Annotated in this window: 61 protein-coding genes and 2 pseudogenes; 27 read left to right on the top strand and 36 right to left on the bottom strand. The window is 40.6% G+C overall.

Annotation, left to right across the window (positions count from 1 at the left end):
- The first annotated feature begins 522 nt into the window (after positions 1-522).
- Together H6G48_RS21350 and H6G48_RS21355 are read left to right on the top strand one after the other, a co-directional pair.
- A complete protein-coding gene (locus tag H6G48_RS21350) occupies positions 523-1122 on the top strand; it encodes a peroxiredoxin (protein ID WP_002752469.1) in 600 nt (199 codons plus the stop codon).
- 170 nt (positions 1123-1292) lie between these two features.
- A complete protein-coding gene (locus H6G48_RS21355) occupies positions 1293-2552 on the top strand; it encodes an L-lactate MFS transporter (RefSeq protein ID WP_190723112.1) in 1260 nt (419 codons plus the stop codon).
- A 200-nt stretch (positions 2553-2752) separates the two neighbouring features.
- On the opposite strand, the gene nrtS is transcribed toward H6G48_RS21355, so the two are convergent.
- From nrtS to H6G48_RS21375, 4 genes are read right to left on the bottom strand one after another with little or no spacing between them, the layout of a single operon-like run.
- On the bottom strand, positions 2753-2911 hold the full coding sequence (gene nrtS / locus H6G48_RS27570) for a nitrate/nitrite transporter NrtS (RefSeq protein WP_423202553.1): 159 nt from the start codon (positions 2909-2911) through the stop codon (positions 2753-2755).
- 3 nt (positions 2912-2914) lie between these two features.
- Positions 2915-3478, bottom strand: a complete 564-nt coding sequence (locus tag H6G48_RS21365) for a GUN4 domain-containing protein (RefSeq protein WP_002798240.1) — start codon at positions 3476-3478, stop codon at positions 2915-2917.
- Positions 3479-3531: 53 nt separating this feature from the next.
- On the bottom strand, positions 3532-4662 hold the full coding sequence (locus H6G48_RS21370; protein WP_190723113.1) for a CO2 hydration protein: 1131 nt from the start codon (positions 4660-4662) through the stop codon (positions 3532-3534).
- 31 nt (positions 4663-4693) lie between these two features.
- On the bottom strand, positions 4694-5050 hold the full coding sequence (locus H6G48_RS21375; RefSeq protein ID WP_190357956.1) for a DUF1823 family protein: 357 nt from the start codon (positions 5048-5050) through the stop codon (positions 4694-4696).
- A 190-nt stretch (positions 5051-5240) separates the two neighbouring features.
- Between H6G48_RS21375 and H6G48_RS21380 the strand changes: the two genes are divergently transcribed.
- From H6G48_RS21380 to H6G48_RS21390, 3 genes are all read left to right on the top strand, one after another.
- Complete coding sequence (locus H6G48_RS21380; protein WP_190723114.1) at positions 5241-6134, top strand: DMT family transporter; 894 nt, start codon at positions 5241-5243, stop codon at positions 6132-6134.
- A 309-nt stretch (positions 6135-6443) separates the two neighbouring features.
- Positions 6444-6959 carry a type 4 pilin gene (locus H6G48_RS21385; RefSeq protein WP_190723115.1) on the top strand — a complete coding sequence of 172 codons (516 nt, stop codon included), beginning with the start codon at positions 6444-6446 and terminating at the stop codon, positions 6957-6959.
- Positions 6937-7575 carry a prepilin-type N-terminal cleavage/methylation domain-containing protein gene (locus H6G48_RS21390; RefSeq protein WP_190723116.1) on the top strand — a complete coding sequence of 213 codons (639 nt, stop codon included), beginning with the start codon at positions 6937-6939 and terminating at the stop codon, positions 7573-7575. The genes H6G48_RS21385 and H6G48_RS21390 overlap by 23 nt, the downstream gene beginning before the upstream one ends.
- Positions 7576-7615: 40 nt before the next feature.
- Here the strand turns inward: H6G48_RS21390 and H6G48_RS21395 are convergent, their stop codons facing one another.
- Positions 7616-8017, bottom strand: a complete 402-nt coding sequence (locus H6G48_RS21395; RefSeq protein WP_190723117.1) for a sll0565 family protein — start codon at positions 8015-8017, stop codon at positions 7616-7618.
- 72 nt (positions 8018-8089) lie between these two features.
- Between H6G48_RS21395 and H6G48_RS21400 the strand changes: the two genes are divergently transcribed.
- Positions 8090-8371 carry a DUF6439 family protein gene (locus H6G48_RS21400; RefSeq protein ID WP_190723118.1) on the top strand — a complete coding sequence of 94 codons (282 nt, stop codon included), beginning with the start codon at positions 8090-8092 and terminating at the stop codon, positions 8369-8371.
- Here the strand turns inward: H6G48_RS21400 and H6G48_RS21405 are convergent.
- The 3 genes from H6G48_RS21405 to rlmD form a co-directional block, all read right to left on the bottom strand.
- A complete protein-coding gene (locus H6G48_RS21405) occupies positions 8368-8769 on the bottom strand; it encodes an ATP-binding protein (protein WP_190723119.1) in 402 nt (133 codons plus the stop codon). The two genes, H6G48_RS21400 and H6G48_RS21405, sit on opposite strands and share 4 nt — an antisense overlap.
- Positions 8770-8931: 162 nt before the next feature.
- On the bottom strand, positions 8932-10119 hold the full coding sequence (locus H6G48_RS21410; protein ID WP_190723120.1) for an RNA-guided endonuclease InsQ/TnpB family protein: 1188 nt from the start codon (positions 10117-10119) through the stop codon (positions 8932-8934).
- Positions 10120-10431: 312 nt separating this feature from the next.
- A complete protein-coding gene (gene rlmD, locus H6G48_RS21415; RefSeq protein WP_190723121.1) occupies positions 10432-11799 on the bottom strand; it encodes a 23S rRNA (uracil(1939)-C(5))-methyltransferase RlmD in 1368 nt (455 codons plus the stop codon).
- A 278-nt stretch (positions 11800-12077) separates the two neighbouring features.
- On the opposite strand from rlmD, the gene H6G48_RS21420 reads away from it, so the two are divergent.
- Entirely contained in the window at positions 12078-12980 is a 903-nt protein-coding gene (locus H6G48_RS21420) for a hypothetical protein (RefSeq protein ID WP_002763688.1), read from the top strand.
- Here H6G48_RS21420 and H6G48_RS21425 read toward each other — a convergent pair.
- The 8 genes and pseudogenes from H6G48_RS21425 to H6G48_RS21460 form a co-directional block, all read right to left on the bottom strand.
- Positions 12977-14716: a helicase HerA domain-containing protein gene (locus tag H6G48_RS21425; protein ID WP_002798228.1), complete on the bottom strand. Its 1740-nt coding sequence runs from the start codon at positions 14714-14716 to the stop codon at positions 12977-12979. The genes H6G48_RS21420 and H6G48_RS21425 overlap by 4 nt on opposite strands.
- Before the next feature lie 304 nt (positions 14717-15020).
- Entirely contained in the window at positions 15021-15932 is a 912-nt protein-coding gene (gene menA / locus H6G48_RS21430) for a 2-carboxy-1,4-naphthoquinone phytyltransferase (protein ID WP_190723122.1), read from the bottom strand.
- A 204-nt stretch (positions 15933-16136) separates the two neighbouring features.
- Entirely contained in the window at positions 16137-16709 is a 573-nt protein-coding gene (locus H6G48_RS21435; RefSeq protein ID WP_061433010.1) for a Uma2 family endonuclease, read from the bottom strand.
- A gap of 133 nt (positions 16710-16842) precedes the next feature.
- Positions 16843-17031, bottom strand: a pseudogene (locus tag H6G48_RS21440) (hypothetical protein); the annotation flags it as partial.
- Between the two features lie 16 nt (positions 17032-17047).
- The gene (locus H6G48_RS21445) at positions 17048-17620 is read right to left on the bottom strand and encodes a Uma2 family endonuclease (RefSeq protein ID WP_190723123.1); all 573 of its coding nucleotides are present in this window, start codon (positions 17618-17620) and stop codon (positions 17048-17050) included.
- 46 nt (positions 17621-17666) lie between these two features.
- Positions 17667-18680 carry a WD40 repeat domain-containing protein gene (locus H6G48_RS21450; RefSeq protein ID WP_190723124.1) on the bottom strand — a complete coding sequence of 338 codons (1014 nt, stop codon included), beginning with the start codon at positions 18678-18680 and terminating at the stop codon, positions 17667-17669.
- 36 nt (positions 18681-18716) lie between these two features.
- Entirely contained in the window at positions 18717-18959 is a 243-nt protein-coding gene (locus H6G48_RS21455; RefSeq protein WP_190723125.1) for a DUF5678 domain-containing protein, read from the bottom strand.
- A 7-nt stretch (positions 18960-18966) separates the two neighbouring features.
- Complete coding sequence (locus H6G48_RS21460; protein WP_190723126.1) at positions 18967-19398, bottom strand: DUF29 family protein; 432 nt, start codon at positions 19396-19398, stop codon at positions 18967-18969.
- 302 nt (positions 19399-19700) lie between these two features.
- Between H6G48_RS21460 and H6G48_RS21465 the strand changes: the two genes are divergently transcribed.
- Together H6G48_RS21465 and H6G48_RS21470 are read left to right on the top strand one after the other, a co-directional pair.
- A complete protein-coding gene (locus tag H6G48_RS21465) occupies positions 19701-19958 on the top strand; it encodes a type II toxin-antitoxin system HicA family toxin (RefSeq protein ID WP_190723127.1) in 258 nt (85 codons plus the stop codon).
- On the top strand, positions 19933-20154 hold the full coding sequence (locus tag H6G48_RS21470; RefSeq protein WP_190723128.1) for a type II toxin-antitoxin system HicB family antitoxin: 222 nt from the start codon (positions 19933-19935) through the stop codon (positions 20152-20154). Before H6G48_RS21465 ends, H6G48_RS21470 begins: the two co-directional genes overlap by 26 nt.
- 77 nt (positions 20155-20231) lie before the next feature.
- On the opposite strand, the gene H6G48_RS21475 is transcribed toward H6G48_RS21470, so the two are convergent.
- The 5 genes from H6G48_RS21475 to H6G48_RS21495 form a co-directional block, all read right to left on the bottom strand.
- Complete coding sequence (locus tag H6G48_RS21475) at positions 20232-21608, bottom strand: MlaD family protein (RefSeq protein ID WP_190723129.1); 1377 nt, start codon at positions 21606-21608, stop codon at positions 20232-20234.
- Between the two features lie 74 nt (positions 21609-21682).
- Positions 21683-22462: an ABC transporter ATP-binding protein gene (locus tag H6G48_RS21480; RefSeq protein ID WP_159297613.1), complete on the bottom strand. Its 780-nt coding sequence runs from the start codon at positions 22460-22462 to the stop codon at positions 21683-21685.
- A 27-nt stretch (positions 22463-22489) separates the two neighbouring features.
- A complete protein-coding gene (locus H6G48_RS21485; RefSeq protein WP_190723130.1) occupies positions 22490-23122 on the bottom strand; it encodes a 2OG-Fe(II) oxygenase in 633 nt (210 codons plus the stop codon).
- A gap of 96 nt (positions 23123-23218) precedes the next feature.
- Complete coding sequence (locus tag H6G48_RS21490) at positions 23219-23995, bottom strand: DUF3226 domain-containing protein (protein WP_190723131.1); 777 nt, start codon at positions 23993-23995, stop codon at positions 23219-23221.
- A 2-nt stretch (positions 23996-23997) separates the two neighbouring features.
- The gene (locus tag H6G48_RS21495; RefSeq protein WP_190723132.1) at positions 23998-25116 is read right to left on the bottom strand and encodes an AAA family ATPase; all 1119 of its coding nucleotides are present in this window, start codon (positions 25114-25116) and stop codon (positions 23998-24000) included.
- Positions 25117-25340: 224 nt separating this feature from the next.
- Here H6G48_RS21495 and H6G48_RS21500 point away from each other — a divergent pair.
- Positions 25341-25580 (top strand): annotated as a pseudogene (locus H6G48_RS21500) (phenylalanine--tRNA ligase beta subunit-related protein); the annotation flags it as partial.
- A 69-nt stretch (positions 25581-25649) separates the two neighbouring features.
- Here the strand turns inward: H6G48_RS21500 and H6G48_RS21505 are convergent.
- Together H6G48_RS21505 and H6G48_RS21510 are read right to left on the bottom strand one after the other, a co-directional pair.
- Positions 25650-26588, bottom strand: coding sequence for a DNA-methyltransferase (locus H6G48_RS21505; protein ID WP_190723133.1), 939 nt, complete (start codon positions 26586-26588; stop codon positions 25650-25652).
- Positions 26585-27151, bottom strand: a complete 567-nt coding sequence (locus tag H6G48_RS21510; RefSeq protein ID WP_190723134.1) for a restriction endonuclease — start codon at positions 27149-27151, stop codon at positions 26585-26587. Before H6G48_RS21510 ends, H6G48_RS21505 begins: the two co-directional genes overlap by 4 nt.
- Before the next feature lie 225 nt (positions 27152-27376).
- On the opposite strand from H6G48_RS21510, the gene pheT reads away from it, so the two are divergent.
- From pheT to H6G48_RS21525, 3 genes are all read left to right on the top strand, one after another.
- On the top strand, positions 27377-29812 hold the full coding sequence (pheT, locus tag H6G48_RS21515; protein WP_190723135.1) for a phenylalanine--tRNA ligase subunit beta: 2436 nt from the start codon (positions 27377-27379) through the stop codon (positions 29810-29812).
- Positions 29813-30146: 334 nt separating this feature from the next.
- Positions 30147-30488 (top strand): type II toxin-antitoxin system RelE/ParE family toxin, encoded by a 342-nt coding sequence (locus H6G48_RS21520; RefSeq protein WP_002763716.1) that lies wholly within the window; start codon positions 30147-30149, stop codon positions 30486-30488.
- Between the two features lie 4 nt (positions 30489-30492).
- Entirely contained in the window at positions 30493-30834 is a 342-nt protein-coding gene (locus H6G48_RS21525) for a helix-turn-helix domain-containing protein (RefSeq protein WP_190723136.1), read from the top strand.
- A gap of 11 nt (positions 30835-30845) precedes the next feature.
- On the opposite strand, the gene H6G48_RS26560 is transcribed toward H6G48_RS21525, so the two are convergent.
- The 3 genes from H6G48_RS26560 to H6G48_RS21540 all read right to left on the bottom strand — a co-directional run bounded on the left by H6G48_RS26560 (position 30846) and on the right by H6G48_RS21540 (position 33553).
- Complete coding sequence (locus tag H6G48_RS26560) at positions 30846-31151, bottom strand: type II toxin-antitoxin system VapC family toxin (RefSeq protein ID WP_242034724.1); 306 nt, start codon at positions 31149-31151, stop codon at positions 30846-30848.
- Positions 31152-31292: 141 nt separating this feature from the next.
- Complete coding sequence (locus H6G48_RS21535; protein ID WP_242034725.1) at positions 31293-32246, bottom strand: glycosyltransferase family 2 protein; 954 nt, start codon at positions 32244-32246, stop codon at positions 31293-31295.
- Between the two features lie 23 nt (positions 32247-32269).
- Positions 32270-33553: an O-antigen ligase family protein gene (locus H6G48_RS21540; RefSeq protein ID WP_190723138.1), complete on the bottom strand. Its 1284-nt coding sequence runs from the start codon at positions 33551-33553 to the stop codon at positions 32270-32272.
- A gap of 817 nt (positions 33554-34370) precedes the next feature.
- Here H6G48_RS21540 and H6G48_RS21545 point away from each other — a divergent pair.
- Together H6G48_RS21545 and H6G48_RS21550 are read left to right on the top strand one after the other, a co-directional pair.
- A complete protein-coding gene (locus tag H6G48_RS21545; RefSeq protein WP_190723139.1) occupies positions 34371-34610 on the top strand; it encodes a UPF0175 family protein in 240 nt (79 codons plus the stop codon).
- 5 nt (positions 34611-34615) lie between these two features.
- Positions 34616-35098, top strand: a complete 483-nt coding sequence (locus H6G48_RS21550) for a PIN domain-containing protein (RefSeq protein WP_242034726.1) — start codon at positions 34616-34618, stop codon at positions 35096-35098.
- A 219-nt stretch (positions 35099-35317) separates the two neighbouring features.
- Here the strand turns inward: H6G48_RS21550 and H6G48_RS21555 are convergent, their stop codons facing one another.
- Together H6G48_RS21555 and H6G48_RS21560 are read right to left on the bottom strand one after the other, a co-directional pair.
- Entirely contained in the window at positions 35318-35803 is a 486-nt protein-coding gene (locus tag H6G48_RS21555; protein WP_190723141.1) for a PIN domain-containing protein, read from the bottom strand.
- Between the two features lie 15 nt (positions 35804-35818).
- On the bottom strand, positions 35819-36121 hold the full coding sequence (locus H6G48_RS21560) for a DUF433 domain-containing protein (RefSeq protein ID WP_106909767.1): 303 nt from the start codon (positions 36119-36121) through the stop codon (positions 35819-35821).
- 234 nt (positions 36122-36355) lie between these two features.
- Here H6G48_RS21560 and H6G48_RS21565 point away from each other — a divergent pair, with 234 nt between their 5' ends.
- The 6 genes from H6G48_RS21565 (at position 36356) to H6G48_RS21590 (ending at position 38531) form a co-directional block, all read left to right on the top strand.
- Entirely contained in the window at positions 36356-36604 is a 249-nt protein-coding gene (locus H6G48_RS21565) for a DUF433 domain-containing protein (RefSeq protein WP_190723142.1), read from the top strand.
- Positions 36588-36908, top strand: a complete 321-nt coding sequence (locus tag H6G48_RS21570; RefSeq protein ID WP_190723143.1) for a DUF5615 family PIN-like protein — start codon at positions 36588-36590, stop codon at positions 36906-36908. Before H6G48_RS21565 ends, H6G48_RS21570 begins: the two co-directional genes overlap by 17 nt.
- Before the next feature lie 215 nt (positions 36909-37123).
- On the top strand, positions 37124-37387 hold the full coding sequence (locus tag H6G48_RS21575; RefSeq protein WP_147072162.1) for a type II toxin-antitoxin system HicB family antitoxin: 264 nt from the start codon (positions 37124-37126) through the stop codon (positions 37385-37387).
- Positions 37380-37619, top strand: coding sequence for a type II toxin-antitoxin system HicA family toxin (locus tag H6G48_RS21580; protein ID WP_002735907.1), 240 nt, complete (start codon positions 37380-37382; stop codon positions 37617-37619). The genes H6G48_RS21575 and H6G48_RS21580 overlap by 8 nt, the downstream gene beginning before the upstream one ends.
- Positions 37620-38015: 396 nt before the next feature.
- A complete protein-coding gene (locus H6G48_RS21585; RefSeq protein ID WP_002757302.1) occupies positions 38016-38276 on the top strand; it encodes a hypothetical protein in 261 nt (86 codons plus the stop codon).
- Positions 38277-38279: 3 nt separating this feature from the next.
- Positions 38280-38531 (top strand): PIN domain-containing protein, encoded by a 252-nt coding sequence (locus tag H6G48_RS21590; protein WP_002757304.1) that lies wholly within the window; start codon positions 38280-38282, stop codon positions 38529-38531.
- A gap of 382 nt (positions 38532-38913) precedes the next feature.
- Here H6G48_RS21590 and H6G48_RS21595 read toward each other — a convergent pair whose 3' ends face one another.
- On the bottom strand, positions 38914-41334 hold the full coding sequence (locus H6G48_RS21595) for a phosphoketolase family protein (protein ID WP_190723144.1): 2421 nt from the start codon (positions 41332-41334) through the stop codon (positions 38914-38916).
- A 536-nt stretch (positions 41335-41870) separates the two neighbouring features.
- Between H6G48_RS21595 and gap the strand changes: the two genes are divergently transcribed.
- The 3 genes from gap to ygfZ are packed head-to-tail and all read left to right on the top strand — an operon-like array spanning position 41871 to position 44343.
- On the top strand, positions 41871-42905 hold the full coding sequence (gap, locus tag H6G48_RS21600; RefSeq protein ID WP_002793129.1) for a type I glyceraldehyde-3-phosphate dehydrogenase: 1035 nt from the start codon (positions 41871-41873) through the stop codon (positions 42903-42905).
- Between the two features lie 59 nt (positions 42906-42964).
- Positions 42965-43333, top strand: a complete 369-nt coding sequence (locus H6G48_RS21605) for a hypothetical protein (RefSeq protein ID WP_002743680.1) — start codon at positions 42965-42967, stop codon at positions 43331-43333.
- A complete protein-coding gene (ygfZ, locus tag H6G48_RS21610; protein ID WP_190723145.1) occupies positions 43330-44343 on the top strand; it encodes a CAF17-like 4Fe-4S cluster assembly/insertion protein YgfZ in 1014 nt (337 codons plus the stop codon). The genes H6G48_RS21605 and ygfZ overlap by 4 nt, the downstream gene beginning before the upstream one ends.
- Positions 44344-44719: 376 nt before the next feature.
- Here ygfZ and H6G48_RS21615 read toward each other — a convergent pair whose 3' ends face one another.
- From H6G48_RS21615 to H6G48_RS21640, 6 genes are all read right to left on the bottom strand, one after another.
- Positions 44720-46378, bottom strand: a complete 1659-nt coding sequence (locus H6G48_RS21615) for an NAD+ synthase (protein WP_190723146.1) — start codon at positions 46376-46378, stop codon at positions 44720-44722.
- 12 nt (positions 46379-46390) lie between these two features.
- On the bottom strand, positions 46391-47119 hold the full coding sequence (locus H6G48_RS21620; RefSeq protein ID WP_190723147.1) for an NUDIX hydrolase: 729 nt from the start codon (positions 47117-47119) through the stop codon (positions 46391-46393).
- Positions 47116-47682, bottom strand: a complete 567-nt coding sequence (locus tag H6G48_RS21625; protein ID WP_002743664.1) for a nicotinate-nucleotide adenylyltransferase — start codon at positions 47680-47682, stop codon at positions 47116-47118. Before H6G48_RS21625 ends, H6G48_RS21620 begins: the two co-directional genes overlap by 4 nt.
- Before the next feature lie 570 nt (positions 47683-48252).
- Positions 48253-49449, bottom strand: a complete 1197-nt coding sequence (locus H6G48_RS21630; protein WP_190723148.1) for an RNA-guided endonuclease InsQ/TnpB family protein — start codon at positions 49447-49449, stop codon at positions 48253-48255.
- A gap of 307 nt (positions 49450-49756) precedes the next feature.
- Entirely contained in the window at positions 49757-50197 is a 441-nt protein-coding gene (locus H6G48_RS21635) for a hypothetical protein (protein WP_190723149.1), read from the bottom strand.
- Between the two features lie 172 nt (positions 50198-50369).
- On the bottom strand, positions 50370-51452 hold the full coding sequence (locus tag H6G48_RS21640; RefSeq protein ID WP_190723150.1) for a fatty acid desaturase: 1083 nt from the start codon (positions 51450-51452) through the stop codon (positions 50370-50372).
- A gap of 597 nt (positions 51453-52049) precedes the next feature.
- Here H6G48_RS21640 and H6G48_RS21645 point away from each other — a divergent pair.
- The 3 genes from H6G48_RS21645 to H6G48_RS21655 all read left to right on the top strand — a co-directional run bounded on the left by H6G48_RS21645 (position 52050) and on the right by H6G48_RS21655 (position 55309).
- Positions 52050-52289, top strand: a complete 240-nt coding sequence (locus tag H6G48_RS21645; protein WP_190723151.1) for a DUF1830 domain-containing protein — start codon at positions 52050-52052, stop codon at positions 52287-52289.
- Positions 52290-52563: 274 nt separating this feature from the next.
- Positions 52564-53004: a hypothetical protein gene (locus H6G48_RS21650; RefSeq protein ID WP_190723152.1), complete on the top strand. Its 441-nt coding sequence runs from the start codon at positions 52564-52566 to the stop codon at positions 53002-53004.
- A gap of 7 nt (positions 53005-53011) precedes the next feature.
- Positions 53012-55309 (top strand): pentapeptide repeat-containing protein, encoded by a 2298-nt coding sequence (locus tag H6G48_RS21655; RefSeq protein WP_423202555.1) that lies wholly within the window; start codon positions 53012-53014, stop codon positions 55307-55309.
- A 78-nt stretch (positions 55310-55387) separates the two neighbouring features.
- Here the strand turns inward: H6G48_RS21655 and H6G48_RS21660 are convergent, their stop codons facing one another.
- Positions 55388-55594 carry a UPF0223 family protein gene (locus H6G48_RS21660; RefSeq protein ID WP_002750139.1) on the bottom strand — a complete coding sequence of 69 codons (207 nt, stop codon included), beginning with the start codon at positions 55592-55594 and terminating at the stop codon, positions 55388-55390.
- Positions 55595-55686: the final 92 nt, after the last annotated feature.

A 55686-nucleotide genomic window follows, 5' to 3' on the forward strand; every position in this document is an offset into this window, starting at 1 on the left:
GCCATTTTCAAGGGGAAAATGTACCCAGTAGCGTCTTTTCAATTTTTTCTGAGAAGCGACCTGCAGTAAGGGTTTTGTTGATTTTTTAGTATTTCTGTATGGGGGAAGTCCAGTTATTCAACGCAATTAATGGTCTATCTATCCCTCTTTCAGGACTCTGGCAAAAGTCTTACAGTCTCTAAACTCTAGCTCTCTTATGGGGTAAGCCTTCAAGCTATCGCTAACTAACAGAAACCCGAAATTTGAGTTTTTATTAGAAAAAAAGTTAGCGATCACTTGTCAACCAAGAGTTTCAGAATCTGGATTCGGTCAGGGATTTCCGAAAGTTCCAGAAAAGCGATAGGCAGTTCGAGCATTTGTACTAAAATTTCCCCTACGCAGTTTAAATTCAGTACAGCTTATAACCTTCCCAATCCCCAACTAACGGCCAACTACTCAAAATCGTTATGACTATGATATAGTTGTTAAGGAATGTAAAAATAGTTGCATTTTCCCAGAAACTAGATTAAGGAGATTAAAAGTATGACCGCCGAAGGTTGCTTAAGAGTCGGACAAGCGGCGCCGGATTTCACCGCGACCGCCGTTTTCGATCAAGAGTTCAAAACCATCAAATTATCGGATTATCGGGGTAAATACGTCGTTTTATTCTTCTATCCCCTCGATTTTACCTTTGTTTGCCCCACGGAAATTACCGCTTTCAGCGATCGAGTTAGCGAATTTAGCAGTATCAACACCGAGATTTTAGGGGTGTCCGTCGATAGCGAATTTGCTCACCTAGCATGGATTCAAACCGAGAGAAAATCGGGCGGTGTCGGTGATGTGGCCTATCCGTTGGTGTCGGATCTAAAAAAAGAAATCAGCACCGCTTACAATGTTCTTGACCCAGATGCGGGGGTATCCCTGCGCGGTCTCTTTATCATCGATAAAGAAGGTGTTATCCAACACGCTACTATTAATAATCTTTCCTTTGGTCGCAGTGTCGATGAAACCCTCCGCACTCTGAAAGCGATTCAATACGTCCAATCCCATCCGGATGAAGTTTGTCCCGCCGGTTGGCAAGAAGGCGATGCTACCATGGTTCCCGATCCTGTGAAGTCAAAAGTTTACTTCGCAGCAGTTTAGTTAAAGTTCGTCAGAAGTCCCTCAGCTATAGATGGGGGGAAACTTTTAAAGGGGGGCGAAATAATTCGCCCCTCATTTTAATCGGAAAATTTTCTGGAAAATTTGCCCCATTAGCCATGACCTCATCTAGAATACTGGCCAGACAAGTCTAGAAAGAGTCACGGCGATCTATGACTAACAGTAATTATGATTCCGAGTTGACAGTTTTGGGATTACCCGCAGCCAAAGGTAGATGGTTATTAATACCTCTAGGAATGGGTGTTTTACTCTGTTTAGGGACGGTGTACTCTTGGAGTATCTTTAGAAAACCCCTAGAAACAGAGTTAAATCTCAGCGCCACGGAAAGCCTATTACCCTACACTGTGGCTTTAGTATTTTATGCCGCTTCTATGCCGATCGCCGGTTTTTATATCCCCCGGGTAGGCACTCGCAGGATGACCGCTATCGGCGGAATTATCGTCGGTTTAGGCTATATTCTCGCTAGTTTTGCCGCTCAGATCCAGACAATTATTCTGACCTACGGAGTCATTGCCGGCACAGGAGTCGGCATCGCTTACGGTGTTCCCATGGCAGTGGTGGCACGCTGGTTTCCCGACAAAAAAGGTTTAGCGGTGGGTTTAACTATCATCGGATTTGGCCTTTCTCCCCTGATTACCGCACCTTTAGCCAATCGATTAATCAATGAATATAGCGTTAGACCAAGTTTAAGATTTTTGGGGATTATCTTTACAATAATTATTGTGATTATTGCCCTCGCCATGAAATTACCCCCTCAAGACTGGCAACCTCCCGCAAATTTAGCTAATCGAAAATCCGACTTTCCGGCCAATTATCCAGTGAATATGCTGAAAAGTCGCTCATTTTATGGCTTATGGCTTTGCTATGCTATTGGTGCTTTAATTGGCTTGAGTGCCATCGGTATTTCTAGTCCCGTCGCTGAGGAAATTATTCAGATTGATCCGGGGTTAGCGGCTAGTAGTGTTGCTCTATTTGCCTTGTTTAATGGTATTAGTCGTCCTTTGTTCGGTTGGTTGAGCGATCGCTGGAAACCCCATTATTTAGCGATCGGGGCCTATACACTCATTTTGATCGGTTGTCTGTTGATGGTCAAGGCTGAAAAAGGGGCGGTTACTAGCTATCTAGTGGCTTTTTGTCTATTTTGGTTCTGTTTAGGGGGATGGTTAGCCCTAGCTCCCGCTACCACTCTCCACTTCTTTAATCCTGACCACTACGCCCAAAATTACGGTATTGTTTTTACTGCCTACGGTGTTGGTGCTTTGATCGGAACTTTAGTAACCGGTAGAATTCGCGATTGGTTCGGTACTTACACTTATGCTTTTTATGCTATGGCTGTATTGGCAATACTGGGCATTTTTCTCGCGAGTGCCTTACTGAAAAGAGAGCGATCGCAGCTATCAAATCCTAGCTAGGGTCTGCTGAAAAAGTTTTTCCTAGGGGCAGGGTGTAGGGTGTAGGGTGTAGGGTGTGGGGTTTTACCGATTTTGAGGGGGTCAATTACCTAATTTTCAGGGAAAAAGTACCTGAATTTCCCCCTGATCACTCCCATATCTGGTACTTTTGGATTTCAAAAAAGGCTAAAAGTCTTATCCAGCAAGGTTTTTAGATTTATTCAGCAGGCCCTAGATAAGTCAGTTATAAGGCTGTGCATTATAGCATAACCGTGGTTAATTGTCAATAAAATTGTCCCCACTACTACAGCCACTCTTATCCCGGTGGGAGCAAATTGGGGGGATAATAAAGCCCGAAAATAGCCGATAATTCCTTTCATTGCCTATAAATCGCACTCTATCAGGCGAGTAAAACAAAAAGTCACCATTTTTAACCCGTAGGGAGACTTCCACCAGAGAGCGGGAAAACAGCCTTCAGGAGCTGCGAGACTAAAATCCCAGTGATCATAATCATCGATACGCCACTCATCTTTGTCGCGCCATCCTACCAATTCCCCAAATTTTCTAATCGTTTCCGCGTCTTGGGTACGCAGGGTGTTAATACTACCGCCGGCGGCAAAATATAACTTCACCTGATTGCTAAAACCGAAATGATCGCCGCTATAATTTTTCCAAAGGCGATCGAGTACCCGAATCACATTAACGGGAAACCGCATCATATCCTCTGGGGTTAAAGTATCGCGGGTTCTGCCGGCAGTTTCGAGGATAACTCGGAGAGTTTCTGCGTCTGCCTCCCTAAAGTTCCCCTCAGCTAGGAATTGCTGTAATTTACCATAGCGCTCGATGTCCGGAACTAACATCTGCCGCGCTTCGATGAGGGCAACCCGTTCGGTTAAAGATTGCAATTGAGCTAAAATATCCTGAAGTTGGACGTTAATATCTGACATAAATGTAAAGGGGTTTGTTGAATGCAAAAATTACCGATTTATCGGCAAAATAATTATTGATTTACCGCTTCTAATCTTGACTTAACAAAGCGATTCATCCATGCTTCTAGATAGATGCGATTGGCTTTTTGTTCTTTTAAATCTGTGGTAGTTAAAGGGTAAGGTGCTAATCCTTGAATGGCTGCCGTTGTTACACAAAACATCGACTTTTGAAAAGTTTCGCAGATCTGGACTAATAAATCTTCTTCTTGACGAAAACTCTTTTTATAAATGTCGTGCAGATAATCTGGTAAAAAGTGACGCATATCCTGCATTAATAGTGTGGGAGGAATCCCTGCACCTCCGATGGGTAAAGGATCCGCATACAAAGCACCATAGGCAAACATTCCTTGATCGTAGGGAATTTGATAGGCTTGGGCATTATAGGAAATTGTACCGGGGAAAGGTGTTCCGCGAAAGAAAACCGCCTCAACGTAGGGGATTGCCGTATCCGCAAGAAAGGTTAATCCTGCCGATTTGGGGATCAGATCATAGGTTTGTCCTTTGATTTTTACCTGATAGATAATTGGTTTACTAGCATTATCGACTAAATTTTTCTTAATGTGTGCCACCACTGCGGGAATACTGGTAATTTTTCCGGCATCGTAGAGATCGGATAAACTTAAAAAAGTATCGGCCATAATTCGCCAAAATTGACCTAAACCGCTATAGTAGGCCATCATCCGCATTTGTTCTGGCAAAAATTCAGGAAAGGCTTTATTTAAAATTAAAACTAGGGGATTATTACTAAATTTGGCTTGAATAACCTTGGCTGTCACTTCCCGAAAAGCGGCACTATCTACATAACTATCTAAACCACCCCCACCATGCCAAAACATGGCTTTCATACAGTATTCAGCATACTCAAAATTAATGCGATCGTGCCACCAGTGTTGTAGTAATTTCTGCCAAGATACTTGACCATTAAAATATTTAAAGAAGGGGAAAAAAACCAAAAACTGATTTTCCGCAATATAAATTAAATTTTTGGAATAAGCATCTAACACCACTCCGTAACTTTTCAGGATACCCACTACCTCGATCAAATTCTGGGGAGTATCTTTTAACAATGCTTCCCCAGCCGTGAGACGATCAATATAGGATGCTAGGGGATGAGAGGAGGACTTGACAGGGATAGTGACCATGCTAGAAGCTTGATAAAATAACTTTCCTGATCTATTTTAACCCATAAAAGCACAACCAATTAGCGGCGGTGGCACGGCGAGTCATGCGGGGATTGAATTCGCCAATTTTATAACCGGTAAACCCCAATTTATCTTTTAATAATTGTTTATTTTCTGGCAAGATCGAGCGAGTTAATTTTACTGTTGGAGGACGATTGGCAATAAAATCCGGGGGTTCGGGATATTCACGTCGCCAATCTTCCTCTACTTGACTATTATCCCATTTTCCCTGACTTTCATCGTAGCGATAACCTAAACTTTGCCAGACCAATTTATTAACGGTTTCGTCGTCAATTTCATCGTTAATAATCGCCCAAATTGTCTCTATATTTAATTCTGGTAGTTCCATAGATCAAGTAAATGGGTGATGGGGTGTGGGGTGTGGGGTGTGGGGTGTGGGGTGTGGGGTGTGGGGAGAATAAATAAAATAATCTCCTATCTCCTGACTCCTATCTCCTGACTCCTGACGACCGACTCCTGCCTACGGTTAAAATAACTGGTGAATAACATCATTGATCATCGCGTAAGCGTAGCCTATTTTGCCTCCTTCTAACGCCAAAATTATTTTTATCTTAACTATCGGTGTGGTGTCGGTTTCTGCATCGGCAATTTTTATCCGGTTAGCGATCGAAGCGGTAGGTAATGCTACGATCGCATTTAGTTTATTTTTAGCGACTTCCCGTCTGATATTGGCTTCTGTTGTCCTAATTCCGAACTGGTTGACCTTATCACGCCAAAAAGTCCCTATTCAAGCCTATTATTACGCAGTGGGGGCAGGATTTTGTTTAGCTCTCCATTTTGCTACTTGGATTACTTCTCTATCCTACACCTCGATCGCCGCTTCCACCACTTTAGTCACCACTAATCCTCTCTGGGTTTCCCTGTTGGGTTGGTGGTGGTTTCGAGAAAAACCGACTAAATTAACCTTTATCGGCATTTTTGTGGCTCTAACGGGGGGATTATTGATTGTTTTAGCCGATCGAGATCTCAGTAGTTCTTATCCTAACCCTTTATTGGGCAATAGCTTGGCTTTAATTGGGGCAATTCTCGTTAGTGGTTATATTCTCCTCGGACGGGAAGCACAAAGAAAGGGCTTAAATATTAAGAATTATATAACTGTAGCCTACACTACCGCAGGATTAGCTTTATTACCTTCTATTTTTTTATTCGGTCAAGGTAACAAAAGCTATCCCTTATCCGTGTATGTTTATGTGTTAATGATGGCGATTTTTCCGCAATTAATCGGTCATACTAGCTTTAACTGGGCTTTGCGATGGGTAGCACCGACAATAGTAACCATGGTAATTTTATTAGAGCCAATCGCCGCTAGTCTGTTAGGAGTGTTCATTTTTGGTGAAATACCAGCCCAAGAAATCATTTATGGCGGATTAATTCTGTTAATCGGCGTAGGCATTGCTATTTTAGGCGGATAAGCTTGTTAGTGTATCTAATATTACCGGTTAAGTGTGATCTTGATCGCGGATGGTAATCACAGACAAAGACTAGATTAGTGTACAATGCTAACTGCATGAGAGTTTAGACAATCTGACTCACTTGAGCAATAGGGTTTTCGGGGAATTAATTTCCTGACTAGAGTTAGAAATATCCGATCATCTGGGTACTCTGTAGTTGAGAGCTAAAAAAAGCCAGTGGTTTTCAGGAAAAACGGGGAGGGTTGAAAAGTGAAATCAAGAGGGAAGGGGATACAGTCAAAACTGTCATCGTCCGAGTCGGGTTTCTCGATGTTAGAAGTGATCATTGCCATTTTAACTATTACCGCTTTCTTAACAGGAACCTTACAGTTAATGGCAGTGAATGCCTTATATAAAGTTCGGGCAGAAAGACAAGCTAAAGCTAACTTTTGGATTCAAGAAGACTTTGAGGATGTCAAAGCTTTAGCTTCGAGTTTAGATGTGAACTCCAGTCCGGCCAACCCTAATGTCAGTGATGATGTATGTACAAATATCGCTCAGGGTTATGCCACAGCTTTAAGAAGACAACTAACGAATACTCCTCTCCCCACCACTACTATACCGACGGAACAATTAGTAGCAACACGAGAAATTGTCGGTAAAAAATATTCTCTCCATCGAACTTTTAATATTACTAACCAATCGGCTAATCCCCATCGTCTCCGTATTGATTATCAAGTCCAGTTAGCAAAGGGTCAAACTGCTAACGATTACCGCAACCAAGAAAATGTTATTGCCAGAAGTTCTGTCGAGGTGATTCCCGATGCGTCGTTTGAATGTCCATAAAAATCAGGGTTTTACCCTGTTAGAAATTTTGGTAGCTTTGGCAATTACGGGAATTCTTGCCGCCTTAACCGGACCTAATTTATTAGCTTGGTTAAATAGCAATAAAGTCCAAGAAGCCACCGATTCTATACAATCAGCCCTACGGGATGCCCAAAAACAAGCTATCCGTCGAGGGAGGAATTGCACGATTAATTTTACTAACGGGACTGGCACTGGTCCCACGGTTTACCAGCAAATAAAGGCCAATGAACCGGGTTGTTTAGTGGCGGCTAATGCTAATGGGGGTTCCTTAAGTCTGCCGCAGGAAATATTTATGGTGGTGAGGAATTTTCCCACCCTAGGCGGCAGTCCGGGGGTACAGTTTTCCTTTCGGGGTCATGTGCCGGGGTTAACCTTTGTTCCGCGGGCAACCCAAGCGATAATCGTATTATATCGTGCTGCCAATGCCACCGCCGATCCCTATCCCAACCAAGAAAGAAAGTGTATAGTTATCGCTTCTCTGTTAGGAATAGTTAAACAAGGCACTTATAACGACACTTCTCTAACTAACCTCGCTTCTCTAACTAACCTCGATGCCAGTAAATGTCAAATCCGTCTGGATGGAACTGAACCCTAATCAGCTTCTCAAGGCAACACACCCACTCCTGTGCAGTTAATCACCCGCTGCAGGATCGCAGAATCCAACCCAGTAAGACTCCGATACCACCAAAGCGGACAATTTGCCAAAAAACCTCCCCCAGCAGTCCGCGACGGATTCCTTCCCAGAATAGGCGCTTTAATTCCCCTTCTTTAAGTAAATTGCTTTCTAAAATTACCTCTAATTCTTGAATCTGTTCGCGAATTTGTACCAATTCCTTTTCTAGTTCAGGTAGGGGATTTTCCCGCCATTGGGGTTCTATTTGGCTCAATTGTGCCTCTAGGTCTTTTTTTTGCTGTTCTGCTTCGTTGATCTGTCGATAACGGTCTTTTAGTGTTGCGATCGCCGCTTCGACTTCTTCAATCGCTTGGGTAAATTCTGCCGATTCATCGTTAGGGTAGGGGTTTTCTTCTAAGGACATGGACTCGATGGGATTTCCTGCGTCTAAACTATAGTTATAGACGATTTTACGGTTTTACGAAACCTTTTGATTATGATTCCATCCCCTGTCTCTTCCTCATCTCAGACTGTTGATGATCTATCTACCCTGGAATTGGCGCGGATTTTGGCGGCACGTTTGGCGATCGCACCGATTGACTGGCATCGTCTGAAGGCCAACCGTAATGATCGGGCCGCCGAACAATTAGGGACGGCTTTGGTGTTTTTATTAGATAATCAGCCAGAAGAAGCACTTCCTCGGCTACAACAGGCTACAGGCTGGCTCGATCGCTCGATTTCTGCTCCTCCCTGTCCTTCTCCCGGTCATGGTCCTTAGGTGAACCAGCGTTCCTGTTTAATTTGTTTACAAAGTTTCAGTTGGGTTCCTTTTTGATTCCAGTGAACTTGGTCGAAGATTTGATATAATATACACAGTCCTCGGCCATTTTCCGCTTCTTCGGGGGGAAAATTGGGACAATCGCAACTACAGCCATGATGGGGACAACGGGGGGTAAATCCACAACCTTCGTCGGTAATTACCCAAGAATACTCGTCTTTACTGCTGGAAAAGTGAACGACCACGGTTTTGCTGGGATCGAGATGATTGCCGTGTTTAGCGGCATTAACTAAAGCTTCTTGCAATCCTAATCTAATTTCTGGTTCTAATTCTTCGGGAATACTAGCGGTCAATAAATCTAAAATCGGACAAAGATACAAGGTGGAAGCGAAACTCATGGTGTTCCAGCTTCGTTTGCTTGTTGGCAGTGAAATAGCAATCACGCGCTTTACCTCTAGCTTTTATTCAATGACTGTTCTCTTACAGAAAGATTAAGGTCTCTTAACCGTCGATCTAGTTGACATCCTCGCCGCCGTGAAACGGACGGCGATTCCCAAACCTCACGATTTGGGTTTCTGCTTCTTTCCCGAAGGATTTTTCGCACCTGCCTTAACAGATTTACTCTGTTCTGGTCTTATGGTCGCTCTACAGACTGACACCGCAAGCCCTGCGGCCAAAATATTTTTACTGGCGTTAATATCTCGGTCATGGTGAGTCCCACAGTCTGGACAATCCCACTCTCGAATATTTAACGGCATTTTTTCAGCAATATACCCGCAATTACTACATCTTTTAGAGCTAGGAAACCATCTATCTATTTCGATGTAATTTCTTCCATACCAACGGCATTTATAGGCTAATTGTCGGGTAATTTCTCCCCAACTAACGTCAGATATTGCCTGAGATAATTTCGGGTTTTTGACCAGATTCTTAACGGCTAAATTCTCAACCACAATCGTTTGGTTTTCACGAACTAATTGAGTGGTTAGCTTATGTAAATGGTCTTTTCTGCTATCGGTGATTTGAGCGTGAATCTTGGCTACTTTGATTCTTGCTTTTTCCCGATTTTTTGACCCTTTCTGTTTTCTAGAAAGGCTTTTTTGGGCCTTTCGCAGTCTCCGATAATGTTTCTTAAAATGCTTGGGATTAGACACTTTATCGCCATCGCTGGTAATCACGAGGCTACTAATTCCTAAGTCAATTCCAATGGCTTTATCGGTTGGGGGTAAAGGCTTAATCGTTGGGTCATCAAATCTAATTGAAATATGCCAGCGTCCTGATGGATGTAATCTGACTGTTACTGTGCTTGGTTCACAGCTTTCTGGTATTTGTCTTGACCATCGAATAGGTAAAGGTTCTGTGCATTTAGCTAAATAGATTTGTCTGTCTTTGAACTTAAAAGCAGATTTGGTAAATTCGGCACTTCCTCCCTGATGTTTTTTCTTAAAGTTAGGATACTTAGTACGACCAGCAAAGAAATTAGTGAAAGCTGTTTGTAAATGTCTTAACCCTTGTTGTAAAGGTACACAGCTTACTTCATTGAGAAAGTTTAATTCTTCTTGCTTTTTCCAATCGGTTAGCATTGAAGAAGTTTGAGCGTAGCCTACTCTTTCTTGCTTTTCGTACCAAGCTTGTGTTCGTTCGTGGAGAGCTTTGTTGTAAACTAATCTTACACAGCCCAATGTGCGCCGCAATAGCGACTCTTGTTCGGGTGTTGGGTAAAATCGAAACGAGTAGGCTTTTTCCATGTCTCACATTTTAGCATATATTTCGTAAATGTGCTAATATTTAACAGTAAAGCCGTCGTAGAACGACGGGGTTTCAGACCCAAATTTTCGATGATTGCCATACCTAATGAGTCATATTTTATCCCTTTTCTGTCTCTGAGATTGATTAGATATTTTTATGATTGATCTACAAACCAATCGAGAATCAAGGCAGCTTTGAGCGGGTAATTAATCAAAAAAGTAGTTGATTGGAACGGGCTTTAATATGCTATTATCTTTACCCATTGACTTTTCGACCATAAACGGCTAAAGTGTCGGGTTTTTCCTCCTATTTCATCCTACCATATTCGCTGTTTTTTGTCTAAGAAAAGCGGCGCATTCGACGTGGGGAGTTTGGGGAAAGAAATCAGCTGTTTGCACTTCTAGCAGTTGATAATCGCCTGTTTTACAGAGATATTGCAAGTCTCTGGCTAAAGTTGCACTTTGACAACTGATATAAACAATGCGTTGACTTTGCAGCCGTAACAGACTATCGAGGACAGATCGATCGCAACCTTTGCGGGGCGGATCGAGTAGAATAATGTCGGGTTTAACTGTCAGTTGCGGTAAAGTTTTTTCTACTGCCCCCAAAATAAAAGTTGTGTTGGTAATATTATTTAATTGGGCGTTAATCTTGGCTCGATCGAGGGAAAAGCTATAGTATTCTAGTCCAATCACCTCTTTAACCCGTTTAGCGAGGGGTAAAGTAAAAGTACCGATGCCACAGTAGGCATCAATGAGAATTTCTTCACCTTTAAGGTCTAATTTCTGACAAATAACCGCAAATAAGGCTTCAGCAGCCTCTGTATTAACCTGAAAAAAAGTATCGGCAGCCAATTGATAGGTTAATCCGGCGAACTTTTCGGTAATATAGTCCCTTCCGGCGATAGTTGTGGTCTGAGCGCCAAAAATAGCATTACCTCGCTCGGGGTGATAATTCACGGTTACACCGACTAAATTGGCGTATTTTGCCAGCCATTGCTGCGCCTGTGCCTCAATTCCCTGTAAATTATTATCGGTACTAATCAGGGTTAATAAAACTTCTCCAGTGTGGCGGCCAATTCTTAGGGATAAATGGCGTAATTGTCCTTGGTGGGTCTTTTCATCGTAAATTGACCAGCCTTGACCCTGAATATCCTGTTTTATCTCTGCTAGAAACGGATTTAAAGCCTGATCTTGAATCGGACATTGATTGAGATTAATCAGATGATGGCTGCCGCGACGATAATAACCTGCTTGCACATTGCCGGTGGGGGAAAATCCGAGGGGATAGGTAGCTTTATTGCGATAAGCGAGGGGAGAATTACCGGTGAGGGGAGGATAAACCAAAGGATCGCTAAAACCGCCAATTCTGGTTAATACCTCTTGTACTTGCTCTTTTTTGACTAGGCGCTGAAATTGGTCCTCGATGTGTTGCCATTGACAGCCACCACATTTATCGGCGACGATGCAGCGGGGACGGATACGATGGGGAGAAGCTTGGAGAATAGTTTGTAGTTTGCCGATCGCATGACTTTTTTTGATATAGGTGATGCGAGTTTGAATGCGATCGCCAATGACCGTATCCGGCACAAAAATCACCTGTCCTCGGTATTTTCCCACACCTTCGCCCGTATGGTTGAGGTCGGTAATCTCGATCTCGATTAAATCACCTTGTTGCATAGTTAGGGAAACCAGTTTTCATCCAGGGTTAAGACTGTCGAGCTTTCTGATTCTAACAAAAGGTTTTGACAAAATTACCTTGACTGTGAGTTGTCCTCAGAATCAAGGGATTATTGTTTGAGTATAAATACTCATTGACAAACACATTTGATCTTTGTCACACTACCAGTCGAGATTAGTATATCGATATACCTATTTTTTGTATATTCTTATACTCAAAAACTTGGAACCAACAGTTTTTAGATAAATTACTTTCTCTTGCTAGTGTCATCAATCAAATGTCAACCATAATCAACAATAAAGAAATTCGAGTATTTGGCATTAAAAGAAGTGGTAATCATGCGATTATCAATTGGATTTTTTCCCAGATACCTGGTCAGGTAGTTTTTGCCAATCACTGCTATTTAGCAGGAAAGGAAATTCGTATTTACAAAGGTACAGGAAGAATTGACTGCAAGGGGATTAACTACTGGGATTTTAAGAAAAAATACTTCTTTTTTGAGAGAAATCCTTTCTTTAATAAAGAAATTGTCACTTATTCAAAAAATGATCAACGCTTTAATGGTCAAAAGCTCAAACAACATCCCAAAGAGGCGATAATTGTCAGCTTTGAGGAAAAAGATATTGAAAATTTCAGCGATTTGATGGATCGCTATCATGAGCAGTGGGTAGGCAAAAGTCAAGAGGTTTTTTCTATAGTTATTCTGCGGGATCCTTTCAATGTATTAGCCAGCATTTATCAAAAATGGGGCAAAGAAAACTTAAAAAATATTGCTGTTCTCTGGGAAAAATACGCTCAGGTTTATCTAAGTTACCAAAAAAGTGCTGATCGCTATCGTTTGGGAATCAACTATAATCAATGGTTAACAGATGTCAATTATCGGCAAGCAATTACAGAAAGACTGCAAATTCCTTTTGATGACTCGAAAAAAGAGTTAGTTGCCAATTTTGCTGGTGGTAGTTCCTTTGATGGCTTATCCTATCAACAAGAAGGGCAGAAAATGGATGTTCTTAATCGTTGGCAAACCTTTCGAGAAGATCCCGAATATTATAGTCTTTTTAATAATCCTCAACTGCTGAAATTATCCGAGGAGATTTTTGGTATCATTCCGGGTACTGAGGATTTTATTGCTTCTTTCCAGAAGAACCATTGGAGAAATCTCCCAAATAAATTCCTTTAAAATCCTAGATCGGCTTTGGCAATTTTGGCCGCCGCTAATACTTCCTCATCGGGTAATTCTCGCCAGTCGGTCGCACCTATTTCAGCATAGAATTTTTGATCGTAGGCGCGAGTACGAATTACTACCGGCATAGGGACCGCATGACCTAAAACTAAAGCTTGTTGTTTTGAGTCTAATTTCGCTAAAACTGATCGCAAACTTCCCCCTCCAGAAACCCCTGTAAATATGGCTTCGATGTCCTTTTCATCGTTTAATAAACAGGTGATTCTTGTCCCTACCTGAGACATGACTTCGTTATCAATTCCTGAAGGTCTTTGATCAACAATTAAGAGAGTAACAAAGTATTTTCGCATCTCCCTAGCGATGGTTCCAAAAATAGTTTGATGCACCACGGCAGAATCTAAAAATCGATGAGCTTCTTCAATAGTAATCACTAACTGTTGCGGCCGATCAACGGGGTTTTTAGTTTGTAAAAAATATTCAGCTTTTTTCACATAATTAGCATGAATCCGACGGGTGATCATATTGGTGGCTAACATATAGGAAAGCATATTACTTTGGGAGCCAAATTCAATGACAACGTGCTTACCTGCATCTAAAGCTTGTAAAACCTGATCGATATAATTGTGGGGACAAACACTTCTTAAATATTTCAAACTATCTAGACGCATTAATTTTCTCTGGAGGGACATGATTGATCCCGCATGGCCTTGTTTTTCCGTACAGAAGATTTTAATATCCTCGTTACTCATATTTAATAACTGAGTAATCCAAGATTCTCCATACTCGTTATAGAGAATATTGGCATTATCTAAACTAGCTTCCGAGATACCTAATTCCCGACCGATTAAACGAATATCCTCGATTTCAATTTGATTATAACTTAAGAATAATTCCTGCGCTCCTCGTACTCCCCGGCGTTTGGTAGAATCGGGATCGAGGGTATAAATTTCCACCTGTCCGGGGAATAATTGACATAATCCTTTCACCGTAGAAACATCCTTCCCTTCTTTCATCGCTTCCCAACCGTATTCCGAGTGCATATCAAACATGAGGTTAACCCCTGCTTGTTTGCGAATAATGCCCGAAATTAGTAATCTGGTTAAAAAGGATTTTCCCGTCCCGGATTTGCCAAAAACACCGTTACTACGTTCCACAAAGCGATCAAGATTAATACATATTGGCACGTCCATGTCAAGGGGTTGACCAATAGCAAAATTCTTTCTGGTGGGGTCATCTTCCCAACCGAAAACCATGCGAAAATCCTGCTCACAAGCTTCATAAACTTGGCTAAAATGGGCGGGAATAGTTTTAACTGGCAGTAATTCTAAATCGGCGCTAGTTTGGGGTTGAAAAGAACCTAAGGAAGTGTCAGAAACTGCTGGAGAATTACCTCCAGTCGGAGTCAGAGAGACCCCGGCTTGAAAAGCCGGGGCTTCCTCTGACTTCGTAAACATGAGCATAGGCGATAGTTCAATAGTACCATAAGTACCGCTACCCGCCAAAACATCGCGCATAAAACTATCATCGGGATGGGGAGGATTCGCGATAATCCGGGGACTGGAGTTACCCAGGGAGACATCGGTGAGGAGACAGAAAAAACGCGATCGAGTGCCTTGCACCACTAAAAATTTACCGACGCGCATATCTTCTACCGAAATATCCGGATAAAGACGGATTTCTAAACCTTCACTCAGGGAACCTTGAATAACCGATCCGAGGGGCTGTTCACTCATGCTAACCTTGATTTGTGGCGATCTATCCCCCTATTCTGTCACTTTTCCGTTAATAAGTGCAAACTCGATCGGGTTTGGAGATGGGGAAATGGGGATGTGGGGAAATGGGGAGAATAAATACAAGCTGAATGCTGAATATTGATGACCGATGGTAGCTAGAGGAAAAAAGTAATTCGGTTGATTTTTTTTCGGTCTATCCCACCTAAAAATGAGGGGTTCGCAGGCAGGCACGGATACCCATTATGAATATAAGTATATGTCAAGTGATGGGGTTTTGTCAAGGGGTTTAAGAAAAAAATCCGGTCTATGAACGGGAAGCAAGGAAATAGCCAAGGGAGAAGAGAATGCCACTAAAAAAGTGAAGATTAACCGCTATAAACTTGCAGTTACTGACTAGCTGAGGTTGGTCGTGATTTTGGTTAACGTGGTTGACTAATTGCCAAGCGAAAGGGAGACTAAGGAAGATTAAAAGAGTGAGAGGGGGATAAACCTGGAGCAGGACAAAAACTACCGTTAAAACGTAAACGAGAACCGTCACTACGGTTAAAACTCTAGAACCTTTTAAAGTACCCAAACGGGCAATAGGTGATTTTTTACCCGCTTTGAGATCATCGGCGACTTGATGGAAATGGGAACAAAAAAGGATGATAGAAGTGGTAATCCCGATAATAATTGAAGCCGCTAGACTAGAGAGAGAAAAAGCACCGACTTGGGAATAGTAGGCAGCGGCAATCGCCAAGGGACCAAAAGTAAAGAAACAGATAATTTCACCTAATCCTTGATAACCGAGACGGAAGGGAGGCCCTTGATAGGTATAGCCCAAAAAACAGCAGAGGGCGATTAATTCTAGGAGCATCCAATCGCCTCGCCAATAACTAATAGCAAAAATGCCAGCGATGCCTAATAAGAGAAAAAGATTACTTAGCCAGAAAATTAAAGATTTATTGCCGGTTAAATTAACGATCGAATGGGCTTTATTAACATCGATCCCGGTATCGGCATCAAAAACATCATTACTGAGATTTAACCAAGCGAGAATTAAAATAGCTGAGAGGATAAAAGTGGCAAAAACCGGGGGAGAAAATAGACCTGTTTCCTGATAAGCGATCGCTGTTCCCAAAATAATCGGTATAATCGCCACACTATACATTGGTGGTTTAAGGGCTGCTAACCAGAGTTTTTTGGGTGAGGGAGTGGTGATAGTATCGGTGGTCATAGTTAAATAGGGTTTGCTGAAAAAGTTTTTCCTAGGCCTAGGGTGTAGGGTGTGGGGTTTTACCGATTTTTAGGGGGTCAATTAGCCAATTTTCAGGGAAAAAGTCCCTAAATTTCCCCTGACTACTGACGACCGACTCCTAACCCTAACAACAATTTTTGATTTTTACCAGAGGTCTGATCATACCTCTGTTTTAAGGATATTTTACTCAAAAATAGAGATAAATAGACTAAAACCGGGTAAGACATCCTCTCCGCTTAAATTAGCGGGTAGTTCCATAATTTCTACGGGTTGCTGAGGACGATAAATTTCCACTTGTTGTTGTTGAGGATTAACTAGCCAACCTAATCGCAAACCACTGTGGAGATATTCCCGCATTTTAGCTTGAATTTCTGGGAGGGAATCGCTACGGGAGCGCAGTTCAATGACGAAATCGGGACAAATAGGCGGAAATTTCTCCTGTTCTTCTCGACTCAGAGCTTGCCAACGAGTTAAACTCACCCAAGCGGCATCGGGAGCGCGATCTCCGCCCTTCGGTAAACGAAAAATCGTCGCCGAACTAAAGACTTTACCCAATCGGGTTTGACGATTCCAGATACCTAAGTCAATGATAAAATCGGCCTCTCGGTTGCCGCTAATTCCCCCAACAGGTGGCATGACAATTAATTCTCCTTGAACGTTTCTTTCCAATTGCCAATCTGGGTTAACTTGACAGAGACAGTAAAACTGCTCATCGCTGAGATTGACTGTATCTAAGTTTAAAATCACTGCTGCCATGGCTATATTTCGCCCTAGAAAACACTCTAGTCTTAATTATAGTCAATTAGATTCCCCGCCACAGTGCGATCGCACTGTCCCGATCTCCAGTGACTAACCAACGACCATCTCGACTGGCAACCATTCTTAAGATGTCGGTTTGGAACTCAATATGTAAGATTAATTCTTCTGACTCCAAAAAGATTAAACTATCGGCTCTTATCGGCTCTAATGACAACTCTGAGGGTTTAATTTCGGTTAAATCCAAAGGTTTACCTAATAACCAAGTGGCTAAATCTCTCGAATATTCCAGGGCGATAAATTTACAAGTAGAATCATACATCAGTCTTGACTATATTTTACTCAAAAATAGAGATAAATAGACTAAAGCCCGGTAAGACATCCTCTCCGCTTAAATTAGCGGGTAGTTCCATAATTTCTACGGGTTGCTGAGGACGATAAATTTCCACCTGTTGTTGTTGAGGATTAACTAGCCAACCTAATCGCAAACCACTGTGGAGATATTCCCGCATTTTAGCTTGAATTTCTGGGAGGGAATCGCTACGGGAGCGCAGTTCAATGACGAAATCGGGACAAATAGGCGGAAATTTCTCCTGTTCTTCTCGACTCAGAGCTTGCCAACGAGTTAAACTCACCCAAGCGGCATCGGGAGCGCGATATCCGCCTTTCGGCAAACGAAAAATCGTCGCCGAACTAAAGACTTTACCCAATCCGGTTTGACGATTCCACAACCAAAGTAAACCAATAAAATCGGCCTCTCGGTTGCCGCTAATTCCCCCAACAGGTGGCATGACAATTAATTCTCCTTGGGCGTTTCTTTCTAGTTGCCAATCTGGGTTAACTTGACAGAGACAGTAAAACTGCTCATCGCTGAGATTGACTGTATCTAAGTTTAAAATCACTGCTGCCATGGCTATATTTCGCCCTAGAAAACACTCTAGTCTTAATTATAGTCAATTAGATTCCTCGCCACAGTGCGATCGCACCGTCTTGATCTCCAGTGACTAACCAACGACCATCATGACTGGCAACCATTCTTAGGATGACGTTTCCCTTCAGGGTATTCAAGCGCCGACGGGTATTAACATCCCAAAATTTGACAGTTCCATCCCCGGAGGTGCTGGCTAAAACTTTACCCCCATCGAGCAGGGCCATATCGGTTACAGCGTCGTTATGGGCGAGAATAGTAGTGGTGCCGATGCCGCTTTTCACTTGCCAACCGCGGATCGAACCGTCTTGACTAGCAGTACCGGCGGTATTACCATCCTTGGAAAAAAGCACCCGATAAACGGGGAATAAATTACCCGCATAGGCACGAATAAAGCGACCGGTACTCACTTTCCACAGTTTAACGAAGCCATCGTAATCGGCGCTAACAATTCCTTTACCATCGGGACTAAATGCGATCGCCTGAATCGGATGATTATGACCGCGCAGGGTTTTTAACAGTGTACCCGTCTGAAAATCCCAGAGTTTGACTGTACGATCCCAGCTACCCGTGGCCAAAATTTTGCCATCGGGAGAAATAGCGGCATCAGTAACGAGAAAAGCATGGCCAGGATAGGTCATTTCTAATTTTCCGGTGCGCGTATTCCAGCGTTGCACTTTTCCCCCCGCATCGGCAGTTACGAAAGTCTCACCATCGGGACTAAATTGGATAGCGTTAACGGTATCACCTAGTTGCCAAGTCCTGAGAGGTTTTTGGGTTTTTAGGTCCCATTCCCTAACCGTGCCGTCAAAACTACCACTTAGCAGCAAGGAGTTATCGGGACTAATGGCCAAAGCATAGATGGGATCCTGATCGGCTTTTAAAATAGTAACCCGTTCGACCATCTGCCAAGGAACGATTTCTGCTAGGGGAGACGCTTGCGGAGTGATGGTTTTCCCTTTTTCCCGATTGACTGCACAACCACCGGATAGCAACAGCAGCAATAATAACGATAACGTCGGTTGATAAAGGGTTATTTTCATAGAATTTTGCCGTTGTCAAAATCAACTTAAACTACTTTAAACTTGAATGGGTAAAATTTGAATAGAATAACGACAACGAGGAACAAGATAAATGACAAATTCTTGATTGGTTGTGTTGGCTTCTTCTAGAACATTCTGTAAATTTTCACCGTGAGCAATCACTCCTTTTTCATTATAAGCAATGTATTGATTTTTATATAAATCAATCACGGTGTCACGATTTTTGTTTAACCAACGTAACATTTCTTGGGCTTGTTCTTTAGAGATTGAGTTGGTCATAATCTTTCTAGGGAGAGACGTTTTTGATCAGAAGAAAAGCAGTGCTAATCAGTTTATTTTTGTCAATTATAGCTTCTATTTGCTCCGATTGATACCGACCTGATTCGACTTCTAAAGAAGCGGCATCCAAAGCATTAAGATAAGCATCGTTTAAAGTGTCTGTTAATTCCTGATCACTTAAATAATATCCTGCTGCTTTTCGGCGTTTATTGTGGCGTTGAATTTCTCGGACACTATTGCGAATGGAGACATCCCAAGAACGAGTGTTTCGGTTTTCTGCCTGTTGTTTAATTAAATGAAGTAATAAGATAACAGCATAACTACGAATGGTGCTAATAATCCCATTTTTGCTCATATCTTCAAGGTCTTCTACAATCGCCAGTGAACCTTTAATATCACCTTTTAAGAGCAAAGCTTTTAATTCTAAAAGTTCTTCCATAATCCAATTTCTTCCCCAAATACCCCTTAATTATATCTTGCCACAAGTTTCTCTATCCCAAAGCTCATTTAAGGCCATCTTGAGCAAAAAATTAATCATTTTTTCATTTATTTTAAGCTTTTCTGTGCTAGGCTATGGTTGTTTATCTAAAAATGGAGTTTTTAATTATGACTCAAAAATTAGCAAAATTAAGCGATTTTCGGCGATTGTATGGGCGAATTGCATTCTATCTCTAATGTATAAATGCGATCTCCTTCTTTTAACTTTAAGCTAAAATAGATTGAGTTCGTTGTGATCGATCGATGGGAAAAAAAGAAAGACTGCTAGAAAAGGCCAAAAACTCACCTCAAGGATTACGTTTTAGCGAATTTGAGAGTTTGCTTAATCTTTGTGGTTGGACTTTTGACCATCAAACAGGAAGTCATCACATTTGGTATTCATCCAAGAGAGTCCGTCTATCTATTCAACCGACAAAAAACGGTGAAGCGAAAGCTTATCAAGTTAAACAATTTTTAAAAATACAGGAGGAAGAAAATGAATCCAACCACCGAGGATTTTAACGGTTTTAGCATTAATATCTTCCAAGATGAGGAGAGAGATTGGATAGCATACTTAGTAGAAATGCCTAGCGTTTCCGCTTTTGCTGATAGCCCCCAAACAGCACTCAATGAATTAATTGTAGCTTGGGAAGGCGTTAAAGAAAGTTATCGTCAACATGGTGAAGAAATTCCTCATTTAGCTATGACAAAAAATTAGGCACACTAGCAGGGTCTTGAAACAATTTAGTACAAATGCTCGGACTTTTTTTTCCCAACCCCTAACCCCAAATTCTGCTACTCAGATTCAGGTTTTTTAGCGTCTTTTTCTGGGGTATTAGCGGGGGGATTTGGGGCTATTGTCGCAATTTGGGCGGCCATTCTTGTCATTGCTTGACCTTGGGCGAATTCCTGCTGTAGTTGTTCGCTAGAAGAAACCAAACGACTTAAACCCTGGATTAAACGGATAATTTCCTGTCGCAGTTGCGGATTACCGGTAATTTCATCCACATCGGAGGTGATTTTCTGAAGATTGGCAAAAGCAGCACGAGAGGAGTCGAGGAGTTGCTGTAGGGTGACAACAGTGGCAGGATCGGAGAGATAAGCGGTAAAATTTCCCAAATTTTCACTTAATTTAACAGCATTTGCCGAAATAGTGTTTAAATTCTCGATGATTTGGCTTTTCTGCACTTGCGTCAGGATCGGATCCAAAGCAGCGAGAGTAGTTTGTAGGCGATCGCTAGTAGTTTTGATACTATCGAGAGTAGCAATTAAACGATTTTGATTAGCTGCCAAAAAAACCCGCAGTTCTTCGGTGGTTTGTCCCACCAAAAGCAGCGTTTTTCGGGCCTCTACTAGGGTAGCGTCTAAATTTCTCAGGCCGCCACTTCCCTGTAAACTTCTCAGTAAAGTAGTCGCTTCCTGACTCAATCCCCCGACACCGGAAAGATCACTAGAAAGGCGATCGAGGGAACCGGATACTTGGGGTAAGGATTCTAGAGATCTCATCCCCGAATTAACTTTACCTAGAGTACCGCTGCGACGTACCTCGCTTAAAGCAGTGGTTGCCTCACCACTAAAGCGATCGAGTCCCCCCAAGGCATTGGCAGCGCGTTGGGTAAAAGAACGAAATCCGGCCACCATATCGGGATCGCTAACTAGATTAGAAATTCTCAGTAAAGATCTGATCAGGGTATTGACATTTAGCGCCGATTGCCCTTGTAAACGGGAACCGTTACAGATAATCACCTCCCCATTACAGTTAGGACTCAAAGGGGGTTCTTTAACACCACCGACGGGTAAAGCTTGCAGGGGAGTAATATCGATCGTGGTTTCACCGACTAAACCGGATTGAATGGCTTCGATGAGGGAATTACTGGGAATTAGGCGATCTGCCGGCGAAATCTCCACTTCTACGGCGACTCCCTCCGGTTCTGGGGTAATTGCCGTCACTTGCCCGATTCTCACTCCCCGATAACCGACGCGGGTTCCCACCATCATGCCACCCACATTAGGAAAAAGAAAGGTGGCTCGATAACTGCGTCCCCCAAAGCTAAAATTACTTAACCAAGCGAGAAACCAGATTAATATTCCCCCCGATGTCAGTAACATTAAACCGATACCACTTTGCCGCAGAGTTGGGGAAATCCCCCGTTGTGAACCGCCAGCTTCCATAAATAATTACTCCTCATCTCTAAACAGTATCTTACAGGAGAAATCGGGGGATTTCAGTGATCAGTGATCACTGATCACTGAATTGGTCCGTCGATACTGCCGGTAAAAAATTGCTTGAGTACGGGGATTTCCGAGTGATAAGCCTCTTGAGTCGGTCCAACCCATTGAAATTGACCTTTATAGAGAAAAACGATGCGATCGGTGGTATTTTCGATGGTGCTGTGGACGTGGGTGACAATCAGATGGGCCCCACAGGCTTTTTTTAGCTTGAGAAGTTCCATAATTACCGTCTGGATGCGGGTAGAAGCGACGGGATCCAGTCCAGCAGTGGGTTCATCGTAAAGGAGAATATTCGATCGATCGGCGGCGATCGAGGGATCGCTGATAATTGCCCGGGCTAAACTGACGCGTTTTCGCATCCCTCCGGATATTTCAGAGGGATAGAGGTCGTAGGAACCGGACATTCCCACTAAATCCAGTTTTTCTTCCACTAAATCGCGGATTTCGGCTCGTTTTAGCTTTGAGTGGCGATAGAGAGCAAAACCGACATTTTCCCCGACGGTGAGGGAGTCAAAAAGGGCCGATTGTTGGAAAACTAGACCAACACCGAGGGGATCTTCCCCCTGTTCTACGGTTCTCTGGCGTTTTGTGCCGTATATGTACACTTCTCCTCGATCGGGGGCCAGTAATCCGGCGACTAAGCGCAAAATCGTCGATTTTCCCGTACCCGATGGACCGATCACGCCGATCGCTTCCCCTTCGTACACTTTCAGATCGACGTTATTTAAGATTACTTTCTTGCCGAAAGCTTTAGTTACTCCCCTTAATTCGACGATCGGTTCGCGCATCACCATCTAGAATATCTTTACAAAAATGTCCTTTTATTGTAGGGCAACGACCCGATCTTTCTTTTTTTTCTTTTCTGGTTTTATGGTTCGCGATTCTATCTGCATTTCGGGAATCTCTCGCAATTCTTCGGCATCTAAACGATATTGTTCGCAGACAAGACTCAGACGAATACCAGAACAGCTAACGGGATTAACTGAATGGGTGAGATCTCCTTGAAAGAGGATCAGGGTGTTAGCACAAGGACGAATCTGGGCCACGGAACGATGACGGTTTGCTAGTACCAGTTCCCCCCCTTGAATATCCCTAGGAACCTGCACATAAAGGACGCTAACTAGGAGCGGGGGAGCGATCGTTTTACAATAGGAGCGCAGGGAGCGATCGATATGGGGATCTACCCGTGAACCGGTTTGTAGGAGTAAGGGGTTAAGATAAAAAGCGTTGCATTCAGCTTGTAAACTGCGATCGAGATAGGGTTTAAAATAGGGAAAAATTCGTTCGACTTCGCTGATTTGTGTGCGTCGAAAAGCGATAGAAAAGCCTTTGGTTTTAACGAAATCTCGATTTAAATTGTTAACTGTGAAGTGGGGACAAGCGAGAATCTGTCCTTGTAGTTCGCTCAGATAACTGGGAGTAAAAGCGTCGGGATATTGGGAATAGTAAGGCACGGATAGAATCGCAACGGGATGGCAATCTTTAGGATAGCTTGTTTTTAGGGGAGATGGGGATAATTTCGATAGCAGCTATTCAATTAGCTTTTTTTCTCAAAGTCCGATAATCTGCTCAAGGAAATTTTTAATAAGCTTGATGCTCTCTAATTCTAGGGTTTGCTTATCTAGCCAGCGATTATCTTGTAGGGAAACTTGTAGGGCTTTACCCGGTCTTAATATACTACTAATACTGGATATAATTGCTTTCTTTTCACCTGCTGGTTTTTTAAAATCTTCTAGATCATTTTTAGTTAACTGATTCCTGTCAATACTTTCTATGTAGGTTTGAGAAAGATTGAGTAAATCAGGATAATTTATCTTAGCACATTCGAGGAGAATATCTTCTAAAGTTCCTTGCTCACGATTGTTAGGAGCGATGAAAATACCACAGCGAGGCGAATGATTGTTAACTTGACCAATTTGAGAAGGTGGTAGCAAATTTGGTAAGTCAATATCCGATAACTTAGTAATTAGTTTATTGAACCTTTCTTGAGGTGTTTCCCTGTAATCAGCATCGGCAAAAATCCCCACACTAAAAAGCTGTGAAGGTTGAATAAACTTGAGACTTTCTTCGATGGTTTGCGCTATGCGTGTATCGCCAATAGCACTATGTAAAGCGATTGATAATTGCTCATTTTGAACAAAAGATGGTACTGGTACTCTTTTGGTTAAATCATCATCTAGTGGATAAGTTTTCGGGATAAGTGTTTCCCAAAATTTATCCAATGAAGATAAATGAATAACTCGCTTTAAGCCATAAAATTTAAGTAAACCAATTAAGAATTCGACATCCTGCGGACCTTCGACAACAATATAGCAGTATCTCACCATCTTTACCTCACATCTAACCCGCGTTCCCAACGCAATCTATGCAATAAATCGCCCGAAAATCTTTGAGGTTTTTCCCTTGGAGAATTTAACCGAAAAGCTACCACGTTTTCTATGGACTTTTCTGACTGTAGCATGGCATCAACTGCTTCTAAACTATGGGTAGTTACAAAAAGTTGAATTCTTCTTTGATTACAGGTGTTAATTAACCAAGAAAATACACGACTTAATGCAGAAATATGAATAGATGTCTCGATTTCATCAATCAGAAGTACCCCATCGGTAATTGTCAACAAACTAAGCACCATAACTAAGGTTCTTTTAAATCCGTCACCAAACACATAGAGAGGAGCAAAACCAAGCTGTTTATGTTCTATATAAAGAGTTGGTCTATTGTTGGGTGAAAGTATTTGTAGGTCGGTGATTTCCTCGTCAAATAACCGAATTAAATTTAGGATATCATCTTTGTTATTTTCTTCCTTTAGGATGATTTTGGATAGTCTATCTAGAATTGGTTCTGAGGACAAATAAGCAGGAAATATGGTGGCATTTTCCACCAGTATTTTTTGTCGTTTCCTTTGAATAAAACGCTCTTTTTCCCAAAACTGAAATACTTGTTCATTATCTACACTAAGGAAACTGCCTTGCTCTAAAATATGGGCGGTAACACTTAATTCTAACCCATTGATAACCAGATCGGTTTCCGAATTGGTGGAATCATCAATGAACTTTTCTGGGTTGCCTTTTTCGTTGCTCGCACCGTAAATATCGGTGAGATTAGCTGCTAGATTTTTAATCGGTGAATTTCCAGTACACTTGATCGAAATTTGTCCTTGATAGTATGGGTTACTAGCAAGATTATTCTGACGAAAGAAAACCCATTTAATTGCTTCCAAATCCGGTCGCATTAAAGATGTTCTGCCTAGATATAATCGACGTTGGGCCACTTCTAGCCACTGAAAGGGATCGAGGGGATTACAAACAATTGAAACAGCTTCGAGAATGCTAGTTTTGCCAGAATTATTATTACCGACAAAAATGTTCACCTGTCCTAGAGAAGACAGTTCTATTTGTTCAAAACCACGATAACCACTGATTCGTAAACTTTCAAAAAGCCGAGTCATTTTTACTGGCTCCTACAATATTGCCGATAACAACTGAAATAGCTAGGATCAAAGATAAAATTTGCAATTTTTACGATAAAACCTTTGTATTATAACTCATTTGTGGCTCTTTTTTTTAGTAGCAATCATTTTCCGGCCAACCTGGTCGTGGTGACTACCCACGGTTTACAATAGTTAAGAACCAACGGCAAGCAAGAATTAACGATGGGGATTTCGATCAACTGGGGGGAGGATTAAGCCTACCAAAAGTGAAATTACGGGAATTTTCCCCTAAAAAAGATTTATCTCTGGAAATATCAGAAAATAAAGCTTGTCCTGCTTATATTGGTACGGTGATCGAGGGGGTAAAAATTCGCCCATCTCCGCTATGGTTGCAACAGCGTTTACAGGCTGCCAGATTGCGATCGCTCAATAATCTGGTCGATATTACTAATTATGTCCTCAGCTTGACTAACTATCCTTAATTCTCCGAGGGATTTATTGTCGAGCCGATTTTCTACCGTAGCGGTTGTTATTGTTAACTTTTTGATTGACTAATCAAATACCTCAAATTCCTGGCCGATCTTGCCAAAATATTCCCCCAAACGTTGTTGAATGATATTAATATACTGATCTTCAATTTCAATACCAATAGTCTGATAACCTAATTCTAGAGCGGCAATTAAAGTTGTACCCGTTCCAGCAAAAGGATCTAGAACTATATGACTGTTATCCTGTGGTAGAAATAACTCGAGCAGTTTTCTAATCAATGATAAAGGTTTAATCGTACAATGCTCATCAAAATTTTCATCCCGTCCTTTAGAAAAGCCCTCTAAAATATTGGATTGAAAAGAGCCGTCACTTAGTATAGCTTTGAAGGGACCTAATCCAGTCATTTGTATAGTTTCAATATAATTGTTTTTTAGAGGCTTCTGCACAATAACTATAGCTTCCCATTCATTTCTCAGGCAAGTATGCCAACCTTGCCATTGTTTGGCATTAGTATCACCAATTTTGTCAAGTTTTTTCTCAATATTTAATCCTTTGGGAATGCCTGAATGTCGTCTATAAACCAGCACATCTCTAGCATAAAAACCGGCATTTTCAAGAGCAATCTGAATATGAGCTAGTGTTCTTGTGCTACTAAAAACAGCGACAACAGCCCCCCTTTTACAAACACGCATTAGTTCCTTTGACCAATCTGTTGCCCATTCAATATAATTGACCACATTTTCGCGATTGCGTTGATACCAACGCTCATTGCGAACCCCACCAGCTAACCCACTTCCATAGGGAATATTTTTTACCAGTGTGGAACTGTTTTGAATGCGTTCTCTGCGTCTTTGGATTTCATCATGATCCCAATTTCTGCCAATGAACTCATAATTATAGGGTGGATCTGTGATCACACAAGATATACTAGATTCTTCTAGTAAAGTGAGAAGTTGGCTACAATCACCGTGCAGAAGTTGCCATCTTTTTGAGATATTCATCGGGCAATATAAAACTCCTGTGTTTCAGAAAATTTATCAAAAGCTTTCAGCAAATCGAACCCACTGCGATCAAGTATATAATCAAAACTTTGTTGGCTCTGCAAAACGATCCAGCCACCCAGATGACAAGCTTTAATCGCTGCTGGTAAGTTATCCTCTCGCACAATCAGTAAAATAGGTCTAAGTCCTCTTTCCTGTAATAGTTTTCCATACTGTTTAAACTTTTTAAGTGTGCCAGAATCTCCCGAACCAATTCTATATTTAGTATCAATGGCATCTCTACCTAAAATGCAGTCACAAGGTTGATCATCTGCAATCTTTAAAGCCGGTTGATAATCTAAACAATTAGCCTTAAAAACTTCTGTCACCAGACGTTGCCAACACATTCCTAGTTCCCTGCCCCAATACTGACGATTTTCCCTTTTTAAACTAGGAGTAATTCCAAATACCCTCATAAGCGGATCATAATCATCATTTTCTTCTCCATAGATTTTGTCACTAAAAGAACTTTGGTATTGTCTCAAAATTCCCTTGAGGAGGTTTTCTATTTGATCGGGTGGCATCAATAATCCTTTTTGATATAGATAGCTAACTACTGATTATCTCCCCAAATTATCGGTAATCTGTTCCAAGATAATATCACCCTTGGCCAAGGAAAATGAGCGGTTATTTACACAGTCCTTCCATCTTGCCCCTAATATTCTAACAGCCGATCGGCCCTAATCTCTAAATCATTGACTACCCACGGTTTACAATAGTTAAGAACCAACGGCAAGCAAGAATTAACGATGCGGATTTCGATCAACTGGTTACGAGAATTAGTCAAAGTCGCCCAATCTCCCCAAGAATTAGCCGAATTATTGACAATTGCGGGAATAGAAGTGGAAGAGATCGAGGATCGCCGAGAATGGGCAAAGGGTGTGGTTATTGGTAAAATTATCGATCGCCAACCCCATCCCAATGCAGATAAACTAAGTGTCTGTCAGGTGGATATCGGTCAGGAAAACCCTAGTACAATTGTCTGTGGTGCGCCCAATGCTAGGGCTGATATTCTAGTTCCCGTGGCTACTTTGGGAACTCATTTAGCCAAAATCAATTTAACGATTAAACCGGCTAAATTGCGCGGGGTAAAATCGGAAGGGATGATCTGTTCCCTCGCGGAATTAGGATTAACTAAAGATTCTGAAGGAATCCACATTTTTAGCCAGGAAAATCTCCCTTTAGGTACAGATGTTCGTCCCCTTTTAGGACTCGATGAGGTGATTTTAGATATTTCTCCCACCGCTAACCGTGCCGATGCTTTGAGTATGATCGGAGTCGCGCGAGAAGTAGCGGCTTTGACAGGAGGAGAATTAAGCCTACCAAAAGTCAAATTACAGGAATTTTCCCCTAAAAAAGATTTAACGCTGGAAATATCAGAAAATAAAGCTTGTCCTGCTTATATTGGTACGGTGATCGAGGGGGTAAAAATTGGCCCATCTCCGCTATGGTTGCAACAGCGTTTACAGGCTGCCGGATTGCGATCGATCAATAATGTGGTCGATATTACTAATTATGTACTTTTGGAGTGGGGACAACCCTTACACGCTTTCGATCGCGATCGTTTACAAAGTTTTGCCGGAGGTAAATCCGTTACTATTGGGGTCCGTTTTGCCGAGGAAGGGGAAAAAATTATTAGCCTTGATGGTCAGGAAAGAAGCTTAAAAGAGCTTAATTTATTAATTACTGCCAATAATAAGCCGGTAGCTTTAGCGGGAGTGATGGGAGGTCAAGATACGGAAGTTAACGAGGAAACCGTTAATCTTGTGCTAGAGTCGGCTTTATTCGATCCGATCGCTATCCGTCGTTCCTCGAAAGCGCAGGGTTTACGCAGCGAATCTTCCGGACGCTATGAACGCGGTGTTAATCCCGCCGCTTTGGAATATGCTTGTCAAAGGGCGATCGATTTGATTCTAGAGTTAGCTGGGGGAACTGTCAGCAGTCAGGTTAAAGCTGATTATCGCGCCGATCAGTCCAGTCGTTCGATCGAATTGCGTTTAGAACGTTTGCAGCAGCTACTGGGTCAAGTTACCCTAGATAATGGTGCGATCGGTGAAATTCTCGCCGAAGATGTGGAACGGATTTTAGGCAATTTAGGCTGTGAATTGCAGTTAACCTCGAAAAATCCTGTTCTGTGGACTGTAACAGTGCCAGACTACCGTTATCGGGATTTAGAACGAGAAATTGACTTAATTGAAGAAGTGGCGCGACTGTACGGATATGATCGCTTTGTCGATACTTTGCCGGCAAAAACCGCAGCCGGAGGATTATCCTTTGAGGAAACTATACAGCGTCGGCTGCGGGAAGCTTTTCGAGCAGTCGGTTTGACGGAATTAGTCCAGTATTCCCTCGTTAAACCGGAATTAGCGGAAGTTGTCCTCGCTAATCCCCTTTTTGTCGAGTATTCTGCTTTGCGGACTAATCTCCTCGACGGTTTAATCGAAGCGTTTGAGTATAATCAGTCTCAGGGTAACGGGGCCTTAAATGGCTTCGAGATCGGGCGAGTTTTCCGCTTAGAATCGGATAATATCAAGGAATACGATGCAATTGCCGGTATTTTTGGCGGTGATTTCTTCCCTGCTGGACGTTGGCTGCGATCGGGTAAAGAGGTGGCCATGACTTGGTACGAAGCAAAAGGGATTTTAGAAGCAGTATTCGATCGCCTTTCGCTGACAGTAAGCTACGAAAAATATGCCGAAGATGCGCGTTTTCATCCCGGACGAACAGCATCTTTAGGGATTGGTAAACAACCCTTAGGAATTTTTGGTCAACTACACCCGCAATTGCGTCAGCAAAAGGGATTAATTGAGGCAGTTTATGCCTTTGAAATCCAGTTCCCGATCCTGTTAGCAACTCTTAGCGATAGTGCCAAAATTACCCCACGTTTACAGGTCTATTCTACCTATCCGGGGGCGGCACGAGATATCGCCTTCTTTGTTTCCACAGATATACCCGTAGATAGATTGACAAAAACTATCAAAAATGCTGGGGGTAATCTCTTAGAAAAAGTCGAATTATTCGATCGCTATCAGGGGCAGAATGTACCAGAAAATCATTGTAGTTTGGCCTTTAGTTTAGTCTATCGTGCCAGCGATCGAACTTTAACCGATGAAGATGTGGAACCCTTAATGACAAAAGTGCGAGAAGCTTTAGTTAAACAGTTCCAAGTTTCTTTAAGAAGTTAAATTCAGCGCTCAGTTAACAGTTATCAGACATCGGCCTTATAATTAGGTAGACGTTAAAAATTATCAGATGCCCCCCTTATTAAGGGGGGACTAAGGGGGGATCGAACCTAAAATCCATTGTTAATTTAATTATAACCAGCCATTTATTATCTCAAGAATAATCTCACACGTCGCTATCAATATCGCTGATTGCATCCAATCGTTACCAATCAGTTTGAGAGTTGCTCAAAGTAGGTTAGCTGTTCATATTTCGTCGCTCCGCCACCTTTGAATTGTTAGATAGTAGTGAGGCGATTGCCATATTTTAGTACATCAGATATGATATAAATACATCATGGCTGATCAAAGCAAACCTTTAGCTTGGCTGCATGGTGAGATCAAGACCCCACCTTTCAGTTTAGAAGCACGGATCGAAGCAGGTGTCTTACTCAGGCAACTACAGGAAGGCGAACCTCTTGGTTTGCCACATTCGCGTCCTATGCCAAGTGTAGGCTATCATTGTCATGAGCTACGCATTAGAGACATCGATAAAAATTGGAGGATTATTTATCGAATTGATGAAGATGCAATCTTGATTATTGAGGTGTTTAATAAGACAACAAGAGCAACACCCAAAAGTGTAATTGAGGTTTGTAAGAAACGCTTGAGTAAATACGATACTGATCAGCAGGAATAAGAGGATGGAAGAGACTAAAAAAGGGCTTTTGGCATCAAAAGGCTGGAAAATCGGAACCGTTTCCGACTTTTTAGAGTTAACGCCCGAAGAGATTATCCTTGTTGAAATCAAACTAGCTCTTAGCAAAAGTTTGAAAAGTCAGCGGCAGAAGATAATGACTCAAAGTGAACTGGCCAATAAAATCGGCTCTAGTCAACCTCGGATTGCCAAAGCTGAAAATGGCGATCCGTCAGTTTCACTGGAATTGCTTATCCCATCGCTGTTGGCAACAGGTGCCACTCCTCAAGACATCGGACAAATCATTGCCAGTGTCAAAGGCGTTGCTGAATCAAGACCTGAATGCTAATTTTGTGCATTCTATCCACTAATGTTAGTTATTGTCGTTGATGCGATAAATCCCTGAATTTCCCCAGCATCAATACGCTCAAATAATCTTGCTGCGTTTTCCACAAATAGCTCTCGTTCTTGTAGAAAATCAAGAATGACATTGGTATCAATCAGAACTCGCATTACGGAATACTTCTCGATCAGATAGGTTAAATAATCGGTTGGGGCGTTAGTTTCCCCTGTAGCTGCCGAAATCTCAGAAACACCTCGCAAGCGCAACAGATTTCCCCGCTTGGATTTGAGGTTTGCTTCCCGTTGTTTAGAATGTATGAACAAGGTGAAATCACCCTAGAGGGATTAGCAAGAAAAGCTCCTCTCATTGCCCGTGCTATTGAAAAGCAACAGGAAATCTCTTAAATCCTAGACAAACAAAAAAACATTAGTATTTCGGCATCTAGTCGGGTATTGGCTGTACCATTATTTAATATCAATTTGCTGTAATTCTGGTAAAAGTTCTTTAAATAAAAGCCTAAATCTTTTTATACATATTATTTTAAACATCAATTTTAAAGCATCCCAATTAATTGCATCATAGCGGATCAATTCTAGGACAATTTTTATGTTTAATTTTTTGATATAAATCAAAAGCCAATGCAGGCAAATATAACCTTCTATAACTGACAATTCTGGTAACTTTTTCCGATGTTTAGGATGTACCATATCATAAATTTTTTGTTTGATTAAAATATTTTTTTTGTATCGCTCTTTTATTGATATATTGCTATTGCAACATCCCGACCATACTCTTTTAAAACATAGACACTTACCGACAAATACAGCATCGCCGTACTTGGCAATTTCTATCCATGAGTTAATATCATCATAATTACCGTCAAAGTCTTTATCCCAGCCTCCCGATCGCAAAAATGCTTTTTTTTGAAAAGCAACTTGAACAGGTGTTCCCAAAGGACAGATATCCAAAAGCATACCGTAGTGTATGTCTTCTTGCCGAATACAAAGAGCTAAATTATTAAATTGAACTTGATGTTTATCATCGATAATGTTGCCTATTATATCAATTTTTTTTGCCTGACAAGAGCAAATAACAGCATCAGGAAAATAAACGAGATATCTGCTGATAGTTTCGATACATTCAGGCGTAATATAATCATCATCATCAATCAGCTTAATCCATTCTCCTTTGGCAATTTTGACTCCAATATTAACACTTTCTGAATGTCCTAAATTTATCGAGTTGCGATGATATATAACTCGCTCACCTAATTGCTTGATATATTCTTCAGTTTGATCAGAAGAAGCATCATCTACAACAATAATTTCGCAATTTATAGTTTGATTGAGTGCCGATTCTAATGACCATTTTAAAAATGGTAAGCGATTATATGTTGTGATAACAATACTGAATTTCATGAGCATTTACAAGAATATTTAGTTTAGGTAAAATATTTTCTTTTTTTATTATTTGTTAAGCCATGAATCGCTGACAAAATCGACCAAGATATAAGATTGACTCTTTCATCAAAAATAGTAACATCAAAGACATGAAATAATATAGAAGCAAAAAAAGCTGTTAAATAAGTAAATATAATCAATTTTTCTTCTGAGTTATCCAGATTTATTTTGGTTAAAAGTATAATCCCTTTTGCCAATATCCAGCCAACTAAAAAATAGAAAAAAACTGTCCAGGGAATCCCCACTTCAGACAGAAGCATCAGTGTTAAGTTGTGTGAATGTCCTATTACTATCTGAGATTGAGGCTGATAGAGATGTTTAAAACTTCCTAAACCCCATCCTTTCCAAGGTGACTTAAGGGCTAAATGCCAGGAGAATTTCCACAGAGTTATTCGGAGAGTTTCTACATCTCGATTAGGATAAAATTGATCGTTTATTCGAGCCCAAATAAACATTGGAACAATTAATCTAAACCAATCTCTTACTGGAGGATTGCCAAAAGCAGCGATAATAATCGCCCCGCTCACGATTGCTACTGTTAGCAAAATCCATCGCCAGCCTAAATAAATAGCAAAAGCAAGACAAGTTACTAATGTAGTCATCCAACCATTACGAGAATGAGTTAAAATTAGAGCAATAAATGTTAGGGAATTGATCACCAAAAGCAGACTAAGATAAAAAAATTTTTTATCAGTATTCGATTTTCTTAACTCTAGAATTATTAAGCCCAGTCCCAACACCCAAATAATAGTTAGAAAACTTGCTAGAAAATTAGCATGATAAAATAAAGATGACATCCTACCAGAAGGATTGCCCATTGCTCTTAAATACCATCCAGGGATCAATATATTTTGTATTTCTCCTTGTAACCCCCACCAAATTTGTCCAAAGCCTAACACGGTTATAGGAACTGAACCAAAGTATATTATCCTTGCTAATTGTTCTAATGTACTCACTGAGTAAAGTAGTTGGCTGAGTCCAGCAAAAATAATGAAGTAAGGGAAAAAATTTATCAATCCAGAGATGGCAGAAACCCGATCAAAGGCAAAAAGGCTGGTCATTATTAATGAGCCACCTAAGATAGCAAATCCCCAATTAATATATTGAGAAATAATGACTCTATATTTTAATCTAAAAATTATTATAATCGCTGTACAAATAACTAACATTCCCCATAAGGGGTTGATAGGCAACAGCAAAAAACTAATTTGAGTTAAATACCAAGGAATGTTTAGCTTCGGATCTGGATGTTTTATTAAAAACATAATGTGTCATCTATTATTTAAATAACTTGCATTGACTCAATATTTCAATATGCTATCCTTAGAGTACATCAACTCATCATAGTGTTACCATGGTGTTAAGCTTTTCGACATTTAAGTTGATCGAGTAATCGATGTCAGCCAAAGGCTTCAAGCATCGACAATCTAAATTTAAATGCGTCTGAGCTTACTGCTGGAATATACACCGTTCGCCGTCCCCAAAACCTCCCCAACTATTTAACCCGCAGTGCGGGTTAAGCTTAAAAACTATCAAACCATCAATTAATGGTTTCCATCATCCTAAGACCGTTTTTTTCTACCGTCAATAGGATATAAAGTATGCTTATTTTTTTTTTTTTTTTTTTCATCAGGTTTATTCATGAATCAGAGAAAATCAAATTAAATTCGGTGCGGTTAAACCTTGATTTCTCCTACCAGCCACCTGATTAACTTGACTCAGAGTCAAGAAAACGGGTTTCTTTAAGAAACCCGTTTTCTCGATCCTATAGTCACATATTTCTTAACATAAAATTTGACAAAAAGAGAAAAGTATTAATTCCAGCAATTCTTTATAATTCTCTAGATGACTGGGAAAACCCGAACCCTAGAGTGATAGAGAAAAGAATTGAGGAATTCAAAAGGCGAACTCGGAGTTAATTGATGAAGTGCGATCGCTTTTCTGATCGGGTGCATTAACAGAGTATAATGCACCTTATTTGTTGTCTATAATTTAAAAGATTGAGATAAGGGCAGTTTGTTGGGTTGATTTTGCGTTAAAATTAAGTTAGATATGTCTTAATTGATGAAACTTAGCAAGACAATGAATACTTCGATTACTTTTCAAGAAATTGCCGCCGAAATACAATTATTTGATAGTATTGAACAAAAAGAACAATTTATTTTTGTGGTGGGTGCTTTAGTTTCTCGCATCATCAGTCTTCATAAAGCCGCAGAAATCATGGAAATGGATACAGAAATGTTCTTGAAAATTTTAGAATTAATGGGAATCGATTTTTCTTATCTTACTACAGAAGACATAGATAGAGAAAAAAAATGGTAATATCTATGAAAATTGTTTTCAATTCTTCCCCTTTAATCTTTTTGTCTCAGTTAGAATTTTTAGAAAAATTCCTAGATTCTAATGATAATTTTTATTTGCCTGCAACCGTACAACAAAAAATTAATGCCAAACAAGATCAATCTTCAGAGACTCTTAATAAGCTGATCAATCAACAGAAATTAATTATCCTAAATATTAAATTAATCTCTCTAGCAAATAGTTTAAATGAACGTTTAGGGAAAGGTGAATCTGATGCCATTACTTTAGGAATAGAATTACAAACTGATTATATCATCCTTGATGACTTTGCAGCAAGAAAAGAAGCACTACACTTAGGCTTAAATGTTAAAGGAACTTTAGCGATTATTCGTAAACTTCTCAAAGAAGGAAAGATAGAAATTGAAAATTTGGAGAGTTTTTATCAAAGACTTAGAGAAATTAACTTTAGAGTCAAGCGTGAGATATTTGAGAGCATTTTTGGAGACTGAGTGTGATACTGAAGGCACTGCGTAGCAGCACGCTTATTTTTTCGGGTGCATTAACAAAGTATAATGCGCCTTATTTATTGTCTATTGATGGATTCCCACCATAACTTTAAATCACTTTCATTAATCTTTTTTTGAAGATATTCAATCTGATCTGAATAGCTGAGATTTTTCATGTCTTCAGCCATTTTTTCTTGACTGGTTTGTTTAAAAGCTAAACAGTCAAAACTTTTTTAAATTGTCGTTGGCTTCATCAATTGTTACCTCTAAAGGAGAAATAATAGTCAAAATCCCGTAGCCATTGAGTAAATTAATTTGATTATAGCCTTTCATTTTATCTAGGCGCACAATATGTTTAAAATTCCATGATATGATTGCATCCGCTCTAGCTATTGTAGCAGCCGCTACATGAGTAGCATCATTAATAGACTTTGATGTAACAACTCCTTCATTGATATAAGCATCCCTTAACTGTAAAACTTCAGGTGTTATCTTAACTATTTCAATAACTCTCTGCGGAATCGATAATAAAATATCTTTAACCGCTTGGGAGGCATTAATTAATTCGCTAACAATGATATCACTCATTAACAAAATAAACTTTTCTTGCTTAATGGCTTCCATCAATTGATTGGACTCTAAGGAAAATTCATCATCTAAACAGAATCCAATGACTGATGTATCGATATAAACTCTAAGTTTTTTCATAACGATTTTAGCTCGTCAATTTAATATTTTCTCAATTAAAGATGGTTTGTTGCCTTGTAGTTGTTTAGCAAAAGTTTCTCCTGCTTCAAGTTGTCGTCTAATTTCTTCTCGATTGTCATGGTAATAGACCAAGGCTGCATAAACATCTGCTAGGGTGATAGTAGGATGATGATAAATAATTTCATCTGGTGACATTCCCATTCTTTCATGCCAAATTACAATATCTTGAACTTTAATTCGATGTCCAGCAATACGAGGTTTTCCGCCACAGATACCAGGAGTGATTTCAATATGTTGTGAGATAACTAAAGATGACATAATTACTTGGCAATAATATTAATAAATTGTTATTATCATACCATTTTTTCCCCAGTAAGGCCACATCAGTGCGATCGCCGCTCTTTTAGAGTGGATTAAGGTAGTGTAATGCAGCTTATTGATAATAGAATTTTTGAAACCTAAAAGTCGAGGGCTTTGGTTTTAAGATTTATCAAGCTTAAAGTACAATTAACATTAAGCTATAATAATCATTAGTCAACAACAATTATTACTATGTCTTTTGCAGCTAAATATCGAGATCGGATTGTGATTAACCCAGACATTCGCAGTGGCAAACCTTGCATTGTCAATACTCGTATTGCAGTAGCAGATATTTTTGATTATCTAGGAGGAGGGATGACTATTGAAGAAATATTAGATGATTTCCCCGATCTTACCTTAGAAGATATACAAGCCAGTTTTGCATTTGCCGCCGAGCGGGATCGTCGTTTAATGGTTATTCCCTATGAAACTGCTATTTGACGAAAACTTATCACCTAAACTACCTCTGTTACTGGTATCACATTTTCCCGATAGCGCTCATGTTAGAGATTGTAGCCTAAAAGGGTTTCCCGATCAAAGGATTTGGGAATATGCGCCTATCAATGGATTGATAATTGTCTTGAAAGATTCTGATTTTTATCAACGAAGTTTGTTGTATGGCCAACCTCCAAAGTTCATCGGGCTGAGGATTGGAAATTGTACCACTCATCATCTAATCAGTCTTATTTTAAAACATAAACAAGCTATTAAGAGATTTAGCGAAATTCTACCGAGTCCGTTTTAGTAATTGCATAATCATATATTATCCTAAGCGATCGCTTTTCTGAGCGGGTGCATTAACAAAGTATAATGCACTTTATTTATTGTCTATTGATGAAATGACCCAAAGACGTTAATTGAAAAGATTGAGTTCAGGGGAGTTTGTTTGGTTGGTTTTGTGTTAAAATTAAGCTGGAGTAAATTCTAATCCCCGATTAAAATTTCAACGGAACAATCACCATGAACTTTTATACCGTTATTCTGAGAAAAAGTGCAGATTATTGGGTTTCATTATGTCTTGAAAATGGATTAGTTGGACAAGGAGAAACTCAGGAAAAAGCTATGGAGAAACTAAAAGAAGCAATTGAATCTTTTGGGGATATTTATCGTGATCAAGCCAATATCTATACCAGTCCTATTCCTATAGACGAACTTCATGAGTTTTTAACTGTGGGAGATTCTGAAACTCCCGAAACTTACGAACTCAGAAAAGTTTATGCCTAAAAATATTCCTTCTCTTAAACCCAAAGCACTAATCAAAATTCTTGAAAAAGGAGGCTGTCAATTTTATCGAGAAGGAAAAGGTGATCCTCGTTTATATTGTAGAGTATTGTATAATCAACGTCGAATCGTTCCTATTGATATAGGTGCAAAAGAAATGTCCCCTGCTTATGTTTTACGAATTTTTAGACAATTTGGTTTTACAGATGAAGAAATAGAACATTTATTAAAATAGATGATTGAATGCGTTTTTTCAAACGAAGAAATTATCTATTCTAGTACGCTTTATCTTAATTTTATTTCCAAAAGCTAAAATAAAGTGATAGCTACTTTTTTAAGGTACATTAACACAAGAGTAAAACCCTCGATTGCTTGTTATAAATTGATTTAATGATTAATTTTCACCCAGTCATCGTCGATAAATTAGCCTGCCTTAAAAACAGGTAAAGTGACTATCACCATTTTGCCTAATTTTTTCACTCTGGTAATGAACTTTTGATTATGAAATGATCCAAAGACGTTAATTTAAAAGATTGAGTTCAGGGGAGTTTGTTGGGTTGGTCTTGTGTTAAAATTGGGTTAGGGCTAGTCTGAATCATTTATCCTGTATCATTTAACGGCGGAGAAAACTATGGTAAAAACCTTTAAAGCAATTTTGAAAAATAATACCCTTCAATGGCTTGATGAAACCCCTGAAATCAACTCCGAATATCCTGTTAATGTTTATATTACCTTACTAGAAGAAAATATTATTGGTGAAAATCGATCTAACGGTCAAAAAATGGCCAATGCTTTGAAAAAAATTGCTAATAATAATACTTTTACTGATGTTGATACCCAACAGTGGCAACAACAAAATCGGTGCGATCGCTCTCTTCCTGATCGGGATTAAATCATGTTATTAGATAGTAATATTATTATCTATGCCGCTCAATTGGAAAATGAGTTTCTCCGGGAGTTTATTGCAGAAAATTCTCCTTATGTATCTGCTTTATCCTATCTGGAAGTTTTAGGCTACCATCGGTTAACTCATCAGGATAAAGTCTATTTTGAAGAATTTTTTAATGCTTCTCAAATTTTACCCATCTCTCAACCTGTAATTAACCAAGCAGTAACTTTAAAACAAATCAGAAAGATGTCCTTATGAGATGCCATTATTGCGGGAACAGCTTTCGTTTATAATTTAACAATTGTAACTCGCAATATTGATGATTTTAATTGGCTTAGTAAATTAAATCTAATTAGGGTTTGCTGAATAAGTACGGGCGAAGCATTCGGATAGAAAATCTACCTTTTCACCGATAGGTTATTGTCCGAATGCTTCGCCCCTACAGGACGCGGGCCGATGAAGACGCAAGGTTTTGAACGAAGATTCTCTCAAAATCTTGCACCTGATTGACCAATTGTCAATAGCTTTTGAGATACTCTCACCCTGTAGAAAATCAAGAATATTTTTTAGGTGGAATAGGAAGATGAAATTTATCGGTAAACTAATAAATTATCATCACCTAAACCACTTTCTAGCCTAATTAATAGGGCCATTTCCAGTTAGTAATCTCGTCCTTATCGATGCCATTGGTAAAAGCATAATCGAGATTATCGATAATAGCATTTTTCATCCGTTCTTTCACATGACCAGCAGCAGAACCTAATTTTGGCACGCGATCAATGACATCAATTACTAAATGAAAACGATCAACTTGGTTACGAATCGCTAATTCTAGGGGAGTATTAATATTCCCTTCTTCTTTGTAACCGCGCACATGAATACGTTCCTGATTACTGCGACGGTAGGTCAGTTTATGAATCAGCCAAGGATAACCGTGAAAATTAAAGATAATTGGCTTATCAGGGGTAAATAAACTATCAAAATCCCGTTCTGATAAACCGTGGGGGTGTTCACTTTCCGACTGTAATTTAAACAGATCAACCACGTTGATAAAGCGAACTTTTAAGTAAGGGAATTCTTCCCGCAGAATTGCCGTTGCTGCCAGGGATTCCTTAGTGATAATATCCCCACAGCAAGCCATAATTACATCCGGTTCATCGGGATTGATTCCGTCATCATCGTTACTTGCCCAATCCCAAATACCGATACCTTTGGTGCAGTGTTTAATTGCTTCTTCAATGGTCAAGTATTGCAGGTGTTTCTGTTTATCAGCAACGATAATATTAGTGTAATCCTTGCTCTTGAGACAGTGATTAGCCACACTTAATAAACAGTTACCATCGGGGGGAAGATAAACCCGCACCACGTCGGCACTTTTATTGGTTACTAAATCGATAAAACCGGGGTCTTGGTGACTAAAACCATTGTGATCCTGCCGCCAAACCACCGAGGATAACAACAGATTCCAAGAGGAAACAGAAGCGCGCCAAGGTACATGATTTTTGCAGATATCGAGCCATTTAGCGTGTTGGTTGAACATGGAATCGATAACGTGAGCAAAAGCCTCGTAGGAGTGAAATAAACCGTGACGACCGGATAATAAATAACCCTCTAACCAACCGACTAAAGTATGTTCACTCAGCATCTCCATCACCCGACCATCGGGAGATAATTGGCTACCATCTAAATCCTCCGGATAGGTATCGGCTAACCAAGCTTTTTTAGTCACTTCATAGAGAGCCGCTAAACGATTAGAAGCAGTTTCATCGGGACCAAAAACGCGAAAATTAGTCATATTATTTCGCATTACATCCCGCAAAAATACCCCCATCACTCCCGTGTTTTCCGCTTCCACCTGGCCCGGGTGGGTGACATCTACGGCATACTGACGAAAATCGGGCATTTTTAGGTCTTTCCGCAGCAATCCGCCGTTAGCGTGCGGATTAGCACTCATGCGACGATGACCCCTAGGAGCGAGTTCTTTAAATTCTGGCTTAAATTTACCCGTGGTATAGTCAAATAATTCCTCCGGGTTATAGCTTTTCATCCACTCCTCTAATTTTCTCAAGTGTTCGGGGTTTTCCTGCATGGCACCCATGGGGACTTGGTGAGCGCGCCAGAATCCTTCTACTTTATGACCATCAACCTTTTTCGGACCTGTCCAACCCTTGGGAGACCGGAGGATAATCATCGGCCAGGGGTAACGTTTAGCAACTCCCGTGCTGCGAGCTTCCTGTTGATAGGAGCGAATCTGATTGATACAGTGTTCTAGGGTAGCGGCCATTTTTTGATGGCAGTGCATGAGGTCTTCATCTTCCTTACATTCGACGATGTAGGGAGTGTAACCGTAACCGACAAAGAGACTTTCTAACTCGTGCGTCGAAATACGGGAGAGAATGGTGGGATTAGCGATTTTATAACCGTTTAAGTTTAAAATTGGCAGTACCGCACCATCGCGAATCGGGTTAAGGAATTTATTCGAGTGCCATGCGGTAGCAAGGGGACCGGTTTCAGCTTCCCCATCACCCACCACCACGGCCGTAATTAGGTCGGGATTGTCAAAAACAGAACCGTAGGCATGGGAAACACTATAACCTAGTTCGCCGCCCTCATGGATAGAACCGGGGGTTTCGGGGGTGACATGACTACCGATGTGACCGGGAAAAGAAAATTGTTTAAAGAATTTTTGTAATCCTTCCTCGTCTTCACTTTTATCGGGGTATATTTCCGAATAGGTTCCTTCTAGATAAACTGGACCTAGTACCCCCGGCGCCCCATGGCCAGGACCGGCCATAAAAATCATATCGAGGTCGTATTTTTTGATTAAACGGTTGAGGTGAACGTAGGTAAAACTTAAGGCCGGACTTGCTCCCCAGTGACCGAGCAAACGATACTTAACGTGTTCGGGTTTAAGATGTTCTTTGAGCAGGGGATTATCGCGCAGATAAATCATACCTACAGCTAAATAGTTACAAGCGCGCCAATAGGCATGGGTTTTGTAGAGTTCGTCTTGAGAAAGGGGATTTTGCTCTGTTAAGGGTCTTTCTGGTGCGGATACCATGAATATTTCTCCGATATCTATGAACGATGAGATTAAGAGAGTTGATAGACAATTTCTCCAGATTATCGAGAGGGTTAACCCTCGGTCGGTTTTCAAACTGTAATCAAGAGTCTAACCTTTCGGAGGGTAAAAAACTATTAAAATAAACTATATTTTGCCAATCCAGCCAGGGGAATTTATGTCAGTCGGGCGGCGTTTTTAAATCGCTTTTAAAGGAAAATTAATATCTTCTTAACTTAGGTAACAATAATTCTCAGAAAAATTTTAATTATTTTTTAATGTCAGCTTTTCCCAAAATACTATAGGGTTACACCCTAGTTTGTCGGGAAGAGCCTAATTAGGCCTTCTCGATGCCAGTGGTGAGGACTACTAGGATAGCTTTTGAAGCACTGAAACTTAAAATCTTTCTATACTTCATCTAGCGAGCAACAAAAGCTGATTAGCATATATAGTGATTCTCTAGAGGCCAATCAATTCTCAAATTATTGTTTCTTGATCGTGCCTAAGCTTATCGCAGCTGCAAAGGAGTTTTTTTCATGACAAAAGTAAGAGTCGCTATCAACGGATTTGGTCGTATCGGTCGCCTCGTTTTTAGGGCGGGTATCCAAAATCCTGATTTCGAGTTTGTTGGTATCAATGATCTCGTCCCCCCCGATAATATTGCCTATCTGCTCAAATACGACTCCACCCACGGACGTTTTCAGGGTACGGTAGAAGCGAAAGAAGATGGCATCGTCGTGGATGGTAAGTTTATCCCCTGTTACTCGATTAAAGACCCTGCTCAACTGCCCTGGGGTGCAACTGGGGCCGATTATGTGGTCGAGTCCACTGGTTTATTTACCACCGCGGAAGGGGCAGGAAAACACCTGGAAGCCGGGGCCAAACGGGTGGTTATCTCCGCACCCACCAAAGATCCCGACAAAATTCGTACCATTGTACTAGGCGTTAACGATAATGAGTACGATCCCGCTAAGGATCTGATCGTCTCTAACGCTAGTTGTACCACCAATTGTTTAGCCCCGATCACCAAAGTTATTAACGATAACTTCGGACTAGCGGAAGGATTAATGACCACGGTACACTCGATGACCGCCACTCAACCCACCGTGGATGGTCCATCGAAAAAAGATTGGCGCGGTGGTCGCGGCGCCGGTCAAAATATTATCCCCTCCTCCACGGGAGCAGCCAAAGCAGTAACCCTAGTTATTCCTTCCCTAAAAGGCAAATTAACCGGTATGGCCTTCCGTGTGCCAACTCCCAACGTTTCGGCGGTGGATTTAACCTTTAAAACCGAAAAAGCCACCAGTTACGAGGAAATCTGCGCCGCTATGAAAGCCGCCAGCGAAGGTCCGATGAAAGGTATCCTCGGTTATACCGATGAGGAAGTGGTATCGAGTGACTTTATCACTGACCCCCGTTCCAGTATCTTTGATGCTAAAGCTGGCATTCAACTTAATGCCAATTTCTTTAAGGTCGTCTCTTGGTACGATAACGAATGGGGTTACTCCTGCCGGATGTTAGACCTGATGAAAATGATGGCAGCTAAGGAAGCAACCCTCGTAACAGCCTAAATCAGTTATCAGTTATCAGTTTACTGTTTACTGATAACTGATAACTGATAACTGATAAGATGAATCCAAAATTTAAAGATATTACCGCTTGGGAACAGGCACAATTATTAATGCAGCCGGCATTTATTCGGGTGCTGGATAATCTGCGTAAACAGTTAGAAAATTCCCTCTGGAAAGGAACTTATACAGAAATTCAAGATCCCTATCCCAGTTATCTGCTCTGTTTGACTTATCTCGATCGCTCCGTTACTGTAAATATTTGGGAACTTTGTTTTCAAGTCTGTTTTCTCGATTATCCCACCGATGAGGGAGAGAGCGTCACCATCGATACCAGTCTCCTCGATCCCACCGGTGAACTAGATTGGCAGAGTTTGGAAACGAAAACCGAGCGCATTATTAAGCAATTATTCGCTAATTTACCCCAATGAAAGCAGATTTAGACACGATCAAGGCAGAGTATGCCGCTAATTTTCTGAAAAATTACAGTAATGATCCCCAAAGTTTAGCATCCCAAACAATTTTAATCGATCGCTCCGATTGGGGTTTATTAGAATTAAAAGGCCAGGACCGACTGCGTTTTCTCCACAATCAAACCAGTAACGCGATCGATCGCCTGAAACCGGGTCAGGGTTGTGAGACAATTTTCCTTAACTCTACCGGTCGTACCCTCGATTTTGTCACAGTTTACGCTGGCGATGATTCCCTCCTCATCCTCGTTTCTCCCCAACGTCGTCAATTTTTACTGGAATTGATCGATCGCTATATTTTCCCCTTCGATAAGGTGGAAATTAGCGACTTAACCGATAATTTTGCCATTTTCACCCTAATTGGTACTGAAAGCGGGCAATACCTGCAAAAAATCGCCATTCCAGAGCAGATTTTAACGGGGGTGCAGCATAGTCATTATCTCCTTTCTGAACCCGCCCTGAGAGTGGCCGTCGGCACCGGCTTAGACCTACCCGGATATACTTTAATCGTTGCCGCCGCCGAAGCCGGTCCCCTCTGGGAAAATTTAATTAAAAATGGCGTTACTCCCGCCGATGAACAGGTGTGGGAATACCTGAGAATCCATCAGGGCCGACCGGCAGTCGATCGAGAATTAACGGAAGATTATAACCCTTTAGAGGCCGGTTTATGGCGAGCGATCGTTTTTGATAAGGGTTGTTATATTGGTCAAGAAACTATCGCCCGTCTCAACACCTATAAAGGCGTAAAACAAAGACTTTGGGGCATAAAACTCAGCCAACCCGTCCCCAGCAATACCCCGATTATTTTAGAAGCGCAAAAAGTCGGTTTACTCACCAGTGTGCTGGAGGATTTTGGCTTGGGTTATGTGAAAACAAAAGCGGGAGGAGAGGGTTTGAAAGTACAAATCGGCGAGGCAACGGGAGAATTAATCTCTTTACCCTTCCTCTCTCACGAATACCCCTTTCAGTGAACAGTAAACAGTAATCAGTAATCAGTAATCAGTGAAAAGACAGTGGCAAACGGGTGCATCTCACATTTGCAGAAATACCGACAATCAGCAATTATCAGTGACTCTTAAATTAGTACAAAAATATGAACAATCGCGTGTAAGCATCCCACCGAAAAACTAATGCGCTCCGGGGTTTGGGGGCGGCGCCACGCCCCCAACGGGGGGTTTGGGGGGTAGAACCCCCCAAAAGCTTGGATTGAGTGATAAAATCGAAAGTAACGCCCAATTTTAAAAGAGAGTTTCCCCTTAAAAATCCCAACTTCGTAGATTTACAAAAACGAGATACACCCGTAGAAAACTGCTATTTAATACTGATAACTGATAACTGAAAAACCCCCTAACCCCAGCGACTAGCGATAGGCATTCGCCAACCAGTGCCAAAAGCGCGATCGCTAATTTTTAGTCCCGGGGGGGCTTGTTTGCGCTTAAATTCGGCATTTTTAACTAATTTAATCACTTTCTGCACAATTTCTGCCTCAAAGCCGGCGGCGATAATTTGTTCGGCGGATTGATGGCGATCGATTAATAGTGCTAAAATAGCATCTAAAATCTCGTAGGGAGGTAAAGAATCTTGATCCTTCTGATTGGGTTTTAATTCAGCACTAGGAGCTTTATTAATCACATTAAGGGGAATAATTTCCCCGTGCCGATTTAACCAGCGACAGAGGGAATAAACCCTGGTTTTCGGCACATCAGCAATCACTGCTAAACCACCATTCATATCACCGTAAAGGGTGCAATATCCCACCGCCATTTCTGATTTATTGCCAGTGGATAATAGTAAATGACCGAATTTATTAGAGAGAGCCATTAATAAATTACCGCGAATGCGTGACTGAAGATTTTCTTCGGCAATACCGAAATCAGTCCCAGCGAAAAGCCGCTCTAAAAGTTGATCATAAGCGGTCATAATTTCTTGAATTGCTAACTTCTCACTTTTGATACCTAAATTATTAACTAAAGCCACTGCATCGCTAATGGAATGGTCGGAACTATAGGGAGAAGGCATCATCACAGCGAGAACATTTTCTTTACCTAATGCGTCGCTGGCAATAGCGGCAACTAAACTGGAATCAATGCCACCACTCAAGCCGAAAATTACCCGTTTAAAACCGCATTTCTGCACATAATCTCGCACTCCTAAGACTAAAGCTCGATAAATTTCCTCATCTTCATCGACAGGTAAAGGATGAATAACTGCGGGTAACAAATCTTGATTAAACTCGATCAATTCTAGGCTAGAAGTAAATGCTTGGGCGCGATAAATCACTTCTCCTTGTCTGTTAAAAGCCACGCTGTCACCATCAAAAATTAAATCATCATTACCTCCCACTTGATTGACATAAACTATCGGTAAATTATATCTAGTGGCACTATGGGATAATAAAGATTCTCGCAATTTTTGCTTACCGACACTGTAGGGAGAAGCGGAAAGATTAACGATTAAATCGACTCCTAAACTAGCTAAATCGGCGATGGGATTAACCGCGTATTGACGCTGACCCCAAAATTGTTCATCATTCCAAACATCTTCACAGATAGTTACACCGATTTTTACATTATTTTCTGTTAGTTGAAAATATTGACTTTCTTTCCCGGAAGCAAAGTAACGATCCTCATCAAAAACATCGTAGGTAGGCAATAAACGTTTAGTAAAAATTTGTTTAATCTCTTGACTTTTTAACAAAGCTATGCTATTAAATAACGGCTTTTCTCCCCTGACCGTTGCCGAGGGATTTTTTTCGACAAACCCGACTAAGACGGCTAATTTTTCTGGTAATTGTTGGGACAATAATTGCAATTGTCGAGACATTTTCTCGACAAAACCCAGATTTAATAACAAGTCTCTGGGGGGATAACCACAGAGGGATAATTCCGGGGTTAAAAGTAATTCTGCTCCCTGATTAAATGCCGTTTGAGCAGCCTCTAAAATTCTTTGAGCATTTCCTTCGATATCTCCAACAATGGGATTTAATTGAGCGATAGCAATTCTCATATTTTTTCCTATTTAAACAAAAACTAACGGTTGCTCTTTAAAGGGAGCAAAAGCTTTTTCATCAAAGCGATATAAACTAGCCGGACGACCGGCACCACGAGAGACTTTTAAACCCATATCCTTGAGAAATCCTAATTTCAATAGCCGATTTCTGAAGTTAGAATAATCACTAAAATTTTTACCTAAAATTGTCTCATAAAATTGATAAAGATCATTTAAAGTAAATAATTCTGGTAAAACCTCAAAAGCGACGGGACTATATTCTACTTTATTGCGTAATCTTCGCCAGCCATATTCCAAAATTTGACCGTGATTAAAGGCTAAATCTGGCACTTTATCAATCATATACCAAGTGATATTATGATCCTGTTCAGTGATTAATTTTGCTTCTTCAAACCGCACTAAAGCGAAGTAACTCACCGATAGATAACGTACCGCAAAACTCGCGGCCGCTGCTGGGGTATCTCCCTCTGGACTGCCAAAAGTATATAACTGTTCCAGATAGAGATTATTGACGCTAATTTTCTCGGCTAAAATTCGATAGGCTGCCGTTTCCAGTGATTCCCCATTTCTCACTAAAGTCCCGGGTAAACTCCAGTAATTACTAAAGGGTTCTTCCCGTCTTTTAATCAGAAGCACTAGCAGCCGATTTAATTGGGTATCAACGGAAAAGATCACGTTATCAACTCCCACTTTAAAATCAGCTAGAGATTTATTAGCTAGGGTCTTTTGCGGTTTCATGCGTAAAGTTTTTGACCTTCGATATAATCTTTAATCGGTGCGGGAACAGCCTGTTTATCGCCTTTTTCTCGATAATCTGTTGAGGATACAGCCGGAGCAAAGACATCGGCAATTAGACAATCACCCCCTAATGTTTGCAGTTGTTCAATATCATCTTGGTTAATAGGATAGCCTGGACGAGGAATCACGAGAATTTTGACTTTTTCTAGTAATTCTTGGCTACGATACCAGTGCCTAATTTGTCCAGCTAAATCAGAACCAATGACTAGGGTATATTCCTCCTGTTCTCCCCAAATTGCTTGCGCTTTTTCCACACTAATTAAGCTCCGTCGATCGCTTAATTCTCGTCGCAGTTGTATATTATCCCTTGGGGGTTGAATATCCCGGATGAGCAAATTTAACATCCTCAGACGATGTTCGAGACTGGTTTGATGATTTTTAAAGGGATTATCGGCAGCCCAAACCGCAACGATATCGTACTGTTCCGATAACCATTTTAGTATGGCTTGATGACCGGCAGTAGGAGGATCGGCACTGGTTCCAAAAAGGGCAATTTTAAGCATAGGATTCAATTGCTTGCTCACTGAGGGATTAGTTTAACTCTGCTCAAGCTTGGCAAAGATTAACTTCTCCCCATTATAGTTGATTTTACCAAAATAGGGCAAGAGGATCAGTGATCTCCTGCAAAAGTAAGTTATCGAGCCGCTATGGGGTGAAAATATCTAAAACCCCGGATAAATTCGACATAATTTTAGGTTTTATGAATAGGATAGTTAGGGACTTGCGCTTTGATAATGTACCTTTTGGGCGAACGCAGTTCGCCCCTACATTGTGGACAAAATCCGTTACTGTAGGGGCGCAATGCTTGCGCCCTCCGATCGATCAGGTTTGCTGATCACCCTAAGTAGGGGGAGAGCCTTCGAGGTGTTAGGGACTTGCGCTTTGATAATGTGCCATCTGGCTGGTCTGGTTCTTCTACAGAGCGATTTTCTGGCTGGGATATTATTCCTACGCAAGTCCCTTATCTCTTATCTTTTGTCTGCTACTGAAGATTTTTGATTCTTGCAGGAGATATTATTTTTTTTGACACTCCCATCGCTAAAAGCGAGGGATTCTTGGTTCACTGAGTTTCCTTAATCTGGCAGGACGTATCCAGCATTCGCCAGAGGGAATCTCTCCCCAAGCGTATTAGTTTCGGTGTGTCCCACCGTACTTAGTCCCTTTTTGAGAATGTTGATAGCGGCGTTAATGTCTCTATCTTCTACATAACCACAATGGGGACAAGTATGGGTTCTCGTAGATAGAGATTTAGGGACTTTTTGACCACAATTAGAACAATTTTGACTCGTGTTATGGGGGGCTACTGCTACCGTAGCCTTACCATATTTAAAACCAAAATATTCTAACCATTGTCGAAAAATAGACCAAGCCACATCATTAATAGATTTAGCAAGTTTAGAGTTTTTTACCATGCTTTGAATATTTAAGTTTTCGTAGGCGATGAAATCGTTAGATTTAATGACGCGCAATGCCTCTTTTTCGACAAAGCCTTTACGTTGCCTGCTTACTCTTAAATGCTTTCTAGCATATCTCTTTCTAGCTTTTTGGTAGTTGTTTGATTGGGGTTGACCTTTTCTAAACTTTTTAGATTTCTTCCGATTCAGTCGATTTAATCTTTTTTCTGCCTTGCGATAGTATTGCGGTATCTCTACCGTTTCCCCATCACTGTTAGCGTAGAAAACTTTTAAACCTACATCCAATCCCACACATCTTTTTGTTGGTTCTAGGGGTTTAGCATATTCCCGAATATCAACGCTAAGACAGAATTGGACATAATAACCATCCGCTCGTTTAACAATCCTAACTCGTTTAATTTGGTCAATAGGGTAAAAGTTTAGGTTTCTAGTTCCTTTTAGTTTAACCGTGCCAATGTTTTTCTTATCTGTGAAAGTGATTTTCTTTCTATCCTCCGATAGTTTCCATCCGGAGTTTTTATATTCCACAGAACGATTATTTTTCTGAAACTTGGGATAACCCTTTTTACCTTTAACCTTTTTCTTACAATTATCATAGAAACGGGCAATAGCTGACCAAGCTCGTTCTGCCGATGCTTGTCTAGCAGTAGAATTTAGAGTATCGACAAACTTGAACTGTTTGGCAAGAACCGCACAATATTTATTGAGAGAATATTTATCGATTTTGTCTTCTCTCTTGGCATCCATCCAAAGCCTTAAAGCCTTATTACGGATGAATTGTACTGTACGAATAGCTTCATCAATGGCAGAACACTGACTTGGTTTGACCACGGCTTTCATTTCTAAGACAATCATTGTTTATCGACCTCAAACAACTTATTTTATTCTAACTTGTATAGCACAAATTGTCAAGATTTTGTAAACACTGAGCTTTTACATTGAGCCTTTACATTGAGCCTGTCGAAATGTGTCGAAATGTCGTGCTTCGTGTCACTGAGCTTGTCGAAGTGCTGTTTTATACTGGTCGGGGTTTCATCCCGTCGCTAAAAGCGAGGGCTTCGGCCGTGAGATCAGCCGAACGGTCTTCACCCCGACATTCAAGATAAAATTGGTGAACTAATTCTCAAACGTACTAACCCACAAACAGAAGGAGGCAAACCCATTACGCCGCGCTATGACTCCCGTAGCACTTAGCGGCCAAAACCACTGGCTCGATTTCTCCCTTTTGGAGTTTTTCTAGCGGGGTTGCTCCCTCTAAACGAATATCACCCGTGAGCAGAAAGAGCATTTGTGTCCAAGCACCGTCTTCTTTTAAAACGGCTAACACTTGGTCTAAACCTGACAAAACTTTGCCATCAACAAATTGCCAAGCGGGATAAACTAATTCCTCGTTGACAGATAAACCTAAGACCCGATGATTGAGCCTCATAGTTTCTAATTCCAAAGAACTACAGGCTAAAACACGACAAACCTCAGCGCTGGTTAAGGTTCCGCCTTGCTTAGATAGGAACCGCTTCTTCGCTTCTTCGCCTCGTTTAATGGCAGCCTCCAACGCAGAGGCCAAAGCTAAAGGAGATTGTGTTTTTTGTATGGATTCTAACATTTTTAAGCTAATAAGAAATTTAGTTCTTAACAACCAACAATTCTTATTATAATCCCGATCTCCATTTGTAGCCAACAATTGTTGCAACGGAGATAATGACGCTTACCGATAATGTCAACCAAAAAAAATTGGGGAGATAAGCCATTTGTAACTATCTCCCTCAAGCCTCAATTTAGTGGGGTGGCATTTTGCTTAAAGATTCAAAGGTTTTGTTGATGGCTTCTACTAATCCCCAGGAGTGGGAATAATAAACACCCGCTTCTACTTCCGCTTGGCGATCGCTGTGGGCATTTACCCAATCGCTTGCCGGTCGTCGGTGGTGGTAGTCATGTACTGGACTATCGCCCGTCAGGATCAGCAGTCGCACGGGTAAATGGTAGAAAAACAGCCGGAGCCACCAACGGGTTTCTCCCCAAAATTTGACCCAAAAGGGGTCAAAATCATTGAAAACAGCCGGCTCTTCGCAACAAAAAATAGCAGAGGTCATTTCGCCAGTTTTCTTAGCAAATCTATGTTCTACACACTGGCGTAGTACGCTACTGATCTCGAAAAACACGCTCAGAGTCGGAACAAACACTAATAAAAACCCGGCCCAAGTATGGGTAATGATCACTAAACTTAAAATCGAGAGCCAAAAACCGACAGCCAGCCAGTTGTGTTTTGCGTCCGTTGAAGAAAACGTCCCTTTTAGGCGATCGCCAAATTGACGGCAGTGGAAAGTCGCAGAAAAAATAAGCTTAGTTAAGTGTTGCGATGCTTGCTGCGGACTCATCTCTGGACGGAAACCCGCTTTGTAAAAAAACTCAAAGGTTTCATCACCGGGGCGCATTAATCCTTTGGAATGGTGAGTTTCGCAATGCTTTTTCTTGTAACTATTAAAAGGCATGGAGAGAGTAAGAATTGAAATGAATTCCCCTAACACTTCATTCCAAAAAGGATTGGCAAAAACAGCATTATGAGAGCAAGCGTGCATAATGGTTAGCCGTTGCATCCGTAAAGATGAGAGCAAACAGACTTGACTAATGGGAATTGCCCACAGGTGGGCGTTATCTACAAAGGCATAATTGCTGATGAGAAGACCAAAGGCAAAAAGTAAAAAGGTTAGAGAGATTTCTTCCCCTGCTGTTTTTCGGCGTGTCGCTTGTCCTGTGCGAGGTTTAGCGACTAACCAAGTAACCCAAGATTCTGGCAGAAACCCAGTCTTTTCGTGAATTTGTTCACGAGTATCCGAAGATGAACAATTTTGTAGTAACATAAAAATCACAAAAACTTAGTTTGATGGGTGGTAGCAATACCACCTTTTTATATTATTTTCAACGCTCTCAATAAATAACTCAACCAATTATTGTTGTTTTTTTTGTAGAGAAATATATCATTTTTTGCAATAATTATTGGTTTAAAGATGCAACAATTGTTGGCTTGAGCTTGCAATAATTATTGGCTTTTAATTTTATAGTTTTGGAAACCAAATGCTTACCAGATTGTAGCTTTAGTAATCTAGGCTCATCAATTTTTTCTTGGCAACAGTTCCGTGATTAGCCACGCTGAGGTTGTGTAGGGGATGGCAACCATTGGAGGGGCAGTCAATTGAACGACAAGAGTGGAAGATATTAGGAGAAATTTAACTTTTTGACTCGGCGACATACTGGCCTCCTCTTATTTCAAGTTTGTCCCTCATTGTACAAGTAAATTATTGGATATCAACCTACAAAAGTTGCATAATATTTGAGATTTAAAGATGCAACAATTGTTGGTTTAACTTTGCAATAATTATTGGTTTTCAATTCCAGAATTTTGAATTATCGTACATACATAAGGTTCATCCCGTATTGCAGAAATGGAGCGGAATGGTATGTCGAATGCAACTGTTAATCAAGCAATTATCAACTGTGTATATGTAAACGACACGGGAAAAATGGCTATTCTCAAAAATAACTTTGACTTGATAGTAAAATGGCGGGAGCAAGTCGTTGACGTGGGCGAAGATTTTTGCTTTGAGGCTCCTGAAGGGGGACACTTAGATATTTTTACCTATGAGATGGCTACGATGATTCGGGAGGATAGAATTCCGTGTCGAGAATTGGCGATATAAGGATCGTCTGATTAAGGTCTTGCCAAAATTAAGGAGGGGATTGGTCGCCAAGCCTTGCAGTTTCTGGATTTGGAAACTAAACCCCTACCAGATTTTGGGTCTTGCAATAATTGTTGGTTGATTTCTCTTTTGGTTTTATGGAACTATCTCAGAAGCAATATAACTCTCCGGTTATTATTGCAATACACTTTGAAAAAGTATCGGTGACTACAAATACAGCTATGTTGATTACCTTAAGATCGAGGATCACCCCAACCGAAGGAGAGAGACTTCTATGGCACCATCACTGTGTGATGCCCAAAAGCAGGCAAGAAACTGTGGTTTGGATATACCCAAACTAGAAGCTTTATTGGCAGAAATCGAACCCCTATCTGAAAAATACAAAATTATGTTCTATCTGGCGGCTACAGGGCTTTATTCCGCTGATGATTTGGCTGAAATGTTCAATCATAGCAGCGGCAAAAATCTAAACGGAGATTTCAACAGATATATAGGAGACAATCTTAAACCTTTCCTTGATTTACATGAAAGTGATCGTCTGGGAATTACTTCCCTAAGAAGGATTCTCTTTAACAAGGGCTATCTTCCTGACATTAATGATGATGAATCAGTGGAAGTTTTGCCAACACGCTACGATGAAAATTCGCAATTAGAGGAGCCTTCTGCTTCGGACCCAATTATTGTTGATCAGAATACCACCAATCAAGGAGATTAATTTAAAAATGGAAAACACAGAGTTATTGTGTGAGGCAACAACATCGGCCAGTCCCCGTGCTGACATTATTAATGATCTGTTAGCTCAACTAGACAGCGATATCCCTGCTGAAATCAGAAGGAAATCAGGAGAATATCCTGAGCCTCAAGTGATTAAAAAACCTTTAAAAAAGGGTTTTTCGGTACTTGTTATGCTATCACAAATACCAGACTTGATGCGTAAGGGTTTCAGGATAATCAAACAGTCCCTAGCATACTACCTGCCGAAGAACCTAAAAAATGAACAGGACAGCGATCACCGTGCTGAAATCATAAGAAAATTAGGAGAATATCCTGAGCCTCAAGTGATTAAAAAACTTTGGGATTTGAGAAATAATCTAGAAAAAGAATCTGATGATTTTGTGCAGTACGAAATTAAGCTTAGTTTGCGTAAAGTGACTGATCATCCTAGTATAAATATTGATTTTTTTCTGGATAACTTAGAGGTATTCCAATCAAAAGATAACAATTCTCAAGCTCCAAAAGTCTTAATTGATGCTGATCTAATTGAAGAGTTTTTATTACGAAATAAGACGACTCTTAACAGGGAAGCTACTAGGGTTATGGGACTTGTTTTAGAGGGAAAAATTAATCCTTACATCGGCGAAATAGGATTAATCAAAATTTGGCATAATATCAAAAATCTGAAATCTCAAGAATATGCCAATCGTTCGATCATTGAACTTCTGAGTAAGATTAACGTCGGCCAAGTTAACTTGAAAGACATTGACCTAGAAAAATATCCCAACGTTAACTTAAAAACGGCAATTCAAGTTGAGATTGCCAGAAAGTATAGCCTAGCAGGTATTATCACCATCAGAGATCGAGAATTCATTGCCAGTGGGTATCCTTTTGTGGGTTCTCCTTCCTTATTCTTACAGTTTTTAGGGGAAGATACCTCGCCGGCATCTATCGAAAGAACTCTCAAAAATCTCGGTAAAGCGGCAATGGAAAATGAAAAAGTAAAACTCAACCAGCTTTTAGAAAACGAGCCTCAACAAAACTTATTCTTTGAAGATAATCTTTTGCTTTTTCAAGGCTGGAAAATTGAGAACTTTGAAATTCTTTGTGCTAATAACAATTTAACTGCTGCGACAGTTATTCTATGTAATACAAAAACCCAAGAGCGTTACACTGAATCAGCCTTTAAAAAAGGTTCAGTAGATGCACTTTTTACTGCTTTTAATGAGGCTATAGCTCATTTAGTTGAAATTAAACATCACCTTAAATCTGTCTATTTGGCCAACTTAAAAGAAGGTCAACAAGGAGACGTAACTGTCAAGGTGATGGTCGAGTATGATGGTAAAGAAGTTATTACCATCCACACCCATGAAAATATTCTCAAGGCTTATTTTTTCGCCTACGTCAAAGCGATGATTGCCGTTTATGCACCCGATGAATATCACCCCGATATTCATAGCACAAAAGAATTGACATATTTGTACAAAATTGGCCGACGAGATTTTCATGGACTGAATTTCAGCCAAGTCAATTTAATGGATGGTGAGGCCAATCTTTCCGATGCAAAATTGATGGGATGTAACTTCAGTAAGGCTAATCTTTCGGGGGTTAATTTAACTAATGCTGATTTAACAGGAGCCGATTTAAGTCATGCCAATTTGAGCAAAGCTAATTTAACGGGAGCTAACTTGACCGATGTTAAATTAGATGAAAATAATCTAACCCTCCTTGATGGCACAATTTTGACTAACACAATTATGCCTGAAATTAACATTGAAATTATTGGCGAATCCCGTTTAGAAAAGGTTGCTCAACTACTCAAACACATTGATCCTAAAAGTCAATCTCGAATCTTGGCTGTTCACTCCATGACAGATTCCATCTGGTGGGATAATCCTCCCGGTCAAAAATTCTGGGAAGTTAACCAAGAACTAATCAAAAGAGGGATTTCTATTCAACGAGTCTTTATTCTTCCTGAAGTTCCGACTCCAAAGCATTTACAGGTGATTCAGGAACAACTTAACTCTGGCATAGAAGTTGCTTGTATTTGTCAGGAAAAAGCCAAAGATGTTGAAGGCTATCGTTGGGATGATACCAACCTATTGATTAGCGAAAACTTATCTGTTCCCAGAAATTCTTTTACAGCGAGAAGAACTATGAATGGTCAAACAGAATCAGGTTATATTTCCTATCAAACAAGAGTTGTCGAGACAGATAAAAGTATCTTCAAGGATCTATGGGAAAAATCCGAAAAACTCTCTACTGAAGCTAATATTCAGGAACAATTAGCAAACCTGAATACCTGACCCCGAACTTTATTGTTTTATTAACTGATGCTCACAATGCGATCGCTTTTTCTATTTTGTTTTCATAAAAAGCGATCGCTAAAAAGTGAGTTCTCGGTCGTTTGTCACACAATCCTGAAGATATAAATCAATTAATTCCTGATAAGAAATTCCTTTTTCTTTTGCTTTTTTTTCAAAGAAATCAATGACATCAATCCTTAAAGGTAAAGTGACCTGCCGCTTGAGTTGTTGAGCAAAAGGATTAGGACGACTTTTCATATTAGCGAGATCATACTCTGATTTCATAAACAATAACCTCGATGAGGACAGTATAGTATTTTGGTTAAATTTAACGACTCAATTATAATACATACAATCAAATTAACGATAGTTCGCTC

The sequence above is a fragment of the Microcystis flos-aquae FACHB-1344 genome (assembly GCF_014698375.1).
Taxonomy (GTDB): domain Bacteria; phylum Cyanobacteriota; class Cyanobacteriia; order Cyanobacteriales; family Microcystaceae; genus Microcystis; species Microcystis aeruginosa.

Excerpts from the sequence above, each read along its gene's own strand:
- H6G48_RS21355 (WP_190723112.1), top strand. The coding sequence starts at position 1,293 with ATGACTAACAGTAATTATGATTCCGAGTTGACAGTTTTGGGATTACCC.
- H6G48_RS21550 (WP_242034726.1), top strand. The coding sequence starts at position 34,616 with ATGAAAATTGTTTTCAATTCTTCCCCTTTAATCTTTTTGTCTCAGTTA.
- H6G48_RS21590 (WP_002757304.1), top strand. The coding sequence starts at position 38,280 with ATGTTATTAGATAGTAATATTATTATCTATGCCGCTCAATTGGAAAAT.
- H6G48_RS21455 (WP_190723125.1), bottom strand. The coding sequence starts at position 18,959 with ATGACCAACTCAATCTCTAAAGAACAAGCCCAAGAAATGTTACGTTGG.
- ygfZ (WP_190723145.1), top strand. The coding sequence starts at position 43,330 with ATGAAAGCAGATTTAGACACGATCAAGGCAGAGTATGCCGCTAATTTT.
- H6G48_RS21560 (WP_106909767.1), bottom strand. The coding sequence starts at position 36,121 with ATGTCATCTTTAGTTATCTCACAACATATTGAAATCACTCCTGGTATC.
- H6G48_RS21620 (WP_190723147.1), bottom strand. The coding sequence starts at position 47,119 with ATGAAACCGCAAAAGACCCTAGCTAATAAATCTCTAGCTGATTTTAAA.
- H6G48_RS21390 (WP_190723116.1), top strand. The coding sequence starts at position 6,937 with ATGCGTCGTTTGAATGTCCATAAAAATCAGGGTTTTACCCTGTTAGAA.
- H6G48_RS21625 (WP_002743664.1), bottom strand. The coding sequence starts at position 47,682 with ATGCTTAAAATTGCCCTTTTTGGAACCAGTGCCGATCCTCCTACTGCC.
- H6G48_RS21460 (WP_190723126.1), bottom strand. The coding sequence starts at position 19,398 with ATGGAAGAACTTTTAGAATTAAAAGCTTTGCTCTTAAAAGGTGATATT.
- H6G48_RS21595 (WP_190723144.1), bottom strand. The coding sequence starts at position 41,334 with ATGGTATCCGCACCAGAAAGACCCTTAACAGAGCAAAATCCCCTTTCT.
- H6G48_RS21585 (WP_002757302.1), top strand. The coding sequence starts at position 38,016 with ATGGTAAAAACCTTTAAAGCAATTTTGAAAAATAATACCCTTCAATGG.
- H6G48_RS21400 (WP_190723118.1), top strand. The coding sequence starts at position 8,090 with ATGATTCCATCCCCTGTCTCTTCCTCATCTCAGACTGTTGATGATCTA.
- H6G48_RS21370 (WP_190723113.1), bottom strand. The coding sequence starts at position 4,662 with ATGGTCACTATCCCTGTCAAGTCCTCCTCTCATCCCCTAGCATCCTAT.
- H6G48_RS21575 (WP_147072162.1), top strand. The coding sequence starts at position 37,124 with ATGAACTTTTATACCGTTATTCTGAGAAAAAGTGCAGATTATTGGGTT.
- H6G48_RS21375 (WP_190357956.1), bottom strand. The coding sequence starts at position 5,050 with ATGGAACTACCAGAATTAAATATAGAGACAATTTGGGCGATTATTAAC.
- H6G48_RS21640 (WP_190723150.1), bottom strand. The coding sequence starts at position 51,452 with ATGTTACTACAAAATTGTTCATCTTCGGATACTCGTGAACAAATTCAC.
- H6G48_RS21555 (WP_190723141.1), bottom strand. The coding sequence starts at position 35,803 with ATGAAAAAACTTAGAGTTTATATCGATACATCAGTCATTGGATTCTGT.
- gap (WP_002793129.1), top strand. The coding sequence starts at position 41,871 with ATGACAAAAGTAAGAGTCGCTATCAACGGATTTGGTCGTATCGGTCGC.
- H6G48_RS21510 (WP_190723134.1), bottom strand. The coding sequence starts at position 27,151 with ATGCCACCCGATCAAATAGAAAACCTCCTCAAGGGAATTTTGAGACAA.
- H6G48_RS21645 (WP_190723151.1), top strand. The coding sequence starts at position 52,050 with ATGTCGAATGCAACTGTTAATCAAGCAATTATCAACTGTGTATATGTA.
- H6G48_RS21655 (WP_423202555.1), top strand. The coding sequence starts at position 53,012 with ATGGAAAACACAGAGTTATTGTGTGAGGCAACAACATCGGCCAGTCCC.
- H6G48_RS21470 (WP_190723128.1), top strand. The coding sequence starts at position 19,933 with ATGAATCCAACCACCGAGGATTTTAACGGTTTTAGCATTAATATCTTC.
- H6G48_RS21650 (WP_190723152.1), top strand. The coding sequence starts at position 52,564 with ATGGCACCATCACTGTGTGATGCCCAAAAGCAGGCAAGAAACTGTGGT.
- H6G48_RS21615 (WP_190723146.1), bottom strand. The coding sequence starts at position 46,378 with ATGAGAATTGCTATCGCTCAATTAAATCCCATTGTTGGAGATATCGAA.
- H6G48_RS21630 (WP_190723148.1), bottom strand. The coding sequence starts at position 49,449 with ATGATTGTCTTAGAAATGAAAGCCGTGGTCAAACCAAGTCAGTGTTCT.
- H6G48_RS21465 (WP_190723127.1), top strand. The coding sequence starts at position 19,701 with ATGGGAAAAAAAGAAAGACTGCTAGAAAAGGCCAAAAACTCACCTCAA.
- H6G48_RS21420 (WP_002763688.1), top strand. The coding sequence starts at position 12,078 with ATGTCAACCATAATCAACAATAAAGAAATTCGAGTATTTGGCATTAAA.
- H6G48_RS21475 (WP_190723129.1), bottom strand. The coding sequence starts at position 21,608 with ATGGAAGCTGGCGGTTCACAACGGGGGATTTCCCCAACTCTGCGGCAA.
- H6G48_RS21490 (WP_190723131.1), bottom strand. The coding sequence starts at position 23,995 with ATGGTGAGATACTGCTATATTGTTGTCGAAGGTCCGCAGGATGTCGAA.
- H6G48_RS21540 (WP_190723138.1), bottom strand. The coding sequence starts at position 33,553 with ATGTTTTTAATAAAACATCCAGATCCGAAGCTAAACATTCCTTGGTAT.
- H6G48_RS21505 (WP_190723133.1), bottom strand. The coding sequence starts at position 26,588 with ATGAATATCTCAAAAAGATGGCAACTTCTGCACGGTGATTGTAGCCAA.
- pheT (WP_190723135.1), top strand. The coding sequence starts at position 27,377 with ATGCGGATTTCGATCAACTGGTTACGAGAATTAGTCAAAGTCGCCCAA.
- menA (WP_190723122.1), bottom strand. The coding sequence starts at position 15,932 with ATGACCACCGATACTATCACCACTCCCTCACCCAAAAAACTCTGGTTA.
- H6G48_RS21445 (WP_190723123.1), bottom strand. The coding sequence starts at position 17,620 with ATGGCAGCAGTGATTTTAAACTTAGATACAGTCAATCTCAGCGATGAG.
- H6G48_RS21580 (WP_002735907.1), top strand. The coding sequence starts at position 37,380 with ATGCCTAAAAATATTCCTTCTCTTAAACCCAAAGCACTAATCAAAATT.
- H6G48_RS21410 (WP_190723120.1), bottom strand. The coding sequence starts at position 10,119 with ATGGAAAAAGCCTACTCGTTTCGATTTTACCCAACACCCGAACAAGAG.
- H6G48_RS21425 (WP_002798228.1), bottom strand. The coding sequence starts at position 14,716 with ATGAGTGAACAGCCCCTCGGATCGGTTATTCAAGGTTCCCTGAGTGAA.
- H6G48_RS21660 (WP_002750139.1), bottom strand. The coding sequence starts at position 55,594 with ATGAAATCAGAGTATGATCTCGCTAATATGAAAAGTCGTCCTAATCCT.
- H6G48_RS21545 (WP_190723139.1), top strand. The coding sequence starts at position 34,371 with ATGAATACTTCGATTACTTTTCAAGAAATTGCCGCCGAAATACAATTA.
- H6G48_RS21525 (WP_190723136.1), top strand. The coding sequence starts at position 30,493 with ATGGAAGAGACTAAAAAAGGGCTTTTGGCATCAAAAGGCTGGAAAATC.
- H6G48_RS21405 (WP_190723119.1), bottom strand. The coding sequence starts at position 8,769 with ATGAGTTTCGCTTCCACCTTGTATCTTTGTCCGATTTTAGATTTATTG.
- rlmD (WP_190723121.1), bottom strand. The coding sequence starts at position 11,799 with ATGCAACAAGGTGATTTAATCGAGATCGAGATTACCGACCTCAACCAT.
- H6G48_RS21520 (WP_002763716.1), top strand. The coding sequence starts at position 30,147 with ATGGCTGATCAAAGCAAACCTTTAGCTTGGCTGCATGGTGAGATCAAG.
- H6G48_RS21480 (WP_159297613.1), bottom strand. The coding sequence starts at position 22,462 with ATGGTGATGCGCGAACCGATCGTCGAATTAAGGGGAGTAACTAAAGCT.
- H6G48_RS21565 (WP_190723142.1), top strand. The coding sequence starts at position 36,356 with ATGTCTTTTGCAGCTAAATATCGAGATCGGATTGTGATTAACCCAGAC.
- nrtS (WP_423202553.1), bottom strand. The coding sequence starts at position 2,911 with ATGAAAGGAATTATCGGCTATTTTCGGGCTTTATTATCCCCCCAATTT.
- H6G48_RS21365 (WP_002798240.1), bottom strand. The coding sequence starts at position 3,478 with ATGTCAGATATTAACGTCCAACTTCAGGATATTTTAGCTCAATTGCAA.
- H6G48_RS21495 (WP_190723132.1), bottom strand. The coding sequence starts at position 25,116 with ATGACTCGGCTTTTTGAAAGTTTACGAATCAGTGGTTATCGTGGTTTT.
- H6G48_RS21635 (WP_190723149.1), bottom strand. The coding sequence starts at position 50,197 with ATGTTAGAATCCATACAAAAAACACAATCTCCTTTAGCTTTGGCCTCT.
- H6G48_RS21385 (WP_190723115.1), top strand. The coding sequence starts at position 6,444 with ATGTTAGAAGTGATCATTGCCATTTTAACTATTACCGCTTTCTTAACA.
- H6G48_RS21605 (WP_002743680.1), top strand. The coding sequence starts at position 42,965 with ATGAATCCAAAATTTAAAGATATTACCGCTTGGGAACAGGCACAATTA.
- H6G48_RS21570 (WP_190723143.1), top strand. The coding sequence starts at position 36,588 with ATGAAACTGCTATTTGACGAAAACTTATCACCTAAACTACCTCTGTTA.
- H6G48_RS21450 (WP_190723124.1), bottom strand. The coding sequence starts at position 18,680 with ATGAAAATAACCCTTTATCAACCGACGTTATCGTTATTATTGCTGCTG.
- H6G48_RS21535 (WP_242034725.1), bottom strand. The coding sequence starts at position 32,246 with ATGAAATTCAGTATTGTTATCACAACATATAATCGCTTACCATTTTTA.
- H6G48_RS21350 (WP_002752469.1), top strand. The coding sequence starts at position 523 with ATGACCGCCGAAGGTTGCTTAAGAGTCGGACAAGCGGCGCCGGATTTC.
- H6G48_RS21435 (WP_061433010.1), bottom strand. The coding sequence starts at position 16,709 with ATGGCAGCAGTGATTTTAAACTTAGATACAGTCAATCTCAGCGATGAG.
- H6G48_RS21395 (WP_190723117.1), bottom strand. The coding sequence starts at position 8,017 with ATGTCCTTAGAAGAAAACCCCTACCCTAACGATGAATCGGCAGAATTT.